52 protein-coding genes and 1 riboswitch (1 of these 53 running past the window's edge) are annotated in these 57,671 nt (G+C 57.4%); of the genes, 30 read left to right on the plus strand and 22 right to left on the minus strand.

What is annotated here, in order from left to right; translation table 11 throughout:
• Positions 1 to 376 precede the first annotated feature (376 nt).
• Positions 377 to 664, plus strand: a complete 288-nt coding sequence (locus QZ869_RS06870) for a hypothetical protein (RefSeq protein WP_296103491.1) — start codon at positions 377 to 379, stop codon at positions 662 to 664.
• Between the two features lie 121 nt (positions 665 to 785).
• On the opposite strand, the gene QZ869_RS06875 is transcribed toward QZ869_RS06870, so the two are convergent.
• The 5 genes from QZ869_RS06875 to QZ869_RS06895 form a co-directional block, all read right to left on the minus strand.
• Positions 786 to 2,027 (minus strand): right-handed parallel beta-helix repeat-containing protein, encoded by a 1,242-nt coding sequence (locus QZ869_RS06875; protein WP_296103493.1) that lies wholly within the window; start codon positions 2,025 to 2,027, stop codon positions 786 to 788.
• Positions 2,028 to 2,130: 103 nt separating this feature from the next.
• Positions 2,131 to 2,448 (minus strand): hypothetical protein, encoded by a 318-nt coding sequence (locus QZ869_RS06880; protein ID WP_296103495.1) that lies wholly within the window; start codon positions 2,446 to 2,448, stop codon positions 2,131 to 2,133.
• Between the two features lie 93 nt (positions 2,449 to 2,541).
• Positions 2,542 to 3,030 carry a peptide-methionine (R)-S-oxide reductase MsrB gene (gene msrB / locus QZ869_RS06885; RefSeq protein WP_296099629.1) on the minus strand — a complete coding sequence of 163 codons (489 nt, stop codon included), beginning with the start codon at positions 3,028 to 3,030 and terminating at the stop codon, positions 2,542 to 2,544.
• 157 nt (positions 3,031 to 3,187) lie between these two features.
• Positions 3,188 to 3,844: an SGNH/GDSL hydrolase family protein gene (locus QZ869_RS06890; RefSeq protein WP_296103498.1), complete on the minus strand. Its 657-nt coding sequence runs from the start codon at positions 3,842 to 3,844 to the stop codon at positions 3,188 to 3,190.
• 108 nt (positions 3,845 to 3,952) lie between these two features.
• Positions 3,953 to 5,257, minus strand: a complete 1,305-nt coding sequence (locus tag QZ869_RS06895) for a UDP-glucose/GDP-mannose dehydrogenase family protein (protein WP_296085205.1) — start codon at positions 5,255 to 5,257, stop codon at positions 3,953 to 3,955.
• Between the two features lie 545 nt (positions 5,258 to 5,802).
• Here QZ869_RS06895 and QZ869_RS06900 point away from each other — a divergent pair.
• Positions 5,803 to 6,669, plus strand: a complete 867-nt coding sequence (locus tag QZ869_RS06900) for a D-amino-acid transaminase (RefSeq protein WP_296103500.1) — start codon at positions 5,803 to 5,805, stop codon at positions 6,667 to 6,669.
• 16 nt (positions 6,670 to 6,685) lie between these two features.
• Here QZ869_RS06900 and QZ869_RS06905 read toward each other — a convergent pair whose 3' ends face one another.
• Complete coding sequence (locus QZ869_RS06905; protein ID WP_296103502.1) at positions 6,686 to 6,856, minus strand: hypothetical protein; 171 nt, start codon at positions 6,854 to 6,856, stop codon at positions 6,686 to 6,688.
• Between the two features lie 62 nt (positions 6,857 to 6,918).
• Between QZ869_RS06905 and QZ869_RS06910 the strand changes: the two genes are divergently transcribed.
• Positions 6,919 to 7,572 (plus strand): MFS transporter, encoded by a 654-nt coding sequence (locus QZ869_RS06910; RefSeq protein ID WP_296103505.1) that lies wholly within the window; start codon positions 6,919 to 6,921, stop codon positions 7,570 to 7,572.
• Here QZ869_RS06910 and QZ869_RS06915 read toward each other — a convergent pair.
• On the minus strand, positions 7,493 to 9,064 hold the full coding sequence (locus tag QZ869_RS06915; protein ID WP_296103509.1) for a serine hydrolase: 1,572 nt from the start codon (positions 9,062 to 9,064) through the stop codon (positions 7,493 to 7,495). The genes QZ869_RS06910 and QZ869_RS06915 overlap by 80 nt on opposite strands.
• A gap of 109 nt (positions 9,065 to 9,173) precedes the next feature.
• Here QZ869_RS06915 and QZ869_RS06920 point away from each other — a divergent pair, with 109 nt between their 5' ends.
• The 5 genes from QZ869_RS06920 to QZ869_RS06940 all read left to right on the plus strand — a co-directional run bounded on the left by QZ869_RS06920 (position 9,174) and on the right by QZ869_RS06940 (position 17,139).
• A complete protein-coding gene (locus QZ869_RS06920) occupies positions 9,174 to 10,211 on the plus strand; it encodes a dipeptidase (RefSeq protein ID WP_296039808.1) in 1,038 nt (345 codons plus the stop codon).
• A 147-nt stretch (positions 10,212 to 10,358) separates the two neighbouring features.
• Positions 10,359 to 12,959: a bifunctional lysylphosphatidylglycerol flippase/synthetase MprF gene (mprF, locus tag QZ869_RS06925; protein WP_296039810.1), complete on the plus strand. Its 2,601-nt coding sequence runs from the start codon at positions 10,359 to 10,361 to the stop codon at positions 12,957 to 12,959.
• Positions 12,956 to 14,320 carry an AcvB/VirJ family lysyl-phosphatidylglycerol hydrolase gene (locus QZ869_RS06930; protein WP_296103512.1) on the plus strand — a complete coding sequence of 455 codons (1,365 nt, stop codon included), beginning with the start codon at positions 12,956 to 12,958 and terminating at the stop codon, positions 14,318 to 14,320. Before mprF ends, QZ869_RS06930 begins: the two co-directional genes overlap by 4 nt.
• Positions 14,321 to 14,571: 251 nt before the next feature.
• A complete protein-coding gene (locus tag QZ869_RS06935; protein WP_296103516.1) occupies positions 14,572 to 15,714 on the plus strand; it encodes a Xaa-Pro peptidase family protein in 1,143 nt (380 codons plus the stop codon).
• Positions 15,715 to 15,801: 87 nt separating this feature from the next.
• Positions 15,802 to 17,139: a telomere resolvase gene (locus QZ869_RS06940; RefSeq protein ID WP_296085218.1), complete on the plus strand. Its 1,338-nt coding sequence runs from the start codon at positions 15,802 to 15,804 to the stop codon at positions 17,137 to 17,139.
• A 33-nt stretch (positions 17,140 to 17,172) separates the two neighbouring features.
• Here QZ869_RS06940 and QZ869_RS06945 read toward each other — a convergent pair whose 3' ends face one another.
• Entirely contained in the window at positions 17,173 to 17,838 is a 666-nt protein-coding gene (locus QZ869_RS06945; RefSeq protein ID WP_296103518.1) for a CHASE3 domain-containing protein, read from the minus strand.
• Between the two features lie 200 nt (positions 17,839 to 18,038).
• Positions 18,039 to 18,141: riboswitch (TPP riboswitch) on the plus strand.
• Positions 18,142 to 18,208: 67 nt separating this feature from the next.
• On the opposite strand from QZ869_RS06945, the gene QZ869_RS06950 reads away from it, so the two are divergent.
• From QZ869_RS06950 to thiD, 3 genes are read left to right on the plus strand one after another with little or no spacing between them, the layout of a single operon-like run.
• Positions 18,209 to 18,949: a hydroxyethylthiazole kinase gene (locus QZ869_RS06950; RefSeq protein WP_296103521.1), complete on the plus strand. Its 741-nt coding sequence runs from the start codon at positions 18,209 to 18,211 to the stop codon at positions 18,947 to 18,949.
• Complete coding sequence (thiE, locus tag QZ869_RS06955; RefSeq protein ID WP_296085221.1) at positions 18,936 to 19,595, plus strand: thiamine phosphate synthase; 660 nt, start codon at positions 18,936 to 18,938, stop codon at positions 19,593 to 19,595. Before QZ869_RS06950 ends, thiE begins: the two co-directional genes overlap by 14 nt.
• Complete coding sequence (gene thiD, locus QZ869_RS06960) at positions 19,592 to 20,398, plus strand: bifunctional hydroxymethylpyrimidine kinase/phosphomethylpyrimidine kinase (protein WP_296103523.1); 807 nt, start codon at positions 19,592 to 19,594, stop codon at positions 20,396 to 20,398. Before thiE ends, thiD begins: the two co-directional genes overlap by 4 nt.
• A 13-nt stretch (positions 20,399 to 20,411) precedes the next feature.
• Here the strand turns inward: thiD and QZ869_RS06965 are convergent, their stop codons facing one another.
• The gene (locus QZ869_RS06965) at positions 20,412 to 20,888 is read right to left on the minus strand and encodes an Lrp/AsnC family transcriptional regulator (RefSeq protein ID WP_296017081.1); all 477 of its coding nucleotides are present in this window, start codon (positions 20,886 to 20,888) and stop codon (positions 20,412 to 20,414) included.
• 126 nt (positions 20,889 to 21,014) lie between these two features.
• Here QZ869_RS06965 and alr point away from each other — a divergent pair, with 126 nt between their 5' ends.
• Both alr and QZ869_RS06975 read left to right on the plus strand, forming a co-directional pair.
• The gene (gene alr, locus QZ869_RS06970; protein ID WP_296103524.1) at positions 21,015 to 22,181 is read left to right on the plus strand and encodes an alanine racemase; all 1,167 of its coding nucleotides are present in this window, start codon (positions 21,015 to 21,017) and stop codon (positions 22,179 to 22,181) included.
• A gap of 7 nt (positions 22,182 to 22,188) precedes the next feature.
• Positions 22,189 to 23,445 (plus strand): D-amino acid dehydrogenase, encoded by a 1,257-nt coding sequence (locus QZ869_RS06975; RefSeq protein WP_296103526.1) that lies wholly within the window; start codon positions 22,189 to 22,191, stop codon positions 23,443 to 23,445.
• A 51-nt stretch (positions 23,446 to 23,496) separates the two neighbouring features.
• Here the strand turns inward: QZ869_RS06975 and QZ869_RS06980 are convergent, their stop codons facing one another.
• Entirely contained in the window at positions 23,497 to 24,207 is a 711-nt protein-coding gene (locus QZ869_RS06980; RefSeq protein ID WP_296103528.1) for a GntR family transcriptional regulator, read from the minus strand.
• 263 nt (positions 24,208 to 24,470) lie between these two features.
• Between QZ869_RS06980 and QZ869_RS06985 the strand changes: the two genes are divergently transcribed.
• The 6 genes from QZ869_RS06985 (at position 24,471) to QZ869_RS07010 (ending at position 30,116) form a co-directional block, all read left to right on the plus strand.
• Entirely contained in the window at positions 24,471 to 25,550 is a 1,080-nt protein-coding gene (locus tag QZ869_RS06985; RefSeq protein WP_296103530.1) for an ABC transporter ATP-binding protein, read from the plus strand.
• 31 nt (positions 25,551 to 25,581) lie between these two features.
• Positions 25,582 to 26,871, plus strand: a complete 1,290-nt coding sequence (locus QZ869_RS06990) for a PotD/PotF family extracellular solute-binding protein (RefSeq protein ID WP_296103532.1) — start codon at positions 25,582 to 25,584, stop codon at positions 26,869 to 26,871.
• A gap of 61 nt (positions 26,872 to 26,932) precedes the next feature.
• Positions 26,933 to 27,844: an ABC transporter permease gene (locus QZ869_RS06995; protein WP_296103534.1), complete on the plus strand. Its 912-nt coding sequence runs from the start codon at positions 26,933 to 26,935 to the stop codon at positions 27,842 to 27,844.
• Between the two features lie 3 nt (positions 27,845 to 27,847).
• Positions 27,848 to 28,666 (plus strand): ABC transporter permease, encoded by an 819-nt coding sequence (locus QZ869_RS07000; RefSeq protein WP_296103536.1) that lies wholly within the window; start codon positions 27,848 to 27,850, stop codon positions 28,664 to 28,666.
• 10 nt (positions 28,667 to 28,676) lie between these two features.
• On the plus strand, positions 28,677 to 29,423 hold the full coding sequence (locus tag QZ869_RS07005) for an aspartate/glutamate racemase family protein (RefSeq protein ID WP_296103539.1): 747 nt from the start codon (positions 28,677 to 28,679) through the stop codon (positions 29,421 to 29,423).
• 210 nt (positions 29,424 to 29,633) lie between these two features.
• A complete protein-coding gene (locus QZ869_RS07010) occupies positions 29,634 to 30,116 on the plus strand; it encodes a BA14K family protein (protein ID WP_296017041.1) in 483 nt (160 codons plus the stop codon).
• Between the two features lie 45 nt (positions 30,117 to 30,161).
• Here QZ869_RS07010 and QZ869_RS07015 read toward each other — a convergent pair whose 3' ends face one another.
• Complete coding sequence (locus tag QZ869_RS07015) at positions 30,162 to 31,517, minus strand: sigma-54 dependent transcriptional regulator (RefSeq protein WP_296103542.1); 1,356 nt, start codon at positions 31,515 to 31,517, stop codon at positions 30,162 to 30,164.
• Position 31,518: 1 nt separating this feature from the next.
• Positions 31,519 to 33,339, minus strand: a complete 1,821-nt coding sequence (locus QZ869_RS07020) for a sensor histidine kinase (protein WP_296103545.1) — start codon at positions 33,337 to 33,339, stop codon at positions 31,519 to 31,521.
• A gap of 257 nt (positions 33,340 to 33,596) precedes the next feature.
• Between QZ869_RS07020 and QZ869_RS07025 the strand changes: the two genes are divergently transcribed.
• The 10 genes from QZ869_RS07025 to QZ869_RS07070 all read left to right on the plus strand — a co-directional run bounded on the left by QZ869_RS07025 (position 33,597) and on the right by QZ869_RS07070 (position 46,801).
• The gene (locus QZ869_RS07025) at positions 33,597 to 34,931 is read left to right on the plus strand and encodes a dicarboxylate/amino acid:cation symporter (protein ID WP_296017035.1); all 1,335 of its coding nucleotides are present in this window, start codon (positions 33,597 to 33,599) and stop codon (positions 34,929 to 34,931) included.
• Between the two features lie 118 nt (positions 34,932 to 35,049).
• Positions 35,050 to 35,538, plus strand: coding sequence for an EamA family transporter (locus QZ869_RS07030; protein ID WP_296103547.1), 489 nt, complete (start codon positions 35,050 to 35,052; stop codon positions 35,536 to 35,538).
• A 39-nt stretch (positions 35,539 to 35,577) separates the two neighbouring features.
• Positions 35,578 to 37,110, plus strand: coding sequence for an acyl-CoA carboxylase subunit beta (locus tag QZ869_RS07035; RefSeq protein ID WP_296103550.1), 1,533 nt, complete (start codon positions 35,578 to 35,580; stop codon positions 37,108 to 37,110).
• An 11-nt stretch (positions 37,111 to 37,121) separates the two neighbouring features.
• A complete protein-coding gene (locus tag QZ869_RS07040; RefSeq protein ID WP_296103553.1) occupies positions 37,122 to 39,125 on the plus strand; it encodes an acetyl/propionyl/methylcrotonyl-CoA carboxylase subunit alpha in 2,004 nt (667 codons plus the stop codon).
• Positions 39,126 to 39,228: 103 nt separating this feature from the next.
• Entirely contained in the window at positions 39,229 to 40,044 is an 816-nt protein-coding gene (locus QZ869_RS07045; RefSeq protein WP_296103556.1) for a MurR/RpiR family transcriptional regulator, read from the plus strand.
• A gap of 115 nt (positions 40,045 to 40,159) precedes the next feature.
• Positions 40,160 to 42,085: a 5-dehydro-2-deoxygluconokinase gene (gene iolC / locus QZ869_RS07050; protein WP_296103647.1), complete on the plus strand. Its 1,926-nt coding sequence runs from the start codon at positions 40,160 to 40,162 to the stop codon at positions 42,083 to 42,085.
• Complete coding sequence (gene iolD / locus QZ869_RS07055; RefSeq protein WP_296103558.1) at positions 42,082 to 43,905, plus strand: 3D-(3,5/4)-trihydroxycyclohexane-1,2-dione acylhydrolase (decyclizing); 1,824 nt, start codon at positions 42,082 to 42,084, stop codon at positions 43,903 to 43,905. The genes iolC and iolD overlap by 4 nt, the downstream gene beginning before the upstream one ends.
• Positions 43,906 to 43,907: 2 nt before the next feature.
• Complete coding sequence (gene iolE / locus QZ869_RS07060) at positions 43,908 to 44,807, plus strand: myo-inosose-2 dehydratase (protein ID WP_296103560.1); 900 nt, start codon at positions 43,908 to 43,910, stop codon at positions 44,805 to 44,807.
• 16 nt (positions 44,808 to 44,823) lie between these two features.
• A complete protein-coding gene (gene iolB, locus QZ869_RS07065) occupies positions 44,824 to 45,633 on the plus strand; it encodes a 5-deoxy-glucuronate isomerase (protein WP_296099686.1) in 810 nt (269 codons plus the stop codon).
• A 40-nt stretch (positions 45,634 to 45,673) separates the two neighbouring features.
• On the plus strand, positions 45,674 to 46,801 hold the full coding sequence (locus QZ869_RS07070; protein WP_296103564.1) for a Gfo/Idh/MocA family oxidoreductase: 1,128 nt from the start codon (positions 45,674 to 45,676) through the stop codon (positions 46,799 to 46,801).
• A 232-nt stretch (positions 46,802 to 47,033) separates the two neighbouring features.
• On the opposite strand, the gene QZ869_RS07075 is transcribed toward QZ869_RS07070, so the two are convergent.
• From QZ869_RS07075 to iolG, 4 genes are all read right to left on the minus strand, one after another.
• Positions 47,034 to 47,825 carry an ATP-binding cassette domain-containing protein gene (locus QZ869_RS07075; RefSeq protein ID WP_296103565.1) on the minus strand — a complete coding sequence of 264 codons (792 nt, stop codon included), beginning with the start codon at positions 47,823 to 47,825 and terminating at the stop codon, positions 47,034 to 47,036.
• Positions 47,826 to 47,828: 3 nt separating this feature from the next.
• Positions 47,829 to 48,974, minus strand: coding sequence for an ABC transporter permease (locus QZ869_RS07080; protein WP_296017014.1), 1,146 nt, complete (start codon positions 48,972 to 48,974; stop codon positions 47,829 to 47,831).
• 88 nt (positions 48,975 to 49,062) lie between these two features.
• On the minus strand, positions 49,063 to 50,010 hold the full coding sequence (locus QZ869_RS07085) for a sugar ABC transporter substrate-binding protein (RefSeq protein WP_296103568.1): 948 nt from the start codon (positions 50,008 to 50,010) through the stop codon (positions 49,063 to 49,065).
• A 495-nt stretch (positions 50,011 to 50,505) separates the two neighbouring features.
• Positions 50,506 to 51,498 (minus strand): inositol 2-dehydrogenase, encoded by a 993-nt coding sequence (iolG, locus tag QZ869_RS07090; RefSeq protein WP_296103571.1) that lies wholly within the window; start codon positions 51,496 to 51,498, stop codon positions 50,506 to 50,508.
• Positions 51,499 to 52,265: 767 nt separating this feature from the next.
• On the opposite strand from iolG, the gene QZ869_RS07095 reads away from it, so the two are divergent.
• On the plus strand, positions 52,266 to 53,030 hold the full coding sequence (locus QZ869_RS07095) for a Crp/Fnr family transcriptional regulator (protein WP_296103574.1): 765 nt from the start codon (positions 52,266 to 52,268) through the stop codon (positions 53,028 to 53,030).
• Positions 53,031 to 53,072: 42 nt separating this feature from the next.
• Here QZ869_RS07095 and QZ869_RS07100 read toward each other — a convergent pair whose 3' ends face one another.
• From QZ869_RS07100 to QZ869_RS07125, 6 genes are all read right to left on the minus strand, one after another.
• Positions 53,073 to 53,654 (minus strand): hypothetical protein, encoded by a 582-nt coding sequence (locus tag QZ869_RS07100; protein ID WP_296103578.1) that lies wholly within the window; start codon positions 53,652 to 53,654, stop codon positions 53,073 to 53,075.
• A gap of 206 nt (positions 53,655 to 53,860) precedes the next feature.
• Positions 53,861 to 54,589 (minus strand): Crp/Fnr family transcriptional regulator, encoded by a 729-nt coding sequence (locus tag QZ869_RS07105; protein ID WP_296017005.1) that lies wholly within the window; start codon positions 54,587 to 54,589, stop codon positions 53,861 to 53,863.
• Positions 54,590 to 54,914: 325 nt separating this feature from the next.
• Positions 54,915 to 55,403, minus strand: a complete 489-nt coding sequence (locus tag QZ869_RS07110; protein ID WP_296035659.1) for a sigma-70 family RNA polymerase sigma factor — start codon at positions 55,401 to 55,403, stop codon at positions 54,915 to 54,917.
• A gap of 211 nt (positions 55,404 to 55,614) precedes the next feature.
• Positions 55,615 to 56,499: a DMT family transporter gene (locus QZ869_RS07115; RefSeq protein ID WP_296081122.1), complete on the minus strand. Its 885-nt coding sequence runs from the start codon at positions 56,497 to 56,499 to the stop codon at positions 55,615 to 55,617.
• 73 nt (positions 56,500 to 56,572) lie between these two features.
• Positions 56,573 to 57,334, minus strand: a complete 762-nt coding sequence (locus QZ869_RS07120; protein ID WP_296103580.1) for an ABC transporter ATP-binding protein — start codon at positions 57,332 to 57,334, stop codon at positions 56,573 to 56,575.
• Positions 57,331 to 57,671 carry the final stretch of an iron chelate uptake ABC transporter family permease subunit gene (locus QZ869_RS07125; protein ID WP_296020989.1) on the minus strand. Its footprint extends 679 nt past the window's final position, so only the last 341 of its 1,020 coding nucleotides appear in the window; its start codon lies off the right edge, out of view; it ends in the stop codon at positions 57,331 to 57,333. Before QZ869_RS07125 ends, QZ869_RS07120 begins: the two co-directional genes overlap by 4 nt.

Raw genomic sequence — 57,671 nt, forward strand, 5'->3', positions numbered from 1 at the left:
TAGTCTGGCAACAGTGTGGCGCGTATAGATTAACTTTCGGGCATTAACCATGATAGCATGCGTCAATTTTCGCCATCTCCAAGTTGAACCGGAGAATTCACCCCAGGCTACCTGCCCGCGCAATGCTACGAAGACGATAATTCCTTGCTTTATAAAGGTAATGAACTTCTTTTTGCAAAAGAATTTAATATGTCAATTGTTGATTTGACGTTAACTATTAATGACATTTATCTCTATTAAAGAGTACACCGAGTGAAGTGAATATCGCCCGGTTAAGCCAGCAAGGTGCCCTGTGGATACTTTAGAATTCCTGCATGTTGCGTGGACAAAATTTACCCAAAGCGTCGCAGACACTTGGGGTGACGGCATCGCGCAAATGCTTCAGTTGAGCAAAGATGAGCTGCTTCTCGCAGCGAGCGCGATCGTCACAGTGCAGCTGATGCTCATCGTTGTTCTTCTTTGGCGGCAGAAAAAGCTGCAGCATCTGACCGCAGACCTGAACGAAGAACTCTCTGCCACGGAAAAGGCGTTGATCAGGGAGCGGCTCTGGCGCAGAGCGGGCGGAAACAATCACACCACCATAAGCGAGGTGGAAATAGACGATATGCTGGTTTCTCTCGGATACGTCCATGACAGGAGCCGGACCAAGCAAGATGCATCCTGATCGGGCTGCTTAACGCATGTCGAGCAACACCTCACAGCGATTTATGTGGTGAGACAGGCAACCGAGGCGCGTGAGCGACGCTGAAAAATCGCGATCCGGGTCTGGCCGGAACCGCTAAAGATCAATGAATGATGTGATAGCGATTGCCCCATGTCAGATTGCCGTCTTTCCAGGATCTCGGAATGAAGCCATCTTTCGGCCAGGATGCTTCAGCAACCGCAAGCATCCAGTTCGACCCGGCGCGGGCGAGAACGACGCAGGAATATTCTCCTGCCTTGTCCGGCTTGAAGGTCGGCGTTTGCGGAACCATGAGATCGATACCGCTTTCACGCCAGATGTAGCTCACTTGCTCCGGTTGCGAGCTCCAGCGCCCCCCGGTGACGCTCAGAACGCCGTTCTCGGACCGCTTGATCTCAGGAACCTCCGTGCAGAGAAACGAACCGTCATTGGTGTAGATCGGCCCCATCACCTGACCACGCCTTGCATTGGAAGTCACCACCTGGGTGCCGAACGCTCGAATGACGACAGGCTCTTTGCACTTCATGAAAATGTTTCGATAAACCGACCCCGACCAAGGCCGATCTGCGAAAAAGCCAATATCGCAGCCAGACAGAATATTGTCATGGATGACCATACCTCCGCGCTGAGCGCCCGTGATGCCGTCAAGCACCATATCCTTATCCTTGAAGCCGGTGATCGCAACAGCTCGGCGGGCATTTTCAATGAAGCAATCATATAGATGATGGTCATGAAGATGAGAAAAACTGCCGACGCCATAGCCGAAAGAATAGTTGTTCATCTCGCCGGTCCGCATGAGGCAGCTACGGGTCATGGCATTATTGCCGATCGATGAGTAGGCGAAGTTATGCCCTTCCAACAGGCAGTATTCAGCTTTGTAATTTTCGGTCTCGGCGCACACCAGAGCGCCCTTGGCTGATTCCGTGTCCGTCGCGTAAGTGAAAATATTTCCTCTCAGCCAGACATCGCGACTGATGAAACGATCATCATTCTGATAGGCGAATTGACAACCATCGGCGACTTTTCCACTGCTCACCACAACCTTGCAATTCTCGATCAATGCACCATTGACCCCGGTTGCATAAATCCCATCTCCGCCGACGCGTTCCACTGTGCATCCACGCATGATCAGGTTGAAAAGCTGGTTTTCAACCTTCAAAGACGGCGGATGGCGAGCACCGTGGAACCGAAACCCCTGTTCGGCGTCCGGCGCGTCCGACAGAGACACATCTATTATTTCGACATCTGAAAAGTCTTGATAGCGCAACCCTTGAGTGAACGGCCCCTTAATGGACTGGTGCGCGACCACATCTCCACGCACGCGCTTCTTCAGTATGTCATTCATGGCAGAAGCCTTCGAGAACAGGAGCTTGATCAGAACGGCTCGTGGTGGAGCCCACTGCGTGGTCTTGCAGCAGAAAAGCTAGCGGGAGATTTGAAGCCGTGCTCTACTGCGCACGAAACGAAACGATAGTTCCGCCTTCATAGTGTCCGGAACCGGGTACGACCGGAGACAATGGCGACATATTGACCACGGGATGGCAGATATCGGTATACCTGCTGCCATCGCGTCCGCTGACGACGAGAACCGAACACTCCCGAACATAATAGGCCGTACGGGGTGCCGGCTGATAAGCATAAGATTTACGCGGCAATTCGCGGTAATGGGGGTGCGAGGTCACCAGATCGGCGGCCGACGCCACGACTGTGCCTGCCAGACTGGTGAAAGCGAACGCGACCAGCAGCTTGCGAACTTGAATCTTCATTGCGAACTATCCTTAGAAGGCCAGATGAGCACGATGGGAATAACGTAATTGAAAAAGCGATATAACAATTCCAGCGTAAAGTCATGAAGGCCGTCATACCTCGGACGACATTCTGACTCCTGCAGAAAACCTCATTGCAATACCGTTGATGCAGTAACGAAGACCGGCTGGCTTGGGTCCATCACTGAAGACATAACCCAGATGACCGTCGCAGCGAGAGCAGCTTACTTCCCGTTGGGAACCAATGCTTGCTTCTGTCACCGCACCCGGAACAGCAGCGAGGAACGTTGGCCAACCAGACCCTGCGTCGAATTTACGGTGAGATGGAAATAATGGCGCGTCGCATGCAGCGCAGGCGAATACGCCGTTGCCGACCTCCGAAAGGAGAGCACTCGACCCGGGACTTTCCGTGGCCTTGTTGCGCATCACATCAAAAACATCCGGATCGAGACGTTGCCGCCACGCCTCTTCGGAAAGCTTTAAACGATCCGCTGCTGCAATGGCCGGGCTCGTGCTGCGCAGGACTATGCCGGCAGAGACGAAACCTGAAATGCCAAGAAGCAACTTGCGTCTGGTCGTCATCTTCCACCTGTTACGCACCAATTACGTCAATCTCTATCATCATTTTATGTAACAACAAAGAATTTAGGGACAACGGAGATAATGTGGTGACACGCTTCCTTCTTGTTTTTGCAGACTGTCCCAAGCAAGTCAGCTCAAGTCTTGCCAGCACGACATCTTATGACGAGCAGTTTACTCCGCCAATTTTCTCAGCGAGCGGCCCGACCATGATGGACGTCGCGGCTTTGGGTGAGGGATGAAGGCCGTCCGGTATCGCTTTCGCCAGCTCATTCTGAGACAGCGACATCCATCGGCTTCGATGATCTATGATCTCGACACCATTTGCCTTCGCCTGCCGGATATGGGCGTCGATGTAGAGGCTGAAATAGGGACGGGCCATTCCGGCCATTCCCGATACAGGGTTCATGATCTGCATGATGATCCTCGCATCTGGCAGACCGCGCCGAAGTGAAGAGAAAATGGCGCCGATCGTATCGCCGCTCGTTGAAACGGAGGTGAAGCGATTGAGAGCAGCATCGTTGGCGTAAAATTCGACAAGAACCACGTCCGGCTTCAGACGGATCACCTCTGAGGTATGCTCAAGTCCCCAGGACGATGGCGCACCACTTTTGGCAACCATTTCGACCGTAGCAGACCAGCCGAGACAGGCGGAAAGCTTTTCAGCCAGAGGACCTTGCCAGCCGCCTCGCGCGGTTAGGGAGGTGCCAAATGCGACAATCTTTAAGGGGTGTTTTTGGCTGTCGAAATTCTGCGCCGTCGCCGCTATCGTAACACTTCCAAACAAAACCAAGAATGACTGGTACAGACGCTTCATTTTGGAGATTGTTCTTTCAGCCCATCATGGGCGTTGGAGCAAAATTCCATCGGGCATCGATATGTCGAAATACAGGGGATGGGCTCTCCACCCCCTGCTTTGCCGTGATTACGCGCCCTTGCCTACGCCGGAATAGGTAAAGCCGTGCGCCTCGACTTCGGCTGCACGGTAGACATTTCGCAGATCGACCAAAACCGGGCTCTTCATCAGCGACTTCAAGCGGTCGAGATCCAATGCGCGGAACTGGTTCCATTCCGTTACCAGAACGACGACATCTGCGCCTTCAGCCGCCTGGTACGGGCCCTGGGCAAATTCGATATCTAGCATAGGCTTGGCATTTTCCATGCCCTCGGGATCGTAGCCAGAAACGATAGCGCCAGCATCCTTCAAGGTCTGGACAACAGCAATTGCCGGGCTGTCACGCATGTCGTCGGTATTTGGCTTGAAGGTAAGACCGAGTACCGCAACCTTCTTGCCCCGCACATCGCCACCGACGGCTGCAATAACCTTGCGGCCCATGGCGCGCTTTCGGTTGTCGTTGATCGCAATCGTTGTTTCGATCAGTCGCACGGGCGCTTCATAGTCCTGAGCGGTCTTCGCCAGTGCCAGAGTGTCCTTGGGGAAGCAGGAGCCGCCGTAACCGGGACCGGCGTGGAGGAACTTCGAGCCGATACGACCATCCAGTCCAATACCGCGCGACACATCCTGAACATCGGCGCCCACCTTTTCACATAGATCGGCGATTTCGTTGATGAAGGTGATTTTCATCGCAAGGAAACCGTTCGCTGCATACTTGATCAATTCGGACGTACGACGCGAAGTGAACAGCAACGGAGACTGGTTGAGGTAAAGCGGACGGTAAACTTCGGTCATGACCGCCTTGGCGCGCTCATCGGAATGGCCAACGACGATACGATCGGGACGCTTGAAGTCGTCGATTGCGGCACCTTCGCGAAGGAATTCAGGATTGGACACCACAGCGAAATCTGCGCTTGGGTTTGCCTCGCGAACGATGCGCTCGACCTCGTCACCCGTACCCACAGGAACGGTCGACTTGGTCACGATTACCGTGAAGCCTTTAATCGACAGAGCGATCTCGCGGGCTGCTGCATAGACATAACCGAGGTCGGCGTGACCATCACCGCGACGTGACGGCGTACCGACGGCGATGAAGACTACATCCGCATCGGCAACGGCAGAGTCGAGCTCAGTAGTAAAGGAGAGGCGGCCTGCCTCCACATTCGTGGCAACCAGCGCATCGAGACCCGGCTCAAAGATTGGAATGGCGCCGTTGTTCAGAGCTTCGATCTTTTCCGCCGCCTTATCGACACAGATGACGTCATGTCCGAAATCTGCAAAGCAAGCGCCAGAAACAAGGCCCACATAACCCGATCCAACCATTACTATGCGCATATTATCCCCTCATATCGGCGAGTAAATCCAGTTAATTGAAATTCAATATCTTATTTCTTGTTTATTGCAACGCACAATATACATCTCGCTGTGAGTTATTGGCATGGTATTATGCTTGCTGTTTTTTAGAGAAACCAAATGTAACGACAATCCGAAGTTGCCATGATTACATAGACGAATTTTAGCGTGATCGACTTGCACAAGTAAAGTTGCGGCCTTCTCACGATCAACGAGTAGTATGCTTGCAGCACTGGGCATCTTAGGTTCAAATCAAGTATTCACATCAGTCCAATTCGGCTTGGAGCGGCGGTCAAATGATGTGTTGCGCGCGATTCCGGGATAAACGGTCGTCTCGGCGACTAGTGCGGTGCACCGCTGCCAATAGACGAAGATCAACTCTAGAACGAAAATACATAATTGTGTCAGCGACGTTATGTCGTGCGCCAGTCTCCAGCAACCAGTCCGACGTCTTTGCCAGGCTTGCATCCTGCCCTCCGCAGTGCCAGACAGAATTGGAAAGCTGGTAGGCATACAGAGGCGGAATCATGGATAGAACGGTTTACTTGAATGGCGCATGGGTTGCGGAAGGTGAGGCGAAAGTGTCGATCTTTGATCGCGGCTTCCTCTTCGCGGATGCCATTTACGAAGTGACGGCGGTCATTCAAGGCAAGCTTGTCGATTATCCGGGCCACGTAGCGCGACTGAAGCGTTCGCTTGGTGCGCTTGGTATCGCCATGCCGGTTGCAGAAGAGGTCTTGCTGGAACTGCACAAGCAGATCGCACGACGCAACGGCGTCGAAGATGGGCTCATCTACCTGCAAATTTCCCGAGGCGTCCAGGATCGCGACTTCGTCTTCCCCGAAACGATGGAGCCGACCTTTGTCATGTTCACCCAGAAAAAGAAGGTGCTGGACAATCCGAAATGGAAGACGGGACTTTCCGTCAAGACCGTGGCTGAGGGCCGCTGGTCCGACAGGCAGATCAAGACCGTGCAACTTCTCTATTCGTCGCTTCGCAAGACAGAAGCCAACCGGGAAGGCTATGACGACGTGCTCTTCGTCGAAAACGGCCACATAACCGAGGCGAGCTCCGCAAATTTTCACATCGTCACGCAGGAAGGCGTTTTGGTCACGCGTGACTTGTCGAACGCGCTGCTGCATGGGATCACACGCGCCTCAATCCTCCACCTGGCCAGAGAGGCCGAACTCGTCGTAGAAGAGCGCGCCTTTACGCCGCAAGAGGCCAAATCCGCTTCGGAAGCGTTTGTGACCTCCGCGACCAGCTTTGTAACTCCGGTGGTTCGGCTTGATGGCGAGAAAATCGGCACGGGCGAAACGGGCCCGGTTAGCGGCAAACTGCTCGAAATCTATATCCATGAGCAGCTTGCTGCGGGCATTCCCGTCGCGAACTAGCCTATTCTTCAAAAGATCAAGCGCTCACACAGCTGATGCGTGCGTTGCTCGATTTGCGATGCTCACTGAAGGCCGCCGTGATTGCACGCAATGTCTCGCGCGTTTTGGCGTCGGTGAGCGAGGAGTGCAGCATGATCGATAGCGAGGGATTGGGCGGCAGACCGAGCGCTTGGCCTATCTCGATCATTTCGGGCGTTGCCAACCGGCAGGGGGAATGCCACCACCGCAAGGCCAGCGGAGAGCGCCGCGGTGACGGCGGACGTGCCTCCGCCGCTTGCCGAAAGGCTACTGCTTCACCGGGGGCCGAAGTTTGTGATACCGCTCGGCCTCCTCATCATCAGTGTGGGGTTCATGCTCTTGGTGTTGGTGATCAGCAGCGAGTATGCAAGTTGGGTGATTTTGCTGCTAGATTGCGCCTTGGCCGGCATCGGGCTGGGTCTCACCAATACGCCCGTCACCAACACGGCAACAACAGCAGTGCCACCGGAACGCAGCGGGATGGCCTCGGGCATGGATATGAGCGCCCGAATGATCTCGCTATCCATCAACATTGCGCTGATGGGCCTGATCTTGTCGAGCAGCATCTCCGGCTACGTCCTGGAGGCACTTCCCAAGGCACCCTCGGACGCCATGCTGGGGATCATTTCGGATTTGATATCGGCAGGAAACCTAGCCATCACCGAAAACCACGGCGTGTCCGTCGCGCTGGCGCAAGAGGCGCTAGCGCATGGCATCGGCAGGGTCACTCTTTACGGTGCGATGTCTGCGATGATCCTGGCCTTGGCTTCACAATCTTCGGAGATAGCCGCACGTCCGTTGAAAGCTAGCGGACCGGTCCAGTCGCCCGCCGATACTCTATCATTCGCGCGCGGCTGGTCACAAGCTCCACATGGTCGTCACTGAGCATGTGGAGGAAGACGCGCTTCGTCCAGGGACCATCGTTAAGAGTGAACAGATAGCGCCCGTTTCCAAGGGTGGTCAGTTTCATCCTTTGGCGAAGCGGGCCGATGCCCATAAGGAGCGTACCTGCGACAATCTCAAATTCCGCGCCTTCGTCTGAGCGCCAGCGTCCATCGAGCTTTGCCTGATCCTTTTCATCGGGCGCGATGGGCAGGAACCGTCGGGTCGCATGGCCGACCTCTCCCACGAGTGACGCGTCATCAGATCGAAGACGAATTGGCGATGACGCTGAGCGGGACGAGACCCATCCATCACCATCGTCATAGAGCGTTTCTTCCGCATCGAGAAAACTGCAGGTGCTGCCTTTGATCTCCAGCCACCAAGGCCCGAACTCAGTGACGTAGAGGCCGTCCGGCAAATACGTCGCGGGCTTTGGCAGCGGCAATCCCGTCAGCGCCGCCATGCTTTCGAGTGCAATCTTGAAACCGTTGGTGTCTTCACGATTGGAGAGCACGACACAGCCGGTACCATTCTGAGGATCGAGCAGAAAATAACTCTTGTATCCGGGATGCGATCCGCCATGGCCGACGAAGCGACGGTTGCCGAGATGCGTCCAGCGCAGGCCAAGGCCGTATTCGCTGAATCTGCCATCGCCAAGCAGGCGGAAAGCAGAGAGTTGACCGAGTACGTCGGCGAACCCATGCTCACCCTTCAACAGGCAACGCAGCCATGTAACCAGAGACCTGGCATTTCCGGCCAGACTGCCGGAGGCGGAGAGATGGAGGCCGGCGGCGGAAAGCTGCCAACCTGCTTTTGATTTCCAGTATCCCGGCGCAAGGCCGCGCACGGGATCGTTCCATACTTCGGGTGCGGCGAGCGAAGCGTCCAAGGGTGCCGCGATACGATCTCGGACGAAATTGTCAAAATGCAAACCCTTGCGCGCCAATGCTTCTTCGACCAGCCTGTATCCCGTGTTCGAATAGGAGACCTCGCTGCCCGCTGGAAAATTCAATCGCCTCTGGCGCGCCACATAAGCCAGAAGCGATCTCGCGTCGGTTGCGTTGTAAACAGACAGGCCAAGCAAGGAGAGACATTCGCGCACGTCCGGCAAGCCTGCGCTCATATCGAGCGCCTGCCCAACCGTCACGTCGCGCAGCGGAGGTTGAAGCTCCTCCATATGTTTCCCGAGAGGATCGTCAAGGCCGATCACGTCTGCATGGGAAAGCACCATGGCACAGAAGACATGTTTGGTCAGCGAAGCGTAGCGCACGACCGTTTCAGGTGAAAAAGGAGCGAACGTCGCGAGACTTTCAAGCCCACCCGAATGGGCGAAACGAATGCCTAAAAGATCGAAACCGACGATGCATCCTCCCGGCTCGTCCCTGCCCCAGCGAGAAACGAAATCCGCAGCGATTTTTGAAGCGGCACTCCAGTCCATCTCGTTGCTGCCCGTTGAGTTTGTCGCGCCTGCACTTCTGCCTGTTGTCGTTGGCATCGCTTTTACCCTCTTCCTGGTGCCGTGTAACGAACACCATTCTTGCATTGCTTTTGCCCCGTCCTCAGAGATAGAGCAGGACACGATGACATCAGTTGAAAGCGATCCCATGACCGACCAAACCGTCCTGCCTGTCTTCGATGGGCATAATGACGTTCTGCTTCGATTGAAACTCTCCGGTTATCAAAATCCGGAAGCGCGCTTCATCGAAGGCGACAGTATGGGACATATCGACCTTCCCAAGGCCAAAAAAGGCGGATTGGCCGGCGGACTTTGCGCCATCTACATTCCCTCGCCCCGCGGCACGGATGCCAATGGCGATTTCCTGGCGCCGACTCAGCAGACCGCACTTGCCACGACACTCTCGATGGCTGGCTTGCTGTTTCGCATCGAGGCGCAGTCGAAAGGCGGCCTGAAAGTGTGCCGCAGCGCTGCCGATATTCGGGACGCGATTGGACACGGTGCTTTCGCCTCGGTCTTCCATATCGAAGGTGTCGAAGCGTTCGATGCCGACCTGGAGGCGCTTTATGTTCTTCACCAGGCTGGCCTGCGCACGCTCGGCCCCGTCTGGAGCAGACCAAACATCTTTGCCTATGGCGTTCCCTTCCGCTTTCCATCCTCGCCCGATATCGGCCCAGGGCTAACGGAAGCGGGACGACGTCTCGTCAAGACCTGCAACGAACTCAAGGTGATGATCGATCTGTCCCACATGAATGAGCAGGGATTTTGGGACATTGCCAAATTGTCCGATGCGCCGCTGGTCGCCTCCCACTCGAATGCCCACGCGCTGTGTAACCATAGCCGCAACCTGACCGACCGCCAGCTCGACGCCATTCGTGATACCGGGGGTCTGGTAGGGATCAATTTCGGCGTGCTCTTCCTACGTCAGGATGGCATCAAGAATCCAGATACCGACATTCGCGAACTGGTCCGTCACGTAAACTATATTGTCGAGCGGATCGGCATCGATCATGTGGCGCTGGGCTCCGATTTCGACGGAACCACCATTCCAGCCGCCATGCGCGACGCGTCGGATCTACAGCTGCTCATCGATGAGTTGCGCAAGGCAGGCTACGACCAGCCATCGCTCGAAAAAATCGGCCACGGAAACTGGCTAAGGGTATTGGAGCAAAGCTGGGGTGCTTGAACGAGTGTTCTAGCGCCAATTTTAGCCAATGATCATACTGTAGATAATCTCAAGAGTATTACGAATCTTCGTAATTGTGAAACCACAACGAATTACTGTCATAATCCTGTGTTTGGCACACAAAGCCCCGCTCACGTGGAATAGTAAATGACTGAGAAGAACGACGTTACGGCGATTGAAGAGGCTGAAGCCGGCCTTTCCGGTTTTTTCGAACGCTACAAACCCCATCTGACGTCGCTCGCCGTCATCGCTGTCTTCGTCATGATGACGGTAACGATATACCGCCTGACATCCGAGGTGCGCTATGATGACATCGTCATCGCCCTACTCGACACGAGCTGGAAGTCGGCGTTTCTGGCCGTTCTGTTCACCGCGCTAAGCTTTGCCGCGCTGATCTGCTATGATCTGAATGCGATAGAATTTATCGGCAAGCGTTTGAAAAAACCTTCGGTGATCGCCACAGCCTTCATCGCTTACGCCGTCGGCAATACCGCTGGTTTCGGTCCCTTGAGTGGTGGCGCGATCCGCTTTCGCGCCTACACGCGCATGGGATTGACGCCAAGCGATATCGCACGCGTGATCGCCTTCGTCACCCTTTCCTTCGGCCTTGGCCTCCTCTCCGTTAGCGCGCTTGCAACCCTGATCGTGGCGCCACGGGTGGCCAGCATCATGGACGTAGACGCAATCTGGCTGCGGGGTGCTGCGGTCATCGTCATCCTCGTTCTCGCCACGCTGATGTATGTCGGTCGCAACGGTCGCGTCGTTCAGATCAGACAACTCAAGCTTCGCCTTCCCGACAGCCGCACATCATCGCGCCAGTTTCTTGTCTCGGCTCTCGATATCGCAGCGTCTGCGTCCGTGCTCTATGTGCTGCTTCCCGAAACCAATGTCGGCTGGCCAAGCTTCTTTGCCATCTACGCCACCGCCGTAGGTCTCGGCGTCCTCAGCCACGTGCCGGCAGGCCTCGGCGTTTTCGAGGCGGTGATGGTCGCGGGTCTTGGCAACGCCATCAGCCTTGATCAGTTGCTGGGCGGCCTTGTCCTATATCGCATGATTTATCATGTGCTGCCGCTGCTTTTCGCCATCATTCTGATGCTGGTCACCGAGATGAAGCAGTTCGCCGCCAAACCGGTGATGGCCGACATCGGCAATCTGGCCGGACGCCTGGCGCCATCGCTTCTTTCGGCCTTCGCCTTGATCCTCGGTGCGATGCTGATCTTCTCCTCTGTGACGCCGACACCGAACAGCAACCTGGATTTCCTATCCAACTTCGTGCCGCTTCCCATTATCGAAGCCGCGCACTTTCTCTCCAGCATTCTGGGTCTTGGTCTCGTCGTTGCATCACGCGGCTTGAGCCAGCGACTGGACGGCGCGTGGTGGGTGGCACTTGTGGCCGCGGCGGGCGGCCTGTTCCTTTCGCTGATCAAGGCGATTGCTATTTTCGAAGCGATCTTCCTTGGCATTTTCATCGTCGCGCTGGTTTTCAACATGCGCGCCTTTACCCGCCACGCCTCGCTTCTGCGCCAAGCGCTCGGACCCACATGGATTGCGGCGATGGCGGTGATCGTCGCCGGTGCCGCAACCATTCTGCTGTTCGTCTATCGAGACACGGATTACAGCCAGACATTGTGGTGGCAATTCGAGTTTTCCGAAGAGGCACCCCGCGGACTGCGCGCCGTTCTAGGCCTGGTCCTTGCATCCTCCACCATCGCCATCTTCAGCCTGTTGCGCCCCGTGACCTATCGGCCCGAGGAGATCAAGCCAGAGGATATTGAGAAAGCCACGGCAATCGTTGCCAAACAGGATGTGGCGGACGCCAATCTCGTGCGCATGGGCGACAAGCACATCATGTTCTCGGAAAAGGGCAATGCCTTCATCATGTATGGTATTCGGGGCCGATCCTGGATCGCGCTCGCCGATCCTGTCGGAGATGAAAGCGAGTTTTCCGATCTGATCTGGCAATTCGTCGAAACCGTGCGAGCCAGCGGCGGCCGGGCGGTCTTTTATCAGATCTCGTCCGTTTCGCTACCCTATTGCACCGATGCGGGCCTGCGGGCCTTCAAGCTCGGTGAGCTCGCCATGATCGACCTCAAGCGCTTTGAACTGAAAGGCGGCAAGCTTGCCAATCTTCGCCAGTCTCTTAGCCGTGGCGCCCGTGATGGGCTCAGCTTCTCCGTTGTCGATACGCCCGACGTCCCGGCGATCTACGACGAATTGAAGCACGTTTCCGACTCCTGGCTGGAGCATCACAACACCCGCGAAAAGACCTTCTCGCTCGGATCGTTCGAACGCGACTATGTACTTTCACAACCTGTCGCGGTGCTGCACAAGGACGGCAAGATCACCGCTTTCGCCAATATTCTGATGACCGACACCAAAAGCGAGGTGACGGTGGATCTCATGCGCTTTGCACCCGATGCGCCGCGCGGCTCCATGGATTTCCTTTTTGTCAGCATCATCGAACACATGCGCGAGCAGGGTTACTCCCATTTCAATCTGGGCATGGCGCCGCTATCCGGCATGTCCAAGCGCGACGCGGCTCCCGTCTGGGATCGCATCGGCGGCACTCTGTTCGAGCACGGCGAACGCTTTTACAACTTCAAGGGATTGCGCGCCTTCAAGTCTAAATTTCATCCCAAATGGGAGCCACGATATGTTGCCGTCTCGAACGGCACCAGCGCCGCTCTGGCATTGATGGACGCAACGGTTCTCATCAGCGGCGGCGTGAGAGGAGTGATCGGTAAATGAGATTTTTGAAACGCCTCACAGGCGCATTGCTCACAGCGGCAGTTCTACTGCCCACTCAGGCGCCGGCGCAGGACGCTCAAAAATATGAGACGGGCATGATCCCGGCCGATCATATTCTGCTGCCCGATGGCGACATCACCTCCACCATCTTTCTGGTGTCGGGCGCGAATGGCTGGGATGAGAACACGCAGAAGGAGGCAGACGCCCTTCTCGAAAAAGGTGCGGCCGTCGTCGGCATCGATTTCCCGGAATATATCAAATCGCTCGAGGCAGATGAAGACGATTGCGTCTATATGATCTCCGACATCGAGCAACTGGCGCAGGAAATCCAGCGCAAGGCGGGCGTATCGAACTACAGCCTTCCCATTCTGGCAGGCGCAGGTGATGGCGGCGCGCTGGTGCTGGCGATGATCGCACAGAGCCCGGCCGCAACCATTGGCGAGGGCGTGGCCGTCGACCCAGTGGCCAGCATTCCGCTGAAAAAGATCCTTTGCACCCCTGCCACCAAGGATAAGGACGGCGAGCGCACGATCTATGGGCTGACGGATGGTCCGCTTCCGGCGCCCGTCAGCGTGCTTTTCACGCCCAGTGCCGATCAAAAGGGCCGTGCGCATGTCGACAGCCTCGTGAAGGATCACGAGGACATCGACGTCAAGGACGTGAAGGACGATGCCACGACCGCTCTCGTGCGGACGCTGCAGGACCGCGTAGACGCAGCCGGAAACTCAGACAGCCCACTTGGACTGCCACTCACCATTCTCGAAGCCAAGCCCTCTCTGGATACGATGGCGATAGTTTATTCCGGCGATGGCGGCTGGCGCGATATCGACAAGGACGTCGGTGACTTTCTTCAGCAAGACGGCATACCCGTGGTCGGCGTCGACTCGCTTCGCTACTTCTGGTCACAGAAGAAGCCTCAAGACGTCGCCGACGACCTTGCGCGAATTATTGATACCTACCGGAAAGAGTGGAAAGTCAACAACGTCATTTTGATCGGCTACTCCTTCGGCGCGGACGTCCTGCCCGCCACCTACAATCAATTGCCCGAGAAGGAGAAGTCTCGCGTGGTGCAGATGAGCCTTCTGTCGCTCTCCCACGAAGTTTCCTACGAGATTTCCGTTGGCGGATGGCTTGGCGTGTCGTCCGATGGCGCCGAAGATCCCGTCAACGACATTGCCAAGATCAACCCCAAGATTGTTCAGTGCGTCTACGGCACGGAAGATGACGAAAGCGCCTGCCCTGCTCTGAAGGACAAGGGGATCGAACTGATCGCCATCGAAGGCGGGCACCACTTCGACGAGGATTACGAAGCTCTGACCCGCAAGATCGTCGCTTCACTGAAACAGCGGCTGCAAAAATAACGCGCGCGCTATTGCTGTCGACATGTTGAATACAGTGTGCAGCCTTTGTATTGCTTGAGATAGCAACAGCCCGAGAATCGAAATCGATTTTCGGGACTCAGGGTGCGTAGATCCAAAAGACGCTCGAAGCCATGCCGCACCAAGCAGATGAGTTGTTTGCAAAACGCATGGACGTGACAATGACCTGAGGCGTATGCGCTGTCTCATTGATGGTGGCGCGCATTCAGGCAAAGCAACCGAAGTGTGTAACAATGCAAATTGCCAATAAGCCCGCCGCCATTTCGAATGCCGAACGCCAGGAACGGCTCCAGCGCCTGCGAGAAAAAATGCAGGAGCAGCATCTCAGCGCAGTCCTTCTCGGCTCGACGGAAAGCCTGCGCTATTTCACCGGTCTGGTTTGGCATCAAAGCGAGCGACTGCTGGGCGCGGTAATCACTTCGGATGCATTGCACTACATCGTTCCCGGTTTCGAAAAGAGCCGTGTCGATACCCTGCCTCATATTGAGGGAGATATTCATATCTGGCAGGAGGAAGACAGCCCGGCAGCACTGGTCGCAAGACTTGCTGGTTCGTCCGGCCTTATTGCGCTGGACGACGCTCTACCGCTTTTCATCTATCACAGCCTCGCCGCCCAAGTCGGACAACAGCGCCTTGTCGATGGCGCGCCCGTTATCCGCAGCCTTCGATTGAAGAAATCTGCGGCCGAGATCGCCATTATTGATCACGCGATGAACCTGACGCTGGAGGTGCAAAAGCGCGCTCATGCCATGATGAGGCCCGGCGTGCGGGCATCCGATATAGTGCGCTTCATCGATGAGCAGCACCGCGCGCTTGGCGGCGAAGGCGGCTCTTCTTTCTGCATCGTGTCATTCGGACAGGCCACATCGCTACCCCATGGCGCTGACGGCGAGCAGATTCTTCAGGCGGGTGACGCCATTCTGGTCGATACCGGAACGCGGATCGATGGCTACCATTCCGATCTGACCCGCACTTATGTTCTGGACGATGCGGATGCCGATTTCGCCCATGCTTGGGCAATCGAGCGAGAAGCGCAGCAGGCGGTTTTCGACGCCGCTCAGCTTGGAAGCGCTTGCGAAACCCTTGATCATGCGGCACGGGCAGTCCTTTCGAGACACGGCCTTGGACCCGACTACGCCCTTCCCGGACTACCACACCGCGCAGGACACGGCTTGGGCCTGGAAATCCACGAGGCACCCTATATCGTGCGTGGAAATATACAGGTCTTGGAAGAGGGCATGTGCTTTTCAAACGAGCCCATGCTCGTCTACCCGCAGAGGTTCGGCATCCGCCTGGAGGACCATATTTACATGGCCGCGAGCGGCCCGCGCTGGTTTACGCAGCCCGCAAAATCACCAGCCGAGCCATTTTCGTGAGCACGGATTGTTATCGATCATCATATTTCATAGCTTGCTTCAAATTTATATATTTTCTATCCCAGACAGATTAGGGGAGAGAATCGTATGCCCGCCACCGAAAAAAGAAAAACGAAAACGCCAATCCTTGTCGACCGCATCGCGGAGTTCGTCGAGAAGATTAAAACGACGCGAAATGACGATGGCAACTTCGATACCAAGAAGATCGGCCGGCTTTGGGACGACGAGGTTCGATTTCATTTCGAGAATGGCAGAACGGCCAAGACGCTCGAGCTTTACATCGTCAAATATCGCTATGCGTTGAAAGACGCTTTCGGACCGAAGACGACGCCGCTCGCTATTTGCAACATGAAAAAACTGCGCGAGCGTCTCGATACGTTCATCCAGCGTGGCGATTATCCGCAAAGCGGCGTGGCGATGTCCATCGTTGAGAAAATCGAGCGGGCCGAGCACAATACCGCTGGGCGCAAACCTCGTTTCCTGCTGCGGGTTTCTGACTTCATCTCCGCCATCAATGGCGTCAGCAGCAAGGAAGAGATGCAAGCGCTATGGGACCGGGAGATGGATGCCATGGCCGACCGAACGCAGGCAACGGTAATTTCCTACATCACGAAATATCGAAACGCCATCCGTGAGGCATTCGGTGAGCAGCATCCCATGCTGCGCATCGCAGCCGGATCGCCTCAGCTTTACGATGAAGCCCGCAAAGCCAAGATGGCCAAGATCGCCACGAAGCACGGCTCGCTCATAACCTTCGAACACTATTCCGAAGTGATGAGACGCTGCAGACGCTATCTACATTCCGAGGATGCGTTGACGATCGGCATCGGCCTGATCGGCACCACCGGGCGACGTCCGTTCGAAGTCTTTACCCAGGCCCAGTTGATGCCTGCACCCTATGGAAACGGCGTTTCCAAATGGAGCGTTTTGTTCAACGGCCAGGCGAAGACCAAGCAGGGCGAAGGAACAAAATTCGGCGTTACCTATGAGATCCCGGTGCTGGAGCAATCGAAGATCGTTCTCGATGCGTATCACCGTCTGAGAAACAGCAGCGAGGGAAAGCTATGGTTCGGCATGACGATCGACGACTTCTCGAGTGATGCCCGGCTACCGCTGCGCGATGCGATGATTGCGAAATTCGAAGACATCTGGCCGAAAGAAGAGCCACCAAAGCCGTATGGCCTGCGCCACCTCTATGCCGAAATCGCCTATCGCAACTTCGCCCCTGCCAATGTGACGAAGAACAGCTATTTTGCTGCCATCCTCGGCCACAACAACAATGATCTGGAAACCTCGCTCTCTTACATGACTTACGCGTTTCCGGAAGATGAACAGGAATCAAAAGCACGAGCCGAGCGCGTTGCGGACCGCACGATCCGCCAGATGATCACCGTCAATCAGATCCCTGGTATGGCGGGGGGATAAGCACACCTGCCCCGTCTCGCGAGCGTGTGCGCGTTACGGCGCTTTCGAATATCGCCGCGCAAGATACATTTCGACCACCGCGCGCGTCAGAAAAGACGCTAGGCCCACGATGATCGCCACCACCCGAATGCGGAACTCGTCTGCCTCGACTTCGGCATGACGCGTGTCCAGCAGCGTATGCTCCGTAACAGTGATTTCGCCGATGACGTCTCGAATACGATCCATCGTACCGACTGCCATATAGCCGATCTCATTGGTACGGGCAGCATTGGCGCCCACGTCGTCGTAGAGCGATATGGAATGCTTGAGTTCCTCAAGCTTCTTCTCGATCAGCTGATCCATCGCTTTGACGCGGGCGACCTGCCCGGAATTGTCCGATATGCGTGTCATCAATTGATTTTGAAGCAAGTGGAGGCGCTCCATCGCCTTTTCGTACGGGGCAAGGTAGCGCTTGTCGCCACTGACAAGATATCCCCTTTGCCCCGTTTCGGCGTCGTCGAGCGCAATCAACACATCTTTCGTGGTATCGATGGCTTCGTAGGTATGCACCACCATATCGTAGTGGTCGCTCAAAAGGTCATGGGTCCAACTCGTGGCAAGGATACCGGCCGCAACGACCACACCCACCGGGATTGATCGCAGCAGTGTGGGAAAGGTCAGATATTTCTGACGCAATGAGGCCCAGGACCAGTCAGACATCTTGCGGATATTCCATACACATGCTGTCCAAGCTCTTCAACATCACGCCGACGCCAACCGTTCACTCAGGTGGCAGCTTATTCTACCAGATCGTTCAACGCGATAATAATCACGAAGTTCAAAGCGGCAGCATCGGAATAGGAGCCATACGCGCCTCTCTCAAAAATCTTGACACGCCATCGCTTTTCTCATTTAGCTTGATCCATTCCGAGGGGAGCATCGAACGATGCTGAGACGGCGCTGAGCCGGACCCTTGAACCTGATCCGGTTAATACCGGCGTAGGAACGGAACGGTCGCCGCCAGGCACAGCTTTCTTTCCATGCGCGCAGTTTATCCGGATCCGCAAAACGCGTATCTGGAGATGAACTGTTGAAGGCAAATATCCCCACTGCGGAGCAAGCGGCGCAACTCCTGAGCCGCGTGCGGGAGCACAGACCGCGTGTTCACTGCCTTATGAATACGGTGGTCCAGAAGTTCACTGCGGACGGCATCACAGCGATTGGCGGTATCCCCTCCATGACCTCTTCCGAGGAGGAAATCGAAAGCTTCGTCGTAAAGACCCACGCGTTGACGATCAATCTGGGGACACTGGACGCGGCCCGCCGCAAGGTCATTCGTATGGCCGTGGAGATCGCCAATCGCCACGGCAAGCCCTGGATCATAGATCCGGTCCACTGCGACTACTCTCCATCACGTTTGGATTTTGCACGTGAACTGAGCGGCCAGTCCCCCTCCATCGTGCGGGGTAATGCGGCGGAAATGGCGGTCATTGAGGATATTGACTGCGCGTTACGCATCCAGACCGGGGCGGTCGATCGCTTGAGTGACGCAGACCGCAAGATTCGGATCGTCAACGGTCACACCTTGATGGCGAAGGTGACAGGGACGGGCTGCCTTTCCGGTGGCGTCATCGCGGCCTTCATGGCCGTAGAGGAGGACGTCATGCTGGCGGCGGCATCGGCGCTCACCATAACGGGCGTTTCCGCGCAGATGGCCGCGAGACACGCAAACGGGCCAGGATCGTTCGAGGTCGCCTTTCTGGACGCGCTGTTCAATCTGACGCGCGAAGATATTCTCTCCCATGCCAGGATCGAACATGACGAAGATTGATTACCGGCTGAATGCCATCGTCGATGCCTCTCTCACCGACGTCGCGCCTCTTTCGCAACTGGCCGCAGTGGCGGCACGACATGGCGCAACGATCATACAGTATCGTGATAAGGCCTCGTCCACACGCCAGATGATCGAACAAGCCATAACCATCGTAGAGACGCTGCGCGGAACGGGCGTGCCGCTAGTGATCAACGACCGTGTGGATGTGGCGCTGGCAAGCGGTGCGGATGGCGTTCACCTCGGGGCGGACGATATGGATGCAACAACGGCAAGACGGCTTCTCGGTCAGAACGCCATCATTGGCCTCACTGTGAAGTCGATGACCGATGCCCGTCAGGTCGCCGAAGCGCCCGCAGACTATGCCTGCATTGGCGGCGTCTTCGAAACCACGTCAAAACTCAATCCAGATTCCCCCGTGGGCCTTGAGGGACTGGGGCGCCTGAGAGATTTCCTGCGCAAGGAGCGACCGGATCTACCCGTCGGCGCCATTGCCGGCATTACGCTTGCGCGTGTACCAGACGTGATCGCGGCGGGGGCCGACGGCGTCGCATTGATCTCCGGTCTGTTTCGCGCCGTCGATATCGCCGCCGCCACAGACGATTTTCGCAAAGCCGTGGATAACGCAGTGGGAGCACGATCATGACGGCCATCGCTCTGACCATCGCCGGCTCCGACAGCGGCGGAGGCGCCGGCATTCAGGCGGATCTCAAGGCGTTTTCGGCGCTTGGCGCCTATGGTGCAAGCGTCATTACCGCCATCACCGCCCAGAACACCAGGGGTGTCAGTGCGGTTGAAGACATCTCCGCGACGATGATTGCCGCACAGATGGATGCGGTCTTCTCCGATCTCGACATCAACGCTATCAAGATCGGCATGGTATCGCGCATCGACACGATCCTAACCCTATCGGCAAAGCTTCGTGAGCAACCCCAGCCTGTGGTTCTCGACCCGGTCATGGTGGCGACCTCGGGAGACCGGCTGCTTCAGGAAGGCGCGATCGAAACCCTTCGCACGGAATTGTTGCCGCAGGCGACGCTTGCCACGCCGAACCTTCCCGAGGCGGCGCTGCTCACCGGCACCGCTATTGCCAAAGATCGAGACGCCATGTTGAAGCAGGCAGAACTGATCGTGAAGCTTGGCGCGCGCGCGGTGTTGATCAAAGGCGGTCACGGTGGCGGGGAAGAGAGTGTGGATCTTCTCTTCGATGGTCAGGCCGTTCAGGAGTTCGCTATGCCGCGGATCGAAACGAAGAACGACCATGGCACCGGCTGCACACTGGCAGCGGCAATCACCGCTCATCTCGCACTTGGCCTGTCACTTGTCGATGCCGTTGGCCTTGCGAAAGACTACCTTCAAGGCGCACTCGCCGCAGGCCGTGATCTTCATGTCGGCAGCGGCAGCGGCCACGGCCCCGTTCACCATTTTTACCGCTGGTGGCCGGCCTGACCGGCACCGATTCCTAGGACTTGCGATCGGACGCTCTCGGTTTGGGAGCAGCCAGCGCGTTGCGGATCGCAAAGCTTGAGTGGATACGCGAGACACCCGGCAGTTTGGAGAGTATATCCTTGTGGACGCGCTCGAAATCGCCCGCCGTCTCCACTTCGACCCGGAGAAAATAATCCGAGCCGCCCGTCATCAGGTAGCACTCTCGCACTTCCGGGTAACGGCGCACGGCATTTTCGAAGCGATTGAGAAAATCTTCCGTCTGCCGGTCGAGCGTGATCTGGACGATGACCGAGATCGCCTCCCCCCCGGCAGCGCTTCCGGTGATTGCCGTATAGCCACGAATGACGCCTTCCCGCTCCAGAATATCGACGCGGCGCAGGCAGGCGGAGGGTGAGAGCCCCACCTCTGCTGCGAGCTTGGCATTGCTGATGCGGGCGTTCAACCGCAATAGCCGGATGATGTGACGGTCGGTGGCGTCGAGTGCAGACATGATTTCATTCCGATTAATCGCATAAAATTGTGAGATCGAGATTTTTATCGAATTTTCTTCGACTCAGACTGCTTAAATTCAACAATCATTGCAATACCCTGTTGCGATAAGACAAGGGGAACGACAATGGACATGACCCTCCAGCCGCAGAAAGCTAAGGGTGGCGCAAGCGGCTATCTGACCATCGATCTTTCAGCGCTTCGCGACAATTATCTCGCGCTTGCCGCCAAGGCCCCGCATTCGATAACGAGCGCGGTGGTGAAGGCTGATGCCTACGGTCTTGGTGCCGATATCGTCGCACCGGCGCTTTACGATGCCGGATGCCGTCATTTCTTCGTCGCCCATATCGATGAGGCTCTATCCCTTCGCCTGCACATTGGCAGCGACGCAAAAATCCTGGTTCTCAACGGCCTTCAGCTCGGCAATGATGTATCCTGCGCAGCGCTCAATATCATTCCGGTTCTGAACTGCCTGGAACAGATCGCACAATGGAGCGCACAGGCCGCGGCACTCGGAAAGACCTTGCCCGCAGCACTGCAGATCGATACCGGCATGTCGCGGCTCGGGCTTGCGCCTTACGAGGTGGATACCCTGCTGGCGACCCCTGACCTTTTGAAGGGCATCGATCTCACCTGCATCATGAGCCATCTGGCCTGCGCCGACGAGCCGGACCATGAGGCGAATGCGGTGCAGCTTGCGGCCATGCGCAAGGCGACCGAGCGTTTCCCCGGCGTACCGATCTGCTTTGCCAATTCCGGCGGCATCTTCCTCGGCACGGATTATCACAATGCGCTGATGCGCCCCGGCATCGCGCTCTATGGCGGAGCGCCGTCGTCCGCTCATCCCAACCCGATGAAGCCGGTCGTCAGCCTCAGCGTTGCCGTGGTGCAGACGCGCACTGTCCCTGCTGAAAGCTTTGTCGGTTACGGCGCGTCACTGCGCACCACGCTAGAAACCCGGCTGGCGACGATTGCGGCAGGCTATGCGGATGGTCTGCCGCGCTCGCTGAGCAGCCGTGGAGCCGCTTACTTCAATGGCGTTCGGCTCCCTATTGCCGGGCGCGTCTCGATGGACAGTATTACGCTCGATATTTCCGCCCTTCCCGAAGGCACGCTGACGCATGGAAGCCTCGTGGAAATCATCGGCCCAAATCAGTCGCTCGAAGCGATTGCCGAGGATGCGGGCACCATAGCTTACGAAATCCTGACGCGGCTCGGCCAGCGCTATCGCCGCCACTATATTCATCCGGAAAAGCAGGCTGCCGCTTCTTCCACCATCATCAGAGACAAGTGAGGCCAGCATGAACATCACCATTCTCGGAGCAGGCGTCATTGGCGTCACATCGGCCTGGTATCTTTCCAAGGCCGGACACACCGTCACTGTCATCGACCGGCAGCCCGCGGCCGCGCTGGAAACCAGCTTCGCCAATGCGGGGGAAGTATCGCCTGGCTATTCCTCCCCCTGGGCGGCACCCGGCATTCCGATGAAGGCGCTGAAATGGCTCTTCATGCAGCACGCGCCTTTGATCATTCGTCCGACTGCCGATCCTGCCGCATGGCGCTGGATGATCCAGATGCTGAGCAACTGCACGGCCGCACGCTACAACGTCAACAAGAGCCGTATGGTGCGCATTGCCGAGTATAGCCGCGACTGCCTGATGGCGCTTCGCGATGAAACCGGCATCCAGTATGACCAGCGCATGCAGGGTACACTGGAAGTTTTCCGCACCCAGAAGCAGTTCGATGGCATCGGCAAGGATGTCGAGGTCTTGAAAGCCGGTGGTGTGCCATACGAAATCCTCGACCGTGCAGCCTGCGTTGCGGCAGAGCCCGGCCTTTCTGCCTCCCGCAGCCAGATTGTAGGCGGCCTACGACTGCCGGGTGACGAGACCGGTGACTGCTTCATGTTCACCTCGGAACTCGCAAGGCTTGCCGAGCAGGCAGGCGTCAAGTTCATCTACGATACCGGCATCATGCGGCCGGTGATTGAGGGCAACCGTATCAAGGCTGTGGAGACCAGTAAGGGCCTGATTGAAGCGGATGTGTTTGTCGGAGCGCTTGGCAGCTACACGCCGCATTTCCTAAAGCATCTCGGCATCGACCTGCCAGTCTATCCGGTAAAGGGCTATTCGATAACGGTGCCGATCGTCGATGAGGCCAAGGCGCCGATCTCCACCGTGATGGATGAGGCGCATAAGGTGGCGATCACGCGCCTGGGAGATCGCATCCGCGTAGGCGGCATGGCGGAAATCGCTGGCTTCAGCAAGGATCTACCCGCCAAGCGGCAGGCCACATTGACGCATTCGGTGGAAGATTTGTTCGGTGGTGCTGGCGATCAGTCCCAAGCCAAGTTCTGGTCCGGATTGCGTCCGATGACACCCGATGGAACTCCGGTGATTGGCGCGACGCGCTTTGCCAACCTCTATCTGAATACCGGCCACGGCACGCTTGGATGGACTATGGCCTGTGGCTCGGCCCGAGTTCTGGCCGATCTGGTGTCCGGCGAAAGACCGGAGATCGAAACCGCCGACCTTGGTATCAGCCGTTACGCGGCATAATTGGACAGCATATCAGTGCCGTGCGCGACTTTAGCGCATGGCCTTTGTCCATTACAGCGAAAGCGCTTCTTTCAGCGCCAGACCATCCTTGATGCGCAGGTCTAGATCGGCTTCGATGTGATCGAGATGAAGCATCATCAGATGATTGGCCTTTTCGACATCGCGCGCTTCAAGTGCATCGAGAATGGCGGAATGATCGCCGTGACCGCAGCTTGAGATGCCTGATCGGCCATAAAGCGCGATGACGAGGGACGAGCGGGCAACAAGTTCGCCCATGAATTTTTCCAATATGGCATTGCCCGCAAGCGACGCCAGCAGCAGATGAAAATCGCCGGACGCCTTGATTTCCGCACGGCGGGCAGAAGGCCCACGCTCATGTTGATGGCGCGTTTCCTGCCCGAGATGGGCACGCAGACTTGCGATGGCGTCGGGCGTGATCCGCTCCACGACAGCCGCCACGACGCCCTGTTCGATCAGACGGCGCGAGGCGAAGACTTGGCGGGCTTCATCCGGCGATGGATTGGAAACGAAAGCACCTCGGTTTCGCTCCATCTTGACCAGACCTTCGAAGGCCAGCATCTGCAAGGCCGCACGCACGACAGTGCGGCTGACATTGAAGAGTGTCCCCACTTCCGCTTCAGACAATTTTGTGCCCGGGGTGAGACGTCTATCCGCAATCGCGTCTCTCAACGTATCGCGAATAGCCTGCGCGCGATCCTCCGGCGCGTTTTCCATGTCAGTCTGCAGTTCCGAGAGCGTCATTGGCGTTTCCCGATTTTCCTCTCTGACTATATCTAAACTGTGCAGGCTAGAAAACTCCAACTCCATATCGCGGCCAAGCAGATTGCATACAATATTGCGCTTCATTGACAACAATAGCTTCTTTTTTGTGCATGCACATAAAATGCCCTGAACAAAGCAGCGGCACTTAAAATAAAACCCGTCCAGTTTCAAACGCTCAACAACGGCGAACCAAAACTGGCACGGCATATGCAAGTTCCTTATCAACAAGCAGGGGAACATGCATGAGCAAAGCTGCCGAGATAGACATCGCCTCCGTCACCAAGGTCTATGGAAGCACCACCGCCGTTCACGCTATCAGTCTAAAGATTCCGGCGGGCAGCTATTGCTGCCTGCTGGGACCGTCGGGCTGCGGCAAGACCTCGACACTGCGAATGATCGCAGGGCATGAGACCATCTCCAGCGGCGATGTTCGCCTCGGAAATACGGTCGTCACGGATCTGCCGCCGGCACAACGTGGCACAGCGATGATGTTCCAGTCCTACGCGCTTTTCCCGCATCTCGATCTCATCGACAACGTCGCCTTCAGCTTGAAGATGAAGGGTGTCGACAAGGAGACTCGTCGGGCCAAAGCGCTTGAGATGCTGAAGCTCATGCAGCTGGAACCCTATGCGACCCGCCGCCCTGCCCAGCTTTCCGGCGGTCAGCAGCAGCGCGTGGCGCTTGCCCGCGCACTGATCACCGATCCGGAAGCCCTGCTTCTCGACGAACCACTCTCGGCGCTCGATCCCTTCCTCAAGATCCGCATGCGCGCCGAGTTGAAGAAGCTCCAGACTTCGCTCGGCATCACCTTCGTCCACGTGACCCATAGCCAGGAAGAGGCCATGGCGCTGGCCGATATCATCGTCGTCATGAATGACGGACGCATCGAGCAGGCCGCAGCGCCGCGCGAGGTGTTCGAGCGCCCTGCGACGGCCTTCGTCGCCCGCTTCATGGGCGACCATAATGTCATTTCCGGCCGTCTGAAGTTCGTCGATGGAGAAGTCGTAACGCTGGAGGTGGCCGGCGGCGGCACCTTCAAGGCCAGTGGCAAGGTCCCGCCGGATGACAGCGTCGATATTGCCGTGCGCACCGACCGCGTGCGCATCGGCCAAGGCGAAGAAGGCCTCGGTTTTACCGGCATCGTGTCCAACGTGGAATATCGCGGCGCCAGCGTGAAGCTTGTCGTCACGGGTGCGGGCATCGACGAATTCAACGTGATTTTGACCGATGCGGTCTTCTTCGAAAATCCGATCAAGGTTGGCGATGCCATACCTCTTTCCTGGAATGCGGCCGATGCCATCGTGCTCGGACGGGTAGAATAACGACCACAAAAACAGCCAGAGGAGAACTAGCATGACCGATGCAAACAAGACGAAAAAAGGTCTGACCCGACGCGGTCTTCTGAAGGCGGGCGCTGCCGCCACAGGTGCTGCCGTCGGTTCCGGACTGATCACCGGCTTCCCCACGATCTGGGCGCAAAACCCGATCACGCTTCGCCAGTTTGGCACAGGCGTTTCCAACATCAATGCGATTGCCGAAAAGTGCAAGGCGGACCTCGGCATCACGCTTGAAATGACGGCAACGGATTCGGACGCAGCCGCACAGCGCGCCGTCACCCAGCCGAACTCATACGATATCGCCGATATCGAGTACTGGATCCTGAAAAAGGTCTATCCGGCGGGCGTGATCCAGCCGATGGAAATCAAGAAGCTGAAATATTACGACAAGATCGTACCGCTGTTCAAAACCGGCAAGCTGACACCCGACAGCGTGATTGCGCAAGGCACGGCACCGCACACGGTGGGCTATGTCGAAAAGCTCGGCGACAAGAAATTTGCCAAGGGTGAGACCGACTACTTTACCATGGTTCCGACTATCTACAATGCCGACACGCTCGGCATCCGCCCGGACCTCGTCGGTCGTGAGATCACCACCTGGGCCGATATCATGGACCCGAAATTCAAGGGCAAGACCTCCATCCTGAACATTCCATCGATCGGCATCATGGATGCTGCGATGATCATGGAAGCCATGGGCAACATCAAATATGCCGACAAGGGCAACATGACGAAGGCGGAAATCGACAAGACGATCGACTTCCTCATTAAGGCCAAGAAGGACGGCCAGTTCCGCGCCTTCTGGAAGAGCTTCGACGAGAGCGTCAACCTCATGGCATCCGGCGAAGTCGTCATCCAGTCGATGTGGTCGCCGGCCGTTGCCGCGGTTCGCTCCAAGGGCATCGCCTGCAAATACCAGCCGCTGAAGGAAGGATATCGTTCCTGGGGTGGCGGTCTTGGCCTTGCCAAGCACCTCAGCGGCGCCAAGCTCGATGCGGCCTATGAATATATCAACTGGTACACATCCGGCTGGGTCGGCGCATACCTCAACCGTCAGGGCTACTACTCCGCCGCCATGGAAACGGCGAAGGAATTCATGACCGCCGACGAGTGGGGCTACTGGGTGGAAGGCAAGCCTGCACAGGGCGACATCATCGCTCCAGACGGCAAGGTCATGGAAAAGGCCGGCGCTGTGCGCGATGGCGGCTCCTTCGAGGAACGCATGGGCAAGGTCGCATGCTGGAACTCCGTCATGGACGAGGACCGTTACATGGTCCGCCGCTGGAACGAGTTCATCGCTGCTTGATGACGTAAGGAGACCGGCGGCTAGCTGCCGCCGGTCACGACAACAACAAAGGGCTCCAGGAATGGCGACGGTCAGATTTATAGGCGTTGGCGAAAAGAAAGAGAAAGCGGGCAAGCCCTTTGCCCTGCCGCCAGGGCTGATCTCCTATATCCAGGCCGCACCTTTGGCGCTGATCCTGGGCTTCTTCCTGCTTCTGCCGATCCTGATGATCGCGGTCGTCAGCTTCTGGGATTACGACTTCGCCCAGATGTATCCAGATTTCGTCACCTTCAACTATACCGAAACGCTCGGTTCATGGGTGACCTGGCAGACATACCTCAACACACTGAAATACGCGTTCATCGTCTGGGCCATCACGCTGTTTCTCGGCTTCTGGGTCGCCTATTTTCTCGCCTTCCATATCCGCACCACCACCATGCAGATGGTGCTTTTCCTCATCTGCACCGTGCCGTTCCTGACCTCCAACATCATCCGCATGATTTCGTGGATTCCGGTGCTGGGCCGCAACGGATTGGTAAACAGCGCGCTGGTCAATATGGGGATTGTTCCCGCACCCATCGAATGGCTGCTCTATTCCGATTTCGCCGTGGTGCTGGCCATGGTGCATCTCTACACGCTCTTCATGGTGACGCCGATCTTCAACACGCTGATGCGCATCGACAAGTCGCTGGTGGAAGCCGCGCGTGATGCGGGCGCGTCCAGCTGGCAAGTGCTGTGGAACGTCATCATTCCCCTGGCAAAGCCCGGCATGGCGATTGGCACCATTTTTGTCGTGACGCTGGTGATGGCGGATTTCTCCACCGTGCAGGTCATGTCCGGCGGGCAGAGCGCCTCGGTCGCCCTGATGATGAAGAACCAGATGTCGCTTCTGCAATATCCGGCGGCGGCAGCAAATGCCGTCGTGCTCCTCGCCCTCGTTCTCCTGATGGTCGCAGGCATCCTGCGGGTCGTCGATATCCGTAAGGAGCTCTGATCCATGCATTCGGAAACACGCGGTCGCGAATTCTACATCCTCGCCATCTTCTTTGCCATCTTCGTGCTGTTTCTGTATGGCCCGCTTTCGGCCATCCTGATCCTTGCCTTCCAGGGACCGAATGGCGGCCTGACCTTCCCGCTGAATGGTGTGTCGTTGCACTGGTTCGCCAATCTCTTCGAGCAGCAGGCGGTCGGCGACTTCGGCGGCTCCTTCCGCCGCTCCTTCATGCTGGGCGTGATGGTGATGATCGTGACGGTTCTGGTCTCGCTTCTGGCCGGTCTTGCCTTCCGTCGCAAATTCATCGGCGCTACGCCGCTTTTCTATCTTGCCGTCGCAAGCCTCGTGGTGCCCTCCATCATCATCTCGCTCGGCATCGGCGTGCTCTTCCAACAGCTCGGCTTCGAGCCCGCATGGAATACTTCCGCCTTCGGGGCGCATCTGACCTGGACCCTTCCTTTCGGCGTCCTCATCATGTTCGCAGTCTTCAACCGCTTCTCGCCATCCTATGAGGAGGCAGCACGCGACTTGGGCGCAAGCTCATGGCAGACCTTCAGCAATGTCGTCCTGCCGATGATCGCGCCAAGTCTGATCGGCGTTGGCCTGTTCGGCTTCACACTGTCCTATGACGAGTTTGCCAGAACCCTAATGACGTCTGGCACATACAACACCCTGCCGCTCGAGATTTATGGCATGACTACCAACGTGACCACGCCGGTCCTCTATGCGCTCGGCGCCGTCACCACCTTCTTCTCCCTAATCGTCATTGGCGCCACGCTTGGCATCATCGTCGCCATGAACCGTCGCCGTCTGAAAGGCTGAACCGCAGATCATGCGCATTCTCGTCGTCAATCCCAACACTACCCAGTCGATGACCCGAACGATCGAGGCGGCGGCAAAAGCCGTAGCCTCTGCCTCGACGGAGGTCATGGCCGTGACCTCTTCGATGGGGCCGGTCTCGATCGAGGGCTATTACGACGAGGTCTTTGCCATTCCGGGCCTTCTGCTGGAGATTGCCAAGGCCGAGAAGAATGGCGCGCAGGCAGCGGTGATTGCCTGCTTCGACGATACGGGGCTCGATGCGGCACGCGCGCTCGCGACCATTCCCGTCATCGGCATCTGTGAGGCAGCCGTCGCAACCGCCGCCTTTATCGCCCAACGTTTCACGGTCGTCACCACTATGGAGCGCTCCCGCCTGCCGCTCGAACATCTCGTGCATCGCTATGGCATGGCGGCACGGGCAAAGGTGCGTGCGGCTGACATTCCGGTTCTTTCATTGGAAGACCCGACTTCGGATGCCCTGCCGCGGCTACGTGCCCAGATCTCATCTGCCCTCAATGAGGACAAGGCGGAAGCCATCGTTTTAGGTTGCGCCGGCATGGCGGATCTGGCGGCGGAGCTTTCGCACGAGTTTGGCGTTCCGGTCATCGATGGCGTGTCGGCGGCGGTTAAACACGCCGAGACGCTGATCTCTCTCAAGCTAACCACGGCAAAGCGCGGAGCCTATGCGGCCCCTGTCGAAAAGCCCTATCTTGGATTGATGAAGGCGTTTTCGCCTGTGCAGATGGCGGCAGGCTGAAGCGCTGTCGATCCTTTTGGGCACAGTCGCGCTCTGCCTATTGGAATTTGCAGATCGTGCCTACAGAAGCAGATTTTGAGGTCTGGAGCTATGATTCAAACGTCTCGGTCCTGCCACAATTCATTCAGCGCCCGTTCAGCCTGCTGACGCTATTTTCTTAACCATCAGATAACAACTGGCGGGTAACCGCCGTTTTGGTGGAAAATGAACATGGCTTCGATTGCAGCTAAATCTCTTCTGGCGCTTGCGGTCTCTGCAACCGTTCTGGCACCCTTGAATACGGCATCTGCAGGCGACTGGCGTCACAGAAATCGCGATGCCGCCATCATCGGTGGCGTTCTTGGTCTTGCCGCAGGTGTAGCCGTCGGCTCTGCCATGTCGCAGCCGCGTTATGAGGAAGAGCCGGTCTATGTCGAGCCGCCTCCGGTTCGTCGTTACCAGACCTATCAGCCGAGCTACAGCTACGACGATCCGGATTATCGCGAGTATCGTCCCGCACCGCGCCCGGTCTACCGTGCCCAACCGGTTTACGAGCCCCAGCCTGTTTACAGACAGCGTCAGGTTTACCGCACAATCGAGCCGTGGTCGCAGTCCTGGTATAACTATTGCTCGCAGCGTTACCGCAGCTTCAACCCGAACAGCGGAACTTATATCGGCAACGATGGCAATAGCCACTTCTGCGTAGCGGGATAACCGCTACAGTCTTGATTTCGAACAGTTAAACCGCTCGGAGTGCCCTCACCTGGGGACGTAATCCGAGCGGTTTATGTTATGGCGCTGCAGCTTGTCGTAAAAGGTCTTTCGCGCAATTCCCAGCGCCGCAATGGTCTCGGCCACATCGCCTTGATGCTTCTCCAGAGTCTCCCGAATAATATCCGCTTCCTGGCGATCCATCCGTTCGCCAAGCGTCCCCGATGCATCACCTCGCTGCACAGGCGCAGAGGCAGTTGCCTGATCGCCCTCGAGACCAAGGACCACACGCTCGGCAAAATGGCCGAGCTCACGCACATTGCCGGGCCATTGATGTTCGTTCAGATGGCGAGAAACGGAGGTGCTGATCTGCGGCACAGGAATGCCGAAGCGGCTGGAGGCCTTGCTGACGAAATGGGAGAAGAGGAGCGGTATGTCCGCTCGGCGTTCACGCAGTGGCGGAATAGACAGCGTCACCACATTCAAACGGTAATAGAGATCCTCGCGGAAATCCTTGCGCTGCTCGGTATCACCCAAATCCACCTTGGCTGCGGCCACGACACGGATGTCGACGGACCGTTCCTCGTTCGAGCCGACCGGGGAAACCTCGCGCATTTCCAGCACGCGCAGCATCTTCACCTGGAGAGCAGGCGGCATGCTTTCGATCTCATCCAGGAACAGCGTGCCGCCGCTGGAATACTCGATGCGACCGATACGTTTCTTCTGCGCGCCGGTGAATGCACCTGCCTCATGGCCGAACAACTCGCTTTCGATCACAGTCTCCGGCAAGGCGCCGCAGTTCAGCGCGACAAAATTTCCCTGTGAGCGCTTCTTGCTCCAGCGGTGAAGCGCCGTAGCAACCACTTCCTTGCCGCTTCCGGTTTCGCCCGCCACCAAAACATCCACATCCGTATCGGCGATGTGGCGCAACGTGCTGCGAAGCCGCTCCATGGCCGGGGTCTGGCCAATGAGCGGCATGTCATCGATCGAGTGCTCAGCCGCCCGCTTCAGCGCTCGGTTCTCCATCACCAGCTTGCGCTTTTCCAGTGCGCGGCGCACGCTTTCCACCATGCGCTCGGCGGGAAAAGGCTTGGAGATAAAATCATAAGCGCCATTCTGAAGCGCGCTGACCGCCATCGGCACATCGCCGTGGCCGGTAATCAGGATGACGGGCAAATCCGCGTCGATCTTCCGGACATGTTCGAAAAACTGCAAGCCATCCATGCCGGGCATGCGCACGTCTGTCACGATCACGCCTTCGAAGTTTTCCTCCAGAGCGTCGAGTGCGAGTTCCGCTTTGGGGAAAGGCATGACCGTCATGCCTTCGAGTTCCAGCGTCTGCCGCATCGCCTTGCGAAGCTGCGAGTCATCATCCACCAGATATACCGTTCCCATCACCGTCATGTCATGCCCGCTTCAAATAAACTGAAAAACACGTGCCACTTTCGCCGGTATCGACCTCGATCCGGCCACCATAATCCGACGCGATATCGCTGGAGATGACGAGACCAAGGCCGAGGCCGCCTTCCTTGGAGGTGTTGAAGGGTGAGAAGAGCTGCTCGAGAATAGGCGCCGCGATGCCTGGCCCGTTGTCGCGAACCTTCAGCACCACATCGTCCTCGTTCTCCTCGGCCCTCACATCGACGCGTCCATCATTTTTCTCCTCGACGGCTTCGAGCGCGTTCTGCAAGAGATTGATGACGATCTGCTCAAGCCGAATGCGGCTTCCCATCACCTTGACGCCCTCATCTGGCAGATCAAGATCGAGAATATCCATGCGGCCGGAGAAGCGGCTTCGCAGCAAGATCACCGCGCCTTCGACAACCAGACGAATGCTGACAGGTTCAGCCGCGGTTCTTCCCTTGCGCGCAAGGATTTTGAGATCGCTGGTGATGACGCCGATACGTTCTGTCAGGCTCGCGATGTTTTCCAGGTTCTCGTCCGCTTCCTCACTGCGCTTCCGTTTCAAAAGCACCCGCGCATTGTCGGCATAGGCGCGAATGGTCGCTACAGGCTGATTGATCTCATGCGCGACACCTGCGGCCACCTGTCCAAGGATAGAGAGCCGGTTAGCCTTGACCAGATCATGCTGAACGCTTTGCAATTCCTTGCCCGTCTGTTCATGGCGCAGAATTTCTGCCTGAAGTTTGTCGCGCGCCATGGTCAGATCGACGGTCCGCTCTTGAACACGGCGTTCCAGTTCTGCACGGTCCCGTTCTGCAGCTGCCTGCGCCTGCTCCGCCTTTAACCGGCGCCGAAGCCAGATTGCCGAGAGGGCAAAAAGGGGCATGAGTGCGGCAAGAGCCACGGTCCGGCTTTCGCGGATTGCGGCATTCGTTGTCGGCGTGACGGGCTGAAGATAGTGCAATGACCATCTGGTCGTCGGGACGGGAAGTTCGAGACGAAGATACTCGCCCTTCAGCGTGGGCGGAGAGTTCACCTCCACCAGCGCCACATCCGGACCGAGTTGCGAGCGAAGTCGCACCGGCATCGGAGAAAGCGCCTCCTCGCCGAACTGAAGACTGGCGGAAATCATCCGCCGTTTGTCTTCATCGATCGAGGCCACAGTCTTGAACCGCCATTCGGGAATGCTGGTCATCAGCACCACGCCGTTGGAATCGACGATATAGACGGGACGCCCGCCGATGTTCCAGTCGCTCTCAAGTCGGTTGAATTCAACCTTGGCGATGACGACGCCGAGCGGCTTTCCATCTGCGCCATCGACCCGCCTTGATATATAGAGCCCCGGCCGGCGGCTGACATTGCCGAGCGCGTAATGCTCCGCCATGCCGGCATCCATCGCCCGTCGGAAATAGTCACGGAAGGCATAATTGGAGCCGACAAAGCTCTCCGAAGTGCGCCAGTTGCTGGATGCTATGGTGACGCCGCTCGCATCCGTCACATAGATAACCGAGGCCTGCGTGCCCTCGATCAACCCTTCCAGCTTTTCATCCAGCCGCTGGACGGCAGCGCCGCCATTTTCAAGCGCCTCGGTGATATCTCGGTCGCGGGAAAGCACGAGCGGCAAAACACGCGGGCGCTCCAGGGCCACGTTTAGCAACGCCGTTTTCAATTCGGCGTCGGTGGTGGCATCGGCAATCAACCGCTTGGTGGCCTGGACACGACCGAGCTTATCGGCTGCGACAAACGCGCCAAAGGCGATGATGAGCCACATCAGTGCGAAGGCCATCCAGCGGAAGCGGGTGCTATTGACGAATACTGACATTGATCGCTCGAAATACCATGCCTTCACTGTGCGGAATTCCACACAAAAGACAAGAGATAGCGAGCGGGAAAATGCACACGCAAAAAGAGTTCCGGCATCCTCAGAAAATAAAGATGATTTATAACAATACCTTATCCGCACTGAAACAAACTGGCATGCTATTTGCTCATGTAGTTTCGAACGGCAGAGGGCCGAGCAAAACGTAAAGGCAAACCCGGGAGGCCGTCAGGGCAGGGTTAAGCCGAGGAGGAACTACAATGATTGACAGCACAGCCGTGGCTGAAAGCCACGCCAGACTGCCGTTTTACCGGCACCTTTATTTCCAGGTTATCGTCGCTATCGCCGCAGGTATCGCACTCGGTCACTTTTACCCGGCTCTTGGCGAACAGCTGAAGCCGCTCGGTGATGGCTTCATCCGTCTAGTCAAGATGATCATCGCACCCGTGATCTTCCTCACAGTCGCAACCGGCATCGCCGGCATGAACGACATGAAGAAGGTCGGTCGCGTTGCTGGCAAGGCGATGATCTACTTCCTGACCTTCTCCACGCTGGCACTCATCGTCGGCATGATCGTTGCCAACGTCGTTCAGCCGGGTGCTGGCATGAATATCGATCCGTCCACGCTGGACGGCAAGGCCGTTGCCACCTACGCCGCCAAGGCGCATGAGCAATCCATTACCGGCTTCCTGATGAACATCATCCCGACGACGATCGTCGGCGCTTTCGCAGAGGGCGATATTCTTCAGGTTCTGTTCTTCTCCGTCCTGTTCGGCATTTCGCTTGGCGTCGTCGGAGAGCGTGGTAAGCCAGTCGTCGATTTCATGCACGCCCTGATGTATCCGATCTTCAAGCTGGTCGCGATCCTGATGAAGGCCGCCCCGATCGGCGCGTTTGGCGCCATGGCGTTTACCATCGGTAAATATGGCATTTCATCGGTTACCAATCTCGCGATGCTGATCGGCACCTTCTATTTCACGTCGCTCGTCTTCGTTCTCGTCATTCTGGGTGCCGTCTGCCGTTATAACGGCTTCTCCATCCTGGCACTGATCCGCTACATCAAGGAAGAACTGCTGCTGGTTCTCGGCACCTCTTCTTCGGAAGCCGCTCTTCCGGGCCTGATGAGCAAGATGGAACGAGCAGGCTGCAAGCGCTCCGTCGTCGGTCTCGTCATTCCAACCGGCTATTCCTTCAACCTCGATGGCACGAACATCTACATGACGCTCGCTGCCCTCTTCATCGCACAGGCAACGGGTATCCACCTGTCCTTCGGTGAGCAGGTTCTGCTGTTGCTCGTCGCAATGCTGAGCTCCAAGGGTGCTGCAGGCATCACTGGTGCGGGCTTCATCACGCTGGCTGCCACGCTCTCGGTCGTACCGTCCGTGCCGGTCGCCGGCATGGCCTTGATCCTCGGCATCGACCGTTTCATGTCCGAGTGCCGCGCACTCACCAACTTCGTCGGCAATGCGGTCGCAACCATCGTTGTGGCACGCTGGGAAGGCGAGCTGGATCAGGAGCAACTGGCCGCGGCGTTGAGAGGCGACGAGCCGAAAATGCTTCCAGACGTTCCGGCAACGGTCGTTCCGGCAGAGTAAGCCACATCATTGACGCACGTCATGCAGAGGCCCGCTTCGTTCGATCGAGGCGGGCCTCTTCTTTTATGGCCAAAGGTCGGTCATGATGGGTTCATCCAATCCTCACCGGCGCTCGATCATGAAAAATCTGTTTCTGTCCTGGCAATTCTGGGCGCTTCTTTCAGCGGGCTTTGCGGCGTTGACTGCCATCTTTGCGAGGATCGGCATCGAAAACGTCAATTCCGATTTCGCCACCTTCATCCGAACTATCGTCATTCTCCTGGCGGCAGCGCTGATGGTCTACATCACCGGAAACTGGCAGAGCCCGGCGACGGTCACGTCACGCACGTGGCTTTTCCTAATTCTCTCGGGGCTTGCAACCGGCGCATCCTGGATCTGCTATTTCCGCGCGCTGAAGATCGGCGATGCGGCGCGTGTTGCGCCGATCGACAAGCTCAGCGTCGTCTTTGTCGCAGTGTTTGCGGTCCTCTTTCTCGGCGAACGGCTTTCTCTTCCGAACTGGCTCGGTGTGATCCTGATCGGCTGCGGCGCGGTTCTCGTCGCCTATCGGGGTAGCCGATTGGACGTTTCATCTGCGACCAAGGCGGCATTTCCATTTAGCGAATAAGACTTTAAGACTGGTCGGCGAATGCGACAGGGAGGTCTCATGCGTTCGGTCCTGCAAGAACTGGAAAGCCGCCGCGCCGAAGCTCGTCTTGGCGGCGGGCAAAAACGTATCGATACGCAGCACGCCAAAGGCAAGTTGACTGCGCGCGAGCGCCTCGACGTCCTGCTCGATGAAGGCTCCTTCGAAGAATACGACATGTACGTGACCCACCGGGCGGTTGACTTCGGCATGGCGGAACAGAAGGTGGCTGGCGATGGCGTTGTGACTGGCTGGGGAACGATCAACGGACGGCAGGTCTATGTCTTCTCTCAAGACTTCACCGTGCTCGGCGGCTCGCTATCGGAAACCCATGCGCAAAAGATTTGCAAGATCATGGACATGGCGGTGCGGGTCGGCGCACCCGTCATCGGCCTCAACGATTCCGGTGGCGCACGTATTCAGGAAGGCGTGTCCTCGCTTGCAGGTTACGCGGAGGTCTTCCGCCGCAATGCCGAAGTCTCTGGCGTCGTTCCACAGATCTCCGTCATCATGGGCCCTTGCGCCGGCGGTGCGGTCTATTCGCCCGCCATGACCGACTTCATCTTCATGGTGCGCGATACCTCCTACATGTTCGTGACCGGTCCGGACGTTGTGAAGACCGTCACCAACGAGATCGTCACCGCCGAAGAGCTGGGTGGCGCCACCACCCACACCAAAAAATCCTCCGTTGCCGATGGCGCCTATGAGAACGATATCGAGGCACTTGAAGCGGTGCGGGCGCTCTTCGATTTCCTCCCTACGAACAACCGGGAGAAGCCGCCAACCCGACCGTTCCATGACGATCCTGCCCGGCTTGAGGCTAGGCTCGACACACTGATCCCTGACAGTTCCAACAAGCCCTATGACATGAAGGAGCTGATCCACGCGATTGCGGATGAGGGCGATTTCTTCGAGTTGCAGGAGGCCTTTGCCAAAAACATCATCACCGGCTTTATCCGCCTTGAAGGAGAGACGGTCGGCGTCGTCGCCAATCAGCCCATGGTGCTGGCCGGATGCCTTGATATCGACAGCTCCCGCAAGGCGGCGAAGTTCGTGCGCTTCTGCGACGCCTTCAATATTCCGATCCTGACCTTGGTGGATGTGCCAGGTTTCCTGCCCGGCGTCGCGCAGGAATATGGCGGCGTCATCAAGCATGGGGCCAAGCTGCTCTTTGCTTATTCGGAAGCGACCGTGCCGATGGTGACGCTGATCACCCGCAAGGCCTATGGCGGCGCTTACGATGTGATGGCGTCGAAACATATCGGGGCCGACGTCAATTACGCCTGGCCAACGGCGGAGATTGCCGTCATGGGCGCCAAGGGTGCGGCTGAGATTCTTTACCGTTCCGAACTGTCGGACCCCGACAAGATCGCGAAACGGACGCGCGAATATGAAGAGCGCTTCGCCAACCCCTTCGTCGCTGCCGAACGCGGCTTCATTGATGAAGTGATCATGCCGCATTCATCGCGCCGCCGCATTGCCCGCGCTTTTGCGTCCCTGCGCAACAAGCAGGTGACGACGCATTGGAAGAAACACGATACGATTCCGTTGTGAGGATGAAGCCTATGTTCAAGAAAATCCTCATTGCCAATCGCGGCGAAATCGCCTGCCGCGTCATTCGCACCGCTAAGAAGTTGGGCATCGTAACAGTCGCAGTTTATTCCGATGCGGATGCCAATGCGCTGCATGTGCGTGAGGCTGACGAGGCCGTGCATATCGGCCCGGCCCCGTCAAACAAGTCCTATATCGTCATCGACAAGATCCTCGAGGCCATTCGCAAAACGGGTGCTGACGCGGTGCATCCGGGCTATGGCTTCCTCTCTGAGAATCCGGCTTTCGCAGCGGCTTTGGAAAAGGAAGGCGTTGCCTTCATTGGCCCGCCGGTCAGAGCCATCGAAGCGATGGGCGACAAGATCACCTCCAAGAAGCTTGCCGCCGAGGCAGGTGTCTCCACCGTTTCCGGCCATATGGGGTTGATCGAGACTGCCGATGAAGCCGTCCGCATCGCATCCGAGATCGGCTATCCTGTGATGATCAAGGCCTCGGCCGGCGGCGGTGGTAAAGGTATGCGCATCGCGTGGAATGATGAGGAGGCCCGCGAGGGCTTCCAGTCATCACGCAACGAAGCAAAAGCATCTTTCGGTGACGATAGGATTTTCATCGAAAAATTCGTCACACAACCGCGTCACATCGAAATTCAGGTTCTCGGCGACCAGCACGGCACGGTGCTTTATCTCGGTGAGCGGGAATGCTCCATTCAACGCCGAAATCAGAAGGTGATCGAAGAGGCTCCCTCTCCTTTTCTCTACGAGGCAACGCGCAAAGCGATGGGCGAGCAGGCTGTCGCACTTGCCAAAGCGGTCGGTTATTTCTCTGCCGGTACGGTGGAATTCATCGTCGACGGCGACCGCAACTTCTACTTCCTGGAAATGAACACCCGGCTTCAGGTGGAGCACCCTGTGACCGAACTCGTAACCGGCATCGATCTCGTAGAGCAGATGATCCGGGTCGCAGCGGGCGAAAAACTGTCTCTCTCTCAAGCGGACATCAAGCTCAATGGTTGGGCCATCGAAAGCCGGCTTTATGCGGAAGATCCTTATCGCAACTTTCTGCCCTCTATCGGTCGGTTAACCCGCTACCGCCCACCGGAAGAGGGCCGAAAGGAGGATGGTACGATCCTTCGCAATGATACCGGCGTTTTCGAGGGCGGCGAAATCTCGATGTATTACGATCCGATGATCGCCAAGCTCTGCAGTTGGGGCGAGACACGGCTCTCCGCTATCGATGCCATGGGCGAGGCGCTGGATCGGTTCGAGGTCGAGGGCATCGGGCACAACCTGCCCTTCCTCTCGGCGGTCATGCAGCATCCTCGTTTCCGTTCCGGCAATCTGACCACCGGCTTTATCGCCGAGGAATTTCCAGACGGTTTTTCCGGAGTGGAGCCGCAGACGCAAGCCGCTGAACGACTGGCGGCGATTGCTGCGGTCATTCACCATCAGGTGCAGAGCCGTGCAGCGCAGATCTCCGGCACCATCGGCAACCATCGCCGCGTTGTCGGCCAAGACTGGGTGGTTCAACTCGGCAAAACCGAGCACCGGATTTCCGTTGATCTTGAGGGCAATCATATCGTGACTCAAGTCGAGCGGGGCGAGAGGCTGGCTGTCGAAACGGACTGGCTGCCTGGCCGCAGCCTTGGCACGTTCCGGCTGGGCGATGCGGTTCTGGCGGTAAAGGTCGACCTGTCGCCATCCTCCATCCGATTACGTTGGCATGGCGTGGATGTCATCGCCCGCGTGCGCAGCCCCCGCGTCGCCGAGCTTGCGCGTCTCATGCCCCAGAAGCTGCCGCCAGACACATCGAAGATGCTGCTTTGCCCCATGCCCGGCGTCATTACATCGATTTCGGTCGCGGCGGGTGACGCGATTGAGGCCGGACAGGCGCTTGCGACGGTGGAAGCCATGAAGATGGAAAACATCCTGCGGGCCGAGCGTAAGGGGCGGGTCGCGAAAGTGGCGGTGAAGGCTGGCGACAGCCTCGCCGTGGATCAGGTGATCCTGGAATTCGAGTGAGCCTATTTAAGGATTGAGAAATTCCGCTTCCCTGTCATGCCTTTTCTGGAATAGATATTCCAATCCAGGAGAGATGATTTCATTTGTGGGGGAGTGAAACGAGATGCAGGGTCTTGCCGCGCCGGCAACGGTGAAGGAGTTCGAGGAAAGACTTGTCGGAGTTGCCCCGAAACTGCCGAAGAGATTGCGGCAGTGCGCGGAATATGTGGCAGCCAATACCGACCGCATCGCCGTTTCCACCGTAGCCGAGATGGCCGAGGCCGCCGGTGTCCAGCCCTCTGCCTTCATGCGTTTTTGCCAGATTCTCGGTTTCTCCGGTTTTTCCGAGATGCAGCGGCTGTTCAAGGAAAGCTATTCCGGTCGCTGGCCGGATTACGACACGCGGCTAACGAACCTGCGCGACAAGGGAGAAGACAGCGGCGGTCGGCTTCTGGCGGAATTCGTCGAGGCCGGGCGTGCATCGCTGGAAAACCTGCTGAAAACCGTCGATCAGGCTGCTTTCGAGACCGCGGTCCAGGTGCTGGCTGGCGCACAAATGATCCATATCGTCGGTTTGCGTCGCTCCTTTCCTGTCGCAAGCTATCTTGCCTACGCGTTCGAGAAAATGCAGGTGCCCTCCATGCTGCATGCCTCCGTCGGCCAGTTGCAGAGCGCAAGCGCAATCCGTCAGGGCGATGTCGTCCTCGCCATCACCTTTGCGCCCTATTCCGCAGAGACGATCGATATTGTTTCCTCAAGTCGTGCCCGCAAGATACCGGTGGTGGCGATCACCGATACCGCAGTAAATCCGCTGCGCCAATTCGATGCCACAGTGCTGACTGTGTCAGAGGTCGATTTCGGTGCATTCCGTTCTCTGTCGGCGACCCTCTGCATTGCGATTGCGCTTGCAGTGGGTGTGGGAACACACAGACAAAATTGAATATTCGTGTTGAAAATAGAAAAAATAGAATTTATGATCCAAATATGAATTAGGGAGAAGAGCGACGGGCGTCCAGTTCCGTCCTTTGTAGCGCATCACGGCGCGGAGGAGACAGATCGTGAAGACACTCGATCTCATCACGATTGGCCGCTCGTCGGTCGATCTTTACGGCGCGCAGATTGGCGGACGTCTGGAGGACATGTCGTCCTTCAACAAGTATATCGGTGGCTCGCCCACCAATATCGCGGCAGGCGCTGCACGGCTTGGTCTGAAGAGTGCCGTCATCACCCGCGTCGGTGACGAACATATGGGGCGTTTCATTCGCGAACAGCTTGTGCGCGAGGGCGTCGATATTCGCGGCGTACAGACGGACAAGGAGCGTCTGACGGCGCTCGTCATTCTTGGCATCCGCGATCAACAGCAATTTCCCTTGATCTTTTATCGCGAGAATTGCGCTGACATGGCGCTAAGCGAAGACGACATCGATCCGGCCTTTATTGGCGAAGCGGGCTGTGTTTGCGCAACCGGCACGCATCTTTCTCATCCCCGCACCGAAGCAGCTGTTTTGAAGGCGTTACGCCTGGCGAGAGAAAGCGGCGCTAAGACGGCGCTCGATATCGACTACCGCCCGAACCTCTGGGGTGTGGCTGGCCATGGTGACGGTGAAAGCCGTTTTGTAGAATCGGCCAAGGTCACACAGAAGCTGCAATCCACCCTCAATCTGTTCGACCTGATCGTCGGTACCGAGGAAGAGTTTCACATCGCCGGCGGCTCCACCGATACGCTGGAAGCGCTGCGCGCCGTCCGGGCAGTCTCAAACGCGACGCTGGTCTGCAAGCGCGGCCCGATGGGCGCAGTGGTATTTCCAGGCGCCATTCCAGACAGTCTCGATGATGGCGAAAGCGGCGAAGGCTTCCCTATCGAAGTCTTCAATGTCCTGGGTGCCGGCGATGGCTTCATGGCGGGGCTGTTCCGTGGATGGCTGCGTGGCGAAGACTGGCCAACGACACTCAAATACGCCAATGCCTGCGGCGCCTTTGCCGTATCGCGCCATGGCTGTACCCCAGCCTACCCAAGCTGGGAGGAGCTGCAATATTTCTTCCGCACCGGCATTCGCAACAAGGCGTTGCGCAAGGACGACGCGCTGGAACAGGTGCATTGGGCGACCAATCGCAAGGGCGACTGGAGCACGATGCGCGTCTTTGCCTTCGACCACCGCATGCAGCTGGAGGCCATTGCAAGGGACGTCGGGGTCGACGACAAGAAGATCGGCTCTTTCAAGAAACTTTGCCTGAAAGCCGCCCATCAGGTTGCCGGTGGGGAGGCTGGTTACGGCATTCTCTGCGACGGACGGCTTGGCCGCGACGCGCTTTATCAGGCGGCAGGTTCGGGCCTGTGGATCGGTCGTCCCGCCGAATGGCCGGGCTCGCGCCCGCTGACGCTGGAGCCGGATCTTGGGCCGGATTGCGGCGGACTGAGTGAATGGCCCGCCGAACACGTGGTCAAGGTGCTGTGCTTCTATCATCCGGACGATGACACCGCGATGCGCGCCGAACAGGAAGAGACAGTCTCGCGTCTCTTCACCGCTGCGCGCCGCAACCGGCTGGAATTTCTGCTGGAGGTGATCCCCTCCAAGGTGGCGCCGATCGATGATAACACGACGGCCCGCATTATAGACCGCTTCTACGAGATTGGCGTCTATCCAGACTGGTGGAAGCTTGAGCCTTTGAAGAGCGTGGAAGCATGGCGTCAGGCGACCGATGCGGTGAAGCATCATGACCCTTACGTTCGTGGTATCGTGGTTCTCGGCCTGGAGGCACCGCAGAGCGAGTTGGAGGAGAGTTTCAGGCTGGCAGCAGGTTTCGATCTGGTGAAGGGATTTGCCGTGGGTCGCACGATTTTTGCCGAGGCTGCGCGCGACTGGCTTTCCGGCAAGGTGAGTGACGAGGAGGCGGTTGCCGACATGGCAGCCCGCTATGATGCGCTTTGCCAGATTTGGGACAAGGCGCGCGCCGCGCATGTAAAGGGAGAGGCAGCGTGAAGACGGTACGACTGACGGCAGCACAGGCGCTGGTGCGTTATTTGGCAGCCCAGATAAATGAGGATGGCGAGCCTTACATCGCCGGCGTTTGGGCGATCTTCGGCCACGGTAATGTGGCTGGCATGGGCGAGGCGCTTTACGGCATCCGCGAGGAACTGCCGACCTATCGCGGCCAGAACGAGCAATCCATGGCGCATGCGGCGATTGCCTACACCAAGCAACTTGGCCGCCGCCGGACGATGGCGGTGACGTCCTCCATCGGTCCCGGCGCACTGAACATGGTAACGGCTGCCGCCCTTGCGCATGTGAACCGTCTGCCCGTCCTGCTGATCCCCGGTGACGTGTTTGCCAATCGCGGGCCGGATCCAGTGCTGCAGCAGATCGAAGACTTCAACGACGGTACAGTCTCGGCCAATGACTGCTTCAAGCCGGTCAGCCGCTATTTTGACCGCATCATGCGCCCCGAACAGCTTCTGACGGCCCTACCCCGCGCCTTCCGTACTATGACCGATCCTGCCGATTGCGGTCCTGTAACACTGTCTTTCTGCCAGGATGTGCAAGCCGAAGCCTATGATTATCCGGAGAACTTCTTCGACATAAAGGTCTGGCGCCAGCGTCGGCCCGAGCCCGACAAAGCAGAGCTGGAAGAAGCGATTGCTGCGCTCAAAGCGGCGAAGAACCCCATCATTGTCGCGGGCGGCGGTGTACATTTTTCCGGCGCTACCGAGACCCTGAAGAGCTTCGCCGAGCGCCACTCCATCCCCGTCATCGAAACACAGGCGGGCAAATCAGCGCTCGCTTGGGACCACGAGATGAATTTTGGCCCTGCCGGTGTCACCGGTGCGTCCAGCGCCAATGCGATTGCCGAAAAGGCGGATCTGGTCTTCGGTGTCGGCACCCGTTTTCAGGATTTTACCACAGGCTCATGGGCGCTGTTCAAGAACCCGGCGCGCAAACTACTGGCGCTCAACGTGCAGCCTTATGACAGCGCCAAGCACAATGCCATCAGCCTGACGGCCGATGCGAAAGTCGGCCTTGAAAAACTGACCGAAGCCTTGGGAAGCCATCGTTATGCCGAACCGGATGCCAGCCTGAAACAGGACTGGTTCGCCAAGGCCGACGCCGTGACCGCGGCACCGAAGGAGGCCAACAGCCTGCCCACGGACATGCAGGTGATCGGCGCGGTACAGCGCGCCTCGCGCGACAATACCGTCGTCATGTGTGCCGCAGGCACCATGCCTGGAGAGCTGCACCAGTTGTGGAAGGCGAAGCTGCCGCTTTCCTACCACATGGAATATGGCTTCTCCTGCATGGGCTACGAGATTGCCGGTGGCCTCGGCATCAAGATGGCAGAGCCCGAGCGCGACGTGATCGTCATGGTGGGCGATGGCTCCTACATGATGATGAATTCGGAGCTTGCCACTGCCGTTGCCATGGGCGTGAAGATCACTGTCGTCATCACCGACAATCGCGGCTATGGCTGCATCAACCGGCTGCAGATGGGCACCGGCGGGGCGGAGTTCAACAATCTGTACGCCCACACCAACCAGAAGAACCCGATCGCCATCGATTTCACCGCGCACGCAGCCAGCATGGGCGCGGATGCGCACAAGGTCTCGACCATCGCCGAACTCGAAACGGCGCTCGATGCGGCGCGCAGCGCGGATGTTCCGACCGTGATCGTCATTGATACCGACCCCTATCCGACACTGAATGCCGGGGGCTACTGGTGGGATGTCGCCGTGCCGGAAGTCTCTGAACGCAATGAAGTCAAACAGGCTCGTGCAGCCTATGAATCCGCACTGAAAGAAAGACGCTGATCATGATCCTTTACGGTACAAACCCCATCGCCTGGAGCAATGACGACGACCGCACGCTCGGCGCTCATATCAGCCTTGAGCAGTGCCTGGACGAAACCTCCAAGATCGGCTTCGACGGCATCGAGAAAGGCCACAAGTTCCCGCAGGAACCGGCAGGCCTCAAGGCGGTGCTGGAGCCCCGCAAGCTGCGCTACGTTTCCGGCTGGCATTCGCTCAACCTTCTGACCAACTCCATCGAAGACGAGAAGGCCGCCATGCAGCCTGCCCTCGACCTTCTGAAGGCGATGGGCTCCAAAGTGATCATCGTCTGCGAAACCTCCAATGCCATCCACGGCGAGGATGCAAAGCCGGTCAACGACCGCCCGAAGCTCGCCGACAGCGAATGGAAGCGCTTTGGCGAAGGCGTTGAAGCGCTGGCGAAACATGCTGCCGATCAAGGTATCGCGCTCGTCTATCACCATCACATGGGCACGATCGTCGAGAGTGAAGACGAGATCGACCGGCTGATGGAGAACACTGGCCCGCATGCCAAGCTGCTGCTCGATACCGGCCATTGCCTGTTCGGCGGCGGCAACCCGGAGCGATTGGCGAAGAAGCATATGGGTCGCGTCGGACACATCCACGCAAAGAATGTACGCCCAGTCATCGCCAAGCAGGTTCGCGACGAGAACCTTTCCTTCCTGGAAGGTGTGCGCCGTGGCGTCTTCACCGTTCCGGGTGACAGCGAGGGCGGCGTCGACTTCCTTCCCGTTCTCAAGATTGCCGCCGAGCATGGCTATAGCGGCTGGCTGGTAATCGAGGCGGAGCAGGATCCGGATGTCCGCAATCCTTTCGAGTATCAGAGCCTCGGCCTGAAATCGTTGCGCGCCTTCGCCCGCGAAGCCGGCCTGGACAAAGGCTGAAAAGAAAGGTCAAGACATGGCAGATCTGCTGCGCAAACCCACCGGCACATCCGGCAAAGTTCATGAGATCACGCCGGAAAGCGCCAATTGGGGCTATGTCGGCTTCGGGCTCTACCATCTGAAGCCTGGCGAAACTGCAACCGAACAAACCGGCGAGACGGAGGTGATTCTCGTTCTCGTCGAGGGCAAGGCGGAAATCTCGTCGGAAGACAAACATTTCGGCGAACTCGGCGACCGCATGAATGTCTTCGAGCGCAAGCCGCCGCATTGCGTCTATATCCCGGCGGGCTCTTCCTGGACCGTTACGGCAACCACCGACTGCACGCTTGGTGTGTGCACCGCACCGGCAAAGCCCGGTCGTGAAGCGCAAGTCATTGGACCGGCGGGAATTACTCTGGCTGAGCGCGGCAAGGGCGGCAACACGCGTTACATCTTCCCGATTGCCATGGAAGATCGCGACGTGGCCGATAGCCTGCTGGTGACAGAAGTCTTCACCCCATCCGGTCACTGGTCGTCCTATCCGCCGCACCGGCACGACGAAGACAACTATCCCGAGATGACCTATCTGGAGGAAACCTACTACCATCGCCTGAACCCGGAGCAGGGCTTCGGCTTCCAGCGCGTCTTCACCGAAGATGGCTCGCTGGACGAGACCATGGCCGTCTCAAGCGGCGATGTGGTGCTGGTACCGAAGGGGCATCACCCCTGCGGCTCTCCCTATGGCTATGAGATGTACTATCTCAACGTCATGGCTGGCCCGATGCGCAAATGGCGTTTCCAGAACCACCCGGATCACGACTGGATTTTCAAACGCGACAATCCTTGATCCTTGCATATCCTCATCCGTCGATTCTTGGGAGGGAATCATGAAGAGCCTAGGCATTGGACTGATTGGCACTGGCTACATGGGCAAGTGCCATGCACTCGCATGGAATAACGTGACCAGTGTCTTCGGCGATGTGCCTCGTCCGCGCCTGGTCACGCTGGCTGAGGTGAACAACGACCTTGCCGCAAGAAAGGCAGAAGAGTTCGGATTTGCCAAGTCCACCGGCAATTGGCATGATCTCCTCGATGATCCGGAAATCGACGTCATTTCGGTGACGACGCCCAACGCTTTTCATCCGGAAATGGCGATTGCAGCACTCGAAGCGGGTAAGCATGTCTGGTGCGAAAAGCCGATGGCACCGGCTTTCAAAGACGCTCTAAACATGCGTGATGCTGCTCGCCGTTCCGGCCGCGTGGCAGTGCTGGGCTACAACTACATTCAAAATCCCGTCATCCGCCACATTCGCAAGCTGCTTGCAGAAGACACTATCGGCGAGGTCAACCACATCCGCCTCGAGATGGACGAAGACTTCATGGCCGATCCTCAGGCACTCTTCTACTGGAAGAGCGAAGCCTCTTCAGGCTACGGTGCGCTCGACGATTTCGGCGTTCATCCATTGTCCTTGATCTTCAACCTCTTCGGTCATGTGAGCAGGGTCATTGCCGACATGAAGAAGCCCTACCCAACTAGGCCGTTGAAAGACGGAACCGCGCGCGAGGTGGAAAACCACGATCTGGCGAGCGTGCTCTTCACCCTCGAAAGCGGAATTTCCGGTGTCTTGATGACCAATCGCTCCGCCTGGGGGCGCAAGGGACGCATCGCGGTGCAGATCTACGGCTCGAAGGGTTCGATTCTTTACGATCAGGAACGGATGAACGAGTTCCAACTCTACACCACCGAAGGCCGGGCTGAAGAGCAGGGTTTCCGCACGATCCTGACAGCGCCGCACCACCGCCCCTATGACCGCTTCATTCCAGCACCCGGTCACGGTCTGGGCTTCAACGACCTGAAAGTCATAGAATGCCGGGAGCTGATAGCAGCGACGGATGGCCAGGAGGCGAATATCATCACCTTCGAGCAGGGCGTCGGCATCGAGCGAAGTGTGCATGCCATGGCGCAGTCCTTCAAAGACAAGCGCTGGATCGAAACGAGCGAAATCGGCGCCTGAAAACCGAACCTCCTCCCCAATAGCAAACGCCCGCTCCTTCTCGAAGCGGGCGTTTCTTTTAGAACTCGGGCTGGATCTGCTCTGGCATCGGCAAGCGTTAGCAGCGACAGAGACCGTGTTCGTGCGAACTCACAGATCAGCGCGTCGTATATGCGGCTGCAAGACAGATAAGGCTATCGGGCCGTCGTCTATCCCGCAGCTGAAGCCTACGCTGGATGAGTCGCCGAACGCCTCAGATCGTGCCGTTGAGATCGGCAGACAGTGTCTGCAATTCCTTCCCGCCAGCCATCAAATTTTGGACTTCCTCCATCGAAATCTCCGACTTGCCGAATGTGCCGAGCGTCTGTCCGCGGTTGAGAACGGTGAACCGGCTCCCCACCGCATAAGCATGTCTGACATTGTGCGTGATGAAGATGACGGCCAGGCCCTTTTGCTGGACCTGATTGATATATTTCAGCACCATCGAGGTCTGCGCGACACCAAGCGCCGACGTCGGCTCGTCAAGGATCAGCACCTTGGCGCCGAAATAAACCGCGCGGGCAATCGCCACGCATTGCCGCTCGCCGCCAGAAAGCGTTCCAACTGCCTGGTTTGGGTCACGAATGTCGATACCGATCTTGCGCATCTCATCGCGCGTGACCTCGTTGCAATGCTTCATATCGATGTAACGGAACGGCCAGACGCCGCGCACCGGTTCTCGCCCCATGAAGAAGTTGCGCGTGACCGACATCAGCGGGATCATGGCAAGATCCTGGAAGACGGTGGCAATGCCGGCATCCAGCGCATCGCGTGGTGCCGTGAAATCCACTGGTCGGCCTTCGACCAGGAACTCGCCGCTGGTCGGGCGAACCGCACCGGAAAGCATCTTGATCAGGGTGGATTTACCGGCACCATTGTCGCCCAGAAGACAAAGGACTTCGCCAGCCGATATGGTCATCGAGACGCCGTTGAGTGCAATGATGGAGCCGTAATGCTTGACGATGTTGCGAACGTCGATGATCGGGGTTTGTAGGGACTCTGTCATGGTTCAACGCTCCCCTGTCACACGCCGACGAATGAAATTGTTGAAGAGGACGGCCAGCAGCAGCATCGAGCCAAGGAACACCTGAAACCAATCCGAATCGAACTGGGTATAGGTGAGACCGATGGAAACCATGCCGAAGATGACCGCGCCGAAGAAGGCGCCGATGGCTGAGCCATAACCGCCGGTCAACAAACAGCCGCCAATGACCGCAGCGATGATCGCTTCGAACTCCTTCTGAAAGCCGCGTCTTGCATCCGTGGAGCCTGCATCCAGAACAGTGATAATGGCAACAAGTGCGGCTGCACAGGCCGTCAGAGCGAAGAGGCTGGTCTTGACGCGATTGACCGGAACACCCGAATTGCGGGCAGCATTCGGATCACCACCAGCGGCAAAAATCCAGTTTCCGGTTCTGGTCCGCAGCAATACCCAAGTCGCGACTATAGCAATCGCAACGAACCAAATCACCGATACGGGCACACCCGTGACCTTTGGAAGGCCGTTGTCGAATGTCTCGATGATGCCTTTCTGGCCTAGCCAGAGAAACAGTCCTTCGAAAGCCTGACCCGAAAAGATCTTGAGAAGCGGGCTCCCCTCCACCGCAGAGCTGATCCCACGCAGCTGCGTCGAACCGCCGGTTGCCCATTTGAGGCCGACGAGCGTGAGCCCGCGCAGAATGAAGAGGAAGGCGAGCGTGACGATGAAGGATGGCAACCGCGTGCGGATGACGATCTGGCCGTTTACGGCGCCAACAATGCCAGAAAAGAGGAATGTCAGCAGAATGGCGATGGAGAGCGGCTGGTCATAATTCGTCACAAGAACGCCGAAGATAAGACCGGCGAAGGCGACCATGGAGCCGATGGAGAGATCGAACTCGCCGCCAATCATCAAGAGTGCTGCGGCAATCGCGAGAATGCCAAGCTGCGACGCCGGTGCAAGGATTGTCATTGCTCCGGCAAGCGTGAACATCGACCGGTCGGCGGTCATGAAGAAGAAGACCATAACCAGAATCAGACCGGCAACGGCACCGAGCTCAGGGCGCCGCATGATTTGAGTGATGACGCCTACCTTGCGCAAACGTTCATCTGCTGACGCCGCAGCAGGGACCGGCGGCTTCGCGCCTGCCGGATTGTTGTGTTCGAGACTGGCCATTGTTCCTCCCCGTCCATCTCATAATTTGCCCGCTTTCGGCCTCCCCGATCTCTCGGGGAGGATATGAAAAGAGCTCAGAGATTTCCGCTTAGCGGATGCCCTTTGCAGACAGTTCCACGACCTGCGCTGCCTTGTCCTTGGTAATGAGGTTTGGACCGGAGGGAACGTTGCCACCGGGGATCAGGCCATATTTTGCGTAGTTGGCGAGAAAGACGACCGGCAGATAGCCCTGGAGGAATTGCTGCTGGTCGATCGCGAAATCGGCCTTGCCTTCAGAGACGGCCTTGAGGAAGTCCGCTGAAAGGTCGAAGGTCGCAACGTGGATCTTGCCGGTTTTACCGACATCATTGACGGCGGCGACCGACGGCTCACCCGCAGTGCCTGCTCCGAGTGCCATGATCGTGTCGATCGCACTGTCGGAACTCAGAGATGCCTTCACCTTGGCGCGAATTTCAGTGGGGTCGTTGCTGACGGGAACAACGGTGCTGGAGCCACCAAAGCCATCCGCAAAGCCCTTGCAACGAAGGTCGAGCGAGACGTTACCAACTTCCTGGTTGACGCAGATACCCTTTTTTCCGCCGAGTTGCTTCAGCTTCTCGCCTGCGGCCTTACCGGCCGAATACTCATCCTGACCGACATGGAGAAGCGCACCGAGCTCCTTGGACACATCCGAGCCCGAATTGATGGAAATTACCGGAATGCCAGCGGCGACGGCTTTCTTGATTGCCGGAGCGAGAGCAGAGGCGTCTGGAATGGAGACGATGAGGCCGGCAGGCTTCTGATTGACCGCCGCGTCGATCAACTGGCTCATGGCCACCATGTCGAAGGTTTCAGGCGCGCGGTAATCGACCGTGATGTTCATGTCCTTGGCTGCGGCCGTCACACCATTCTTGACGACGGACCAGAAAGGATCATTTGCCTGACCGTGTGTCACCGCAACGAGCTTCACATCCGCCGCAATAGCACCCGATGCGAATCCGGCAGCCGCACCAAGAAGCGCAGCCCCCGCCAAGAGAGCTTTGAATCCGAATTTCATGTCTTCCTCCCGATGAAAACATCTCCACGTCGTGGAGCGTTAAATGTTCAGGCGATGGCGCCCTCACAACCCAAACGTAACTCCTCTTACGCTTGGGTGAACGGGGTCGAGCCTAGCGCAGCCCCGACGAAAATCAAGCGATAATTCCATCAGAATATTTTTTAGAATAAAAATTCTGACGATGTTTTATGTAAGGCAGGAGACAACGAGCAATGACTTTCTCCCTGCTGAAGTCACGCAAGGTCCTTCAGCAAGATATGATCAAGGTGCATGACCCTTCTCAAAGTCCACGTGTCCCGTTGAGTGTATGGAGCGTAATGGAAGGTGGCCGCTGCGGCAGAAGACCGTAACGCAAGCTGGCTCCGATCTTACGGTCCGCAGCTTTTGGTGCGGTCCTGCGAGCAAGAAGAACGGCAACAAACTGAGCCTTGGCCGCTATCAAGAGGCGCGCTCACACTCCCAACGGAAGTGTGAGCTTTACGTTGAAAAAACCGATCAGCCGATCTGAACTGGTCTGCCGGTCTGCCAGCTTTCTGTGGCGGCATCGGCCAACTTCTGGGCCTGGAGACCATCGAAGCCGCTCGGGCGCGGCGCGGTGTTACCAGCATCGACGGCGTCGATGAACGTGTTGATCTCGTTGGCATAGGCTTGGGCGTATCGCTCGATGAAGAAGTTCTGCACCGGATCCCCGGCAATGCCGTTGGCGTTCCACAATTCGACGCTCGAGTTCTGGATGTTGCGCGCCGAAAGCATGCCGGTCGAGCCATGCACTTCGATGCGCTGGTCATAGCCGTATGTGGCGCGGCGGGAATTGGTGATGACCGCGATCCGCCCGGATGCCGTCTGCATCTGCACGGCTGCGGTATCAACGTCACCCTCTTTGCCAATCGCTTTGTCCACCAGAGCGGAGCCTAGCGCATTGACGACCACGAACTCTTCTCCCATCAGGTAGCGAGCCATATCGAAATCATGGATCATCATGTCGCGGAAAAGACCGCCTGACGATTTCACATAGCTTGCCGGTGGCGGATTGGGATCGCGGCTAATGATCGTCACGATCTCGATCTCGCCGACATCGCCATTGCGCAGGCGCTTTTCGACCGTCGCAAAGTTCGGGTCGAAGCGGCGGTTGAAGCCGATCATCAGTGTCGACTTGTTCTTCTCTACCACATCCAGGCACTGGTTGATGCGGTCGACCGAGAGCGACACCGGCTTTTCGCAGAGAATGTGCTTGCCGGCCTTGGCCGCAGCTTCGATGAGATCGGCATGGCTGGGAGTGGGGGTTGCGATCAACACGGCATCGACATCCGAGGCGGCGATAATATCCTCAACGGAAGCAACCCTAGCGCCCGTCTGCTGCGCCAGTTGCTCAGCCGCCGCAGGAAAGGCATCCGCAACATAGGAAAGTTTCGCCTTGAGATTGGCGGCAATCGTTGCCGCATGCACTTTACCAATACGGCCTGCGCCCAGCACACCGAACCTGATCATCTTATTTGCTCCACGCTTGATTCCTCCTCGGGCCTGCTCCGCCACAGGAGTAGGCCGCAGTCCTGTCACCGCTCGATCTCTCGCTGATGACGATGGGCAGACCCTATATCAACAGGCAATGAAATCAAAGAGAAATTCCATTATATAGAACGATGAAATATTTATTCCGTTTCAGATATAACGGGCCCTCGCGACGGCCGGGCAGACTATTTTTTTTGGAACCCGGTTGATCAAACATTGTTAGGCGGGCCGCAAGCCCCATCGAAAAACATTTACAGGCGGCGAGCGGGAGGAAAACACAATGAACAATGACACCGTATTGATGCCCCACGAACGCGGCTGGGCCGTTTTGCGCAATGGCATGCTGACAAAGGTTTACCCCAGTCGACACCTTGCATTGCAGAAGCTTCAAGACGAAATTGCACGACGCGCGCGCCACGGTCAGAAAGATCATTCCGCTCACGTCAAGCCAGGCGGAAGCAGGCAGGAGCAGCCTTCTCACAGAGGCGGACAAGCGTAACCCATACGATCATGTTCACCAACACATGCACGGCGGAGGGGTGCAAATTTCTCCGCTCCGGATTTCGTCACATGGTCAAACAGACCAACCCTTGCTGCTGACGTCAATAGACACCCGCCTGTTGGGTTCTAGGTTTGATATGTGTGGCTCATGCCGCATTTAGAACTTTTGCTCCGCTCGAACGTTCCACCGATGCTGACACATCTGCGCTGATCTCAATGAACGCGCAAAGAGAGGATGCAGAAAGATGGATGATCCGGAAAAGCTTGGACAACAGAACCAGCTGGTCGCATTTCTGCCGGACGACGTTCGGGCCGAATTGCTGAAACGCTCCACCATCGCCGATTTGATGGCCGGTGACACGTTCATAAAAGCCGGACAACGGATCGACAAAGTCTTCTTCATATGCAGCGGCATTGCGTCGGTCCTCGTCTCCTCGCGATCCGGCAAGGTGACGGAGTCCGGAATTGTGGGACGGGAGGGGTTCGTTCCCTCTGGAGCACTTGTCGATGCGGAAACCAGCTTCACCGACGTGATCATGCAGGTTTCAGGACAGGCGCTGGTCCTGGATATTGGCGCCGTCCAGGCCATGCGCAACAGGCATCGGATTCTGGAACAGCTCATGACATGCGCGTCGCATGCGTTGAAGACCCAAATCGAGTGTACGCTACTGTCCAACACAACGCAGACGGTGAGCCAGCGGCTGGCCCGCTGGGTCCTGGTTTGCCACGACCGCGTCGACGGCAATCAGCTTCACCTCACACATGAGTTTCTGTCGCTGATGCTTGCCGTGAGAAGACCGAGCGTTACGGATGCCCTGCATTTCCTCGAAGGAAGGGGCTTTATCCGTTCCGAAAGAGCAAAGATCATCATCCGTAACCGCCACGCACTCGAAGACTATGCCGGGGATATTTACGGGCTGGCGGAACAGGAGCGACACAGGATCTTTGCAAGGTTTCGCGCGTCAGCAGTTTTGCGTCCATCCGCCGACGAAACGCGTTCAACCGGATGAAGGCGGGAGCCGCTCCAATGAAGCGGCTCCGAACCCTCGCTATTAACGGGAAGCGGTGCGGATCATGCGGCAGAGTTTCACCAGATCTGCCTCATAGCCACCATTCATAATGTCGACGCAACGTTTTGCCAGCCGTAGCTGCTCGGTGCGCGACATCTCGTTATAGGCTCTTATGACGCCCTTGCTCGGAAATGAAGGGTTGGAACCAGGATTGGTGGCACTTGGTCCGGTCCCAACGCCAACGTCCACACCAACGCCTTTCGTGCCGCCGACATTGACATTGGCATTCACGTTGAGGCCACGACTGCCGCCGACCGACGCGTCGACGTCGACATTGGTCAGACTACCTCCTCCCAATGTCGCGCTGGTGTTGGCATTGATGCCTTTGCTGCCACCAACCGAGGCATTCACATCCGCGCCAAGGCCACCTCCCGATCGGCCTCCAACGCTTGCTCCAGCATTGACGCCGCCACTTCCGCCGATGGACGCGCCGGCACTCAAACCGCCGCTGCCATTACCGCCGACGCTGGCGCTTATTCCTCCCACACTGACATCCAGGGCATGCGCATTCATAGGAAGCGCCAGACAGGCGCTCACAAACAAAACATTGCTTAGTCTTGTCATGATTCTTCTCTCCTCACACACGATACTCACTCCATATCAGCATCTAAGATGCCATCTTAGAGTGTATATTAGAGAATTATAATTTGAAATATTCTTACGTGAATAATGTCTAATATATAGCGCGAGAAACGGTCACATTGGTGTGATATCGACAGACTGTATCAAATTGAAACAAGTACAGAGGGCTCTTGAAAAGAAGTGTGGTATTAAGATACTTGCTTCTCTAGTATCTCTGCCATGAGACGATGATATTCAGTCTCCGCTCGACCATATGACCCACCGGCTTCGATTTCCAAACCCTGCCGATTGATGATCGTAATCTGGCCTCTGGAAGCTCGGATCAGTCCTTTTCCTTCAAGAATGTGAAGCGCAACTGTCACGCCAGGACGCCGAACGCCAAGAACAACGGCGAGGAATTCATGTGTCATTGCGACCGTTGCTCCGTCGATCCGGTCGTGAAGCATCAGCAACCATCGCGCGAGCCTCTTATCCAGTCTGGACAAGCCGTTGGCGATGACGGTGGATGCAGTCTGAACAAGCAACGTGTGAATGTACGTCAGGAAAATGTCACGGATCGTATCGCTCGAACGCATGGCATCGACCACGGTGGCCGAAGGCAGAGCGATTCCATAGCCGCTAACTTGAACCAGGGTGCGATGCGCGGTCCGGGCGTTGCCCAGGATAACAGCTGAGCCGGTCATTCCCTCCCTGCCGGTCAACCCGACCTCGATGCTTTTACCATTGGACAGATGTCCGATAATGGAGGCTAGACCTGTCTCGAAAAAGATGACCCGTTCTATCGTGGTGTCGGGTCGCTCTATCACCTCGTGAACATCGAATTTAACCACCCGCATTGCTGGCCGCAGAATTTCAAAATCGGCCGGACTGAGCGATCTCAATAGTTTATTGCGCACGGCGTGCTGATCAGTATCCATTTGAAGTCTTCATTCCCTTCGATCGTCCAGCGGACGTTTGAGGGAAACTAAACACTTGAAAACTTTGAGCAATGCACTGTCATATATCGTACAAAGGTCAGCCCGCCGTTGGTGGCATAATACCGCATGGTTTGACGCCCCCTAAACCCCGCGCCTCATGCCTCTCCACAACGAGTCGAGAGCCATTGATGAAGCCGACGGCGAAGCGCAACGTGCGTGGGTGATCACACTCCTGTCGCGTTTCGCCACAGCAGTAGTCAGTCTTGATGCACGGGCCTGGTGGTGCGGAGTAGGACGTACGCCCTACGCGGCATCCGCGGTGGTTCTAAAACGCCAGATCGCGGCGCAATACTTCTCGGGCGCGACTGACACGGCTCTTAATCGTGCCTATGCGGCAACCGCACAGGTCAGCGGCATCCGCGTAGCTCGTACCGTCGGCAATTAGAAGCAAAGCCTTTTTCTGATCGACATCCAGATCGCCAATGGCGCGCATGACCTGTTGATGTTGTAACCGCCACTCTTGACCGGGAGGGGTCGAGATGGTGGCTTCGATGCCAGCCGGTAAGCCGATCTGCTCTCGCTGTGCGACCTTGTAGCGCGTACAGAAGGTATTTCGCAGGATGGTAAAGAGCCACGACTTCAACGCCGTTCCCGGCGTGAAGCGGTGGACGGCGCGAAGGGCTCTCAAGATCGTCTCTTGAACGAGATCGTCCACTTCTTCTTCGGCACGGACGAAGCGGCGTGCAAAGGCCGATAGCGCAGGGGTTAGATTGGCGATGCCCATCCTAAGATCCGCAAGCTGTTGTTCTCTCATGGCCACGTCGGTTGTGGCGCTGGCGTCTACCTTGTCCATATTCCCCTCCGTTGATTTAAGGGAAATGTCCTGATCCACGCTTTGTTGCCGTACGCCAGCGTACATACTCTAGTTGAATGAGTTAAATCTAATAGAACATAAGGGGAATAAAGCGGTTCGGGAAAGAACCGAAGGCATTTTCGCGACTGACCTGTAACACGGTCTCAAACAGCTAGGCCGAGCGCCGTCTTCTGCCTTCCATTGCCGCCAATGCGGCACCGATAAGGATCAGAGGAAGCGCCGTCACAAAGGTGCTGGAGAGCGGTGAGTTGAAGATCAGCAGGTCGGCAAGCACCGGCCAGAGGATTGCGAGATATTCGAAGGGCGCAAGCAACGATGCCTCAGCGTGCCGGAAAGCCAATGTCATGGCGATGTGAGCGAAGCCACCGAAGAGGCCCGAAAGGACAAGAAGCACCAATTGTGCGTGGTCGGGCATGACCCAGCCGAATGGCAAGGTGAAAAGACCGCCGATCATCGATGCAATCACGAAATAGAAGGCGATCGCGCCGGGATTTTCCGTTTTGCTGAGACTACGAACCATAATCAGGGCGAAAGACGTCAGCACGCCCATTAAAAGGCCGAGGATGTAACCCCACAAACGCGCGTCATCCATGACGCCATGACCGATCTCAGGCCATACCAATGTCACGACGCCGGCGAGCCCGAAAACCACGCCCCCGATACGCCATTTTGTCAGCCGCTCGGAGAGAAGCACGACACCGGCAATGCTGGTAAATGTCGGCGAGAGGTAGGTGAGAAGCGTCGCCTCAGCCAGGGGCAGCCGAGCAATGGAAGCGAAGGATGCAAACATCGCCGCCGCACCGAGGCTGGAGCGCAACAGATGACCTGCTGGACGTCTCGTGGCGAGACCTTGCGGAAATTCGTTGCGCCACCACAGAAAGATGACGAGCGGAATGAGCGCGAAGGCCGACCGAAAGAAAACGATCTCACCGACAGGGATGAGCCCGGATGTGGCCTTGATGCAGATCGACATGGCTGCGAAGAGGAAACCCGAGAGAACCCGAAGTCCAATGCCAAGCGTCTGATTTTCGCTCATTGTTTTCAAAAACAGTCCTCTGTGCCAAGAGCCTCAGAAATCTGCCCGCTGGCACATGTTGCAGAATGGAGTCCTAGCGGACGAAATGAATGTGAGGCCTTTCGCAGTGACGTGAGATCTCGACAAACGCCTCGACTGAAAAGACCTCTTTCAACAACTCTTGCGTCAGTACCTGTTCGGGTGCTCCGGATGCAACCACCTGACCGGATTGTAATACGAGCAACTGGTCGCAATACATGGCGGCGTGATTGAGATCATGCAGCGCAATAATGCTGGTGACCGACAGTTCTGACACAAGTCGAAGAAGACTGATCTGGTGGTGGACATCCAGATGGTTGGTCGGCTCGTCGAGAATGAGTTCTCTCGGCGCCTGCGCCAAGGCGCGGGCGAGATGGGCGCGCTGCTTCTCACCGCCGGAAAGGTTCTGCCAGGCATCGTTACGCTTGGCGGCCATTTCTGTGCGTTCGAGCGCATGATCGACCGCAGCGTCGTCCTCACGCGTCCAGCTCGAAAACATCGATCTGTGCGGAAAGCGCCCGAGCTTCACGACGTCGATGACTCTCAGATTCACATTCGTATTGGCGTGCTGTTCGATGAAGGCAATACGCTGCGCCAGACTTTTGCGCCGAAGGGTCTTGATGTCCTTGCCATCCAGCAGCACACGACCGGAGTGCGGTTGCTTCAAACCGCTGAGCAAGCGCAGGAGGGACGTCTTGCCAGAACCGTTCGGCCCGAGAAGACCGAGGACCTTGCCCGGCTCCACTGTCAGGGAAACGCCGTTGACGATCGTCTTCGTTCCAACCTTCCAGACCAGATTATCCGCAGTGATACTCATGACGCGCGTTGCAGCCTGTAGAGAATGACGGAAAAGAACGGCACACCCACAAGCGCTGTCACGACGCCGATGGGCAGAACCTGCTGTGGCACCAGCGTGCGTGAAGCAATATCGGCCAGAACCATAAAAATTGCGCCGGTAATGGCACAGGCTGGTAGCAACCGCGCATGCAGAGGACCCACAACAAAACGTGCGGCATGCGGAACGACAAGGCCGACGAAGCCGATGGTTCCTACCATGCTGACGATGGTGGCGGTGATCACAGCGGTCAGCGCGAACAGGATGAGACGCGTGCGCCCAACGCTGACACCGAGCGAAGCTGCCGCCTCATCACCGA

Origin of the sequence: uncultured Agrobacterium sp. (assembly GCF_913777885.1) — a bacterium.
Taxonomy (GTDB): domain Bacteria; phylum Pseudomonadota; class Alphaproteobacteria; order Rhizobiales; family Rhizobiaceae; genus Agrobacterium.

Bases quoted from the DNA above. Each gene is read 5' to 3' on its own strand.
- QZ869_RS06870 (WP_296103491.1), top strand. From the start codon at position 377: ATGCTTCAGTTGAGCAAAGATGAGCTGCTTCTCGCAGCGAGCGCGATC.
- QZ869_RS06875 (WP_296103493.1), bottom strand. From the start codon at position 2,027: ATGAATGACATACTGAAGAAGCGCGTGCGTGGAGATGTGGTCGCGCAC.
- QZ869_RS06880 (WP_296103495.1), bottom strand. From the start codon at position 2,448: ATGAAGATTCAAGTTCGCAAGCTGCTGGTCGCGTTCGCTTTCACCAGT.
- msrB (WP_296099629.1), bottom strand. From the start codon at position 3,030: ATGACGACCAGACGCAAGTTGCTTCTTGGCATTTCAGGTTTCGTCTCT.
- QZ869_RS06890 (WP_296103498.1), bottom strand. From the start codon at position 3,844: ATGAAGCGTCTGTACCAGTCATTCTTGGTTTTGTTTGGAAGTGTTACG.
- QZ869_RS06895 (WP_296085205.1), bottom strand. From the start codon at position 5,257: ATGCGCATAGTAATGGTTGGATCGGGTTATGTGGGCCTTGTTTCTGGC.
- QZ869_RS06900 (WP_296103500.1), top strand. From the start codon at position 5,803: ATGGATAGAACGGTTTACTTGAATGGCGCATGGGTTGCGGAAGGTGAG.
- QZ869_RS06905 (WP_296103502.1), bottom strand. From the start codon at position 6,856: ATGATCGAGATAGGCCAAGCGCTCGGTCTGCCGCCCAATCCCTCGCTA.
- QZ869_RS06915 (WP_296103509.1), bottom strand. From the start codon at position 9,064: ATGCCAACGACAACAGGCAGAAGTGCAGGCGCGACAAACTCAACGGGC.
- QZ869_RS06920 (WP_296039808.1), top strand. From the start codon at position 9,174: ATGACCGACCAAACCGTCCTGCCTGTCTTCGATGGGCATAATGACGTT.
- mprF (WP_296039810.1), top strand. From the start codon at position 10,359: ATGACTGAGAAGAACGACGTTACGGCGATTGAAGAGGCTGAAGCCGGC.
- QZ869_RS06930 (WP_296103512.1), top strand. From the start codon at position 12,956: ATGAGATTTTTGAAACGCCTCACAGGCGCATTGCTCACAGCGGCAGTT.
- QZ869_RS06935 (WP_296103516.1), top strand. From the start codon at position 14,572: ATGCAAATTGCCAATAAGCCCGCCGCCATTTCGAATGCCGAACGCCAG.
- QZ869_RS06940 (WP_296085218.1), top strand. From the start codon at position 15,802: ATGCCCGCCACCGAAAAAAGAAAAACGAAAACGCCAATCCTTGTCGAC.
- QZ869_RS06945 (WP_296103518.1), bottom strand. From the start codon at position 17,838: ATGTCTGACTGGTCCTGGGCCTCATTGCGTCAGAAATATCTGACCTTT.
- thiE (WP_296085221.1), top strand. From the start codon at position 18,936: ATGACGAAGATTGATTACCGGCTGAATGCCATCGTCGATGCCTCTCTC.
- thiD (WP_296103523.1), top strand. From the start codon at position 19,592: ATGACGGCCATCGCTCTGACCATCGCCGGCTCCGACAGCGGCGGAGGC.
- QZ869_RS06965 (WP_296017081.1), bottom strand. From the start codon at position 20,888: ATGTCTGCACTCGACGCCACCGACCGTCACATCATCCGGCTATTGCGG.
- alr (WP_296103524.1), top strand. From the start codon at position 21,015: ATGGACATGACCCTCCAGCCGCAGAAAGCTAAGGGTGGCGCAAGCGGC.
- QZ869_RS06975 (WP_296103526.1), top strand. From the start codon at position 22,189: ATGAACATCACCATTCTCGGAGCAGGCGTCATTGGCGTCACATCGGCC.
- QZ869_RS06980 (WP_296103528.1), bottom strand. From the start codon at position 24,207: ATGACGCTCTCGGAACTGCAGACTGACATGGAAAACGCGCCGGAGGAT.
- QZ869_RS06985 (WP_296103530.1), top strand. From the start codon at position 24,471: ATGAGCAAAGCTGCCGAGATAGACATCGCCTCCGTCACCAAGGTCTAT.
- QZ869_RS06990 (WP_296103532.1), top strand. From the start codon at position 25,582: ATGACCGATGCAAACAAGACGAAAAAAGGTCTGACCCGACGCGGTCTT.
- QZ869_RS06995 (WP_296103534.1), top strand. From the start codon at position 26,933: ATGGCGACGGTCAGATTTATAGGCGTTGGCGAAAAGAAAGAGAAAGCG.
- QZ869_RS07000 (WP_296103536.1), top strand. From the start codon at position 27,848: ATGCATTCGGAAACACGCGGTCGCGAATTCTACATCCTCGCCATCTTC.
- QZ869_RS07005 (WP_296103539.1), top strand. From the start codon at position 28,677: ATGCGCATTCTCGTCGTCAATCCCAACACTACCCAGTCGATGACCCGA.
- QZ869_RS07010 (WP_296017041.1), top strand. From the start codon at position 29,634: ATGGCTTCGATTGCAGCTAAATCTCTTCTGGCGCTTGCGGTCTCTGCA.
- QZ869_RS07015 (WP_296103542.1), bottom strand. From the start codon at position 31,517: ATGACGGTGATGGGAACGGTATATCTGGTGGATGATGACTCGCAGCTT.
- QZ869_RS07020 (WP_296103545.1), bottom strand. From the start codon at position 33,339: ATGTCAGTATTCGTCAATAGCACCCGCTTCCGCTGGATGGCCTTCGCA.
- QZ869_RS07025 (WP_296017035.1), top strand. From the start codon at position 33,597: ATGATTGACAGCACAGCCGTGGCTGAAAGCCACGCCAGACTGCCGTTT.
- QZ869_RS07030 (WP_296103547.1), top strand. From the start codon at position 35,050: ATGAAAAATCTGTTTCTGTCCTGGCAATTCTGGGCGCTTCTTTCAGCG.
- QZ869_RS07035 (WP_296103550.1), top strand. From the start codon at position 35,578: ATGCGTTCGGTCCTGCAAGAACTGGAAAGCCGCCGCGCCGAAGCTCGT.
- QZ869_RS07040 (WP_296103553.1), top strand. From the start codon at position 37,122: ATGTTCAAGAAAATCCTCATTGCCAATCGCGGCGAAATCGCCTGCCGC.
- QZ869_RS07045 (WP_296103556.1), top strand. From the start codon at position 39,229: ATGCAGGGTCTTGCCGCGCCGGCAACGGTGAAGGAGTTCGAGGAAAGA.
- iolE (WP_296103560.1), top strand. From the start codon at position 43,908: ATGATCCTTTACGGTACAAACCCCATCGCCTGGAGCAATGACGACGAC.
- iolB (WP_296099686.1), top strand. From the start codon at position 44,824: ATGGCAGATCTGCTGCGCAAACCCACCGGCACATCCGGCAAAGTTCAT.
- QZ869_RS07070 (WP_296103564.1), top strand. From the start codon at position 45,674: ATGAAGAGCCTAGGCATTGGACTGATTGGCACTGGCTACATGGGCAAG.
- QZ869_RS07075 (WP_296103565.1), bottom strand. From the start codon at position 47,825: ATGACAGAGTCCCTACAAACCCCGATCATCGACGTTCGCAACATCGTC.
- QZ869_RS07080 (WP_296017014.1), bottom strand. From the start codon at position 48,974: ATGGCCAGTCTCGAACACAACAATCCGGCAGGCGCGAAGCCGCCGGTC.
- QZ869_RS07085 (WP_296103568.1), bottom strand. From the start codon at position 50,010: ATGAAATTCGGATTCAAAGCTCTCTTGGCGGGGGCTGCGCTTCTTGGT.
- iolG (WP_296103571.1), bottom strand. From the start codon at position 51,498: ATGATCAGGTTCGGTGTGCTGGGCGCAGGCCGTATTGGTAAAGTGCAT.
- QZ869_RS07095 (WP_296103574.1), top strand. From the start codon at position 52,266: ATGGATGATCCGGAAAAGCTTGGACAACAGAACCAGCTGGTCGCATTT.
- QZ869_RS07100 (WP_296103578.1), bottom strand. From the start codon at position 53,654: ATGACAAGACTAAGCAATGTTTTGTTTGTGAGCGCCTGTCTGGCGCTT.
- QZ869_RS07105 (WP_296017005.1), bottom strand. From the start codon at position 54,589: ATGGATACTGATCAGCACGCCGTGCGCAATAAACTATTGAGATCGCTC.
- QZ869_RS07110 (WP_296035659.1), bottom strand. From the start codon at position 55,403: ATGAGAGAACAACAGCTTGCGGATCTTAGGATGGGCATCGCCAATCTA.
- QZ869_RS07115 (WP_296081122.1), bottom strand. From the start codon at position 56,499: ATGAGCGAAAATCAGACGCTTGGCATTGGACTTCGGGTTCTCTCGGGT.
- QZ869_RS07120 (WP_296103580.1), bottom strand. From the start codon at position 57,334: ATGAGTATCACTGCGGATAATCTGGTCTGGAAGGTTGGAACGAAGACG.